At 51.8% G+C, this 55,372-nt stretch carries 60 protein-coding genes, 1 tRNA gene and 2 other annotated features (2 of these 63 cut by a window edge); of the genes, 11 read left to right on the forward strand and 50 right to left on the reverse strand.

Annotated elements, in window-relative coordinates:
- The 10 genes from AC2JF6_RS01595 to AC2JF6_RS01640 form a co-directional block, all read right to left on the reverse strand.
- Window positions 1-8: the 5' portion of a tetrahydrofolate dehydrogenase/cyclohydrolase catalytic domain-containing protein gene (locus tag AC2JF6_RS01595; RefSeq protein ID WP_500729005.1), read on the reverse strand. Its footprint begins 841 nt before the window's first position; 8 of the gene's 849 nt are visible here — the first part of the coding sequence; its start codon is at window positions 6-8; its stop codon lies beyond the left edge, outside the window.
- Between the two features lie 52 nt (window positions 9-60).
- Window positions 61-459, reverse strand: a complete 399-nt coding sequence (gene nusB, locus AC2JF6_RS01600) for a transcription antitermination factor NusB (RefSeq protein ID WP_500729006.1) — start codon at window positions 457-459, stop codon at window positions 61-63.
- Window positions 437-895, reverse strand: coding sequence for an Asp23/Gls24 family envelope stress response protein (locus AC2JF6_RS01605; protein ID WP_500729007.1), 459 nt, complete (start codon window positions 893-895; stop codon window positions 437-439). Before AC2JF6_RS01605 ends, nusB begins: the two co-directional genes overlap by 23 nt.
- Window positions 896-913: 18 nt before the next feature.
- Complete coding sequence (gene efp / locus AC2JF6_RS01610) at window positions 914-1,483, reverse strand: elongation factor P (RefSeq protein WP_500729008.1); 570 nt, start codon at window positions 1,481-1,483, stop codon at window positions 914-916.
- A 72-nt stretch (window positions 1,484-1,555) separates the two neighbouring features.
- Window positions 1,556-2,665, reverse strand: coding sequence for a M24 family metallopeptidase (locus tag AC2JF6_RS01615; RefSeq protein ID WP_500729010.1), 1,110 nt, complete (start codon window positions 2,663-2,665; stop codon window positions 1,556-1,558).
- Window positions 2,666-2,813: 148 nt separating this feature from the next.
- Window positions 2,814-3,107, reverse strand: coding sequence for a 50S ribosomal protein L27 (rpmA, locus tag AC2JF6_RS01620; protein ID WP_500729011.1), 294 nt, complete (start codon window positions 3,105-3,107; stop codon window positions 2,814-2,816).
- 12 nt (window positions 3,108-3,119) lie between these two features.
- Complete coding sequence (rplU, locus tag AC2JF6_RS01625) at window positions 3,120-3,434, reverse strand: 50S ribosomal protein L21 (protein ID WP_500729012.1); 315 nt, start codon at window positions 3,432-3,434, stop codon at window positions 3,120-3,122.
- A 12-nt stretch (window positions 3,435-3,446) separates the two neighbouring features.
- Window positions 3,447-3,524, reverse strand: a sequence feature (ribosomal protein L21 leader region).
- A 97-nt stretch (window positions 3,525-3,621) separates the two neighbouring features.
- Window positions 3,622-4,461: a YitT family protein gene (locus tag AC2JF6_RS01630; protein ID WP_500729013.1), complete on the reverse strand. Its 840-nt coding sequence runs from the start codon at window positions 4,459-4,461 to the stop codon at window positions 3,622-3,624.
- 113 nt (window positions 4,462-4,574) lie between these two features.
- Window positions 4,575-5,927, reverse strand: coding sequence for a DUF2325 domain-containing protein (locus AC2JF6_RS01635; protein WP_500729097.1), 1,353 nt, complete (start codon window positions 5,925-5,927; stop codon window positions 4,575-4,577).
- Between the two features lie 156 nt (window positions 5,928-6,083).
- Complete coding sequence (locus AC2JF6_RS01640; protein WP_500729014.1) at window positions 6,084-7,868, reverse strand: DUF2207 family protein; 1,785 nt, start codon at window positions 7,866-7,868, stop codon at window positions 6,084-6,086.
- A 280-nt stretch (window positions 7,869-8,148) separates the two neighbouring features.
- Here AC2JF6_RS01640 and AC2JF6_RS01645 point away from each other — a divergent pair.
- From AC2JF6_RS01645 to AC2JF6_RS01665, 5 genes are all read left to right on the forward strand, one after another.
- A tRNA-Arg gene (locus AC2JF6_RS01645) sits at window positions 8,149-8,222 on the forward strand.
- A gap of 443 nt (window positions 8,223-8,665) precedes the next feature.
- Entirely contained in the window at window positions 8,666-8,800 is a 135-nt protein-coding gene (locus AC2JF6_RS01650) for a hypothetical protein (RefSeq protein ID WP_500729015.1), read from the forward strand.
- 10 nt (window positions 8,801-8,810) lie between these two features.
- Window positions 8,811-9,848: a PTS sugar transporter subunit IIC gene (locus AC2JF6_RS01655; RefSeq protein WP_500729016.1), complete on the forward strand. Its 1,038-nt coding sequence runs from the start codon at window positions 8,811-8,813 to the stop codon at window positions 9,846-9,848.
- A gap of 71 nt (window positions 9,849-9,919) precedes the next feature.
- Window positions 9,920-10,276 (forward strand): arsenate reductase family protein, encoded by a 357-nt coding sequence (locus AC2JF6_RS01660; protein ID WP_500729017.1) that lies wholly within the window; start codon window positions 9,920-9,922, stop codon window positions 10,274-10,276.
- Window positions 10,277-10,364: 88 nt separating this feature from the next.
- Entirely contained in the window at window positions 10,365-12,767 is a 2,403-nt protein-coding gene (locus AC2JF6_RS01665; RefSeq protein WP_500729018.1) for a Xaa-Pro dipeptidyl-peptidase, read from the forward strand.
- A 337-nt stretch (window positions 12,768-13,104) separates the two neighbouring features.
- Here AC2JF6_RS01665 and glnA read toward each other — a convergent pair whose 3' ends face one another.
- The 9 genes from glnA to AC2JF6_RS01710 form a co-directional block, all read right to left on the reverse strand.
- Window positions 13,105-14,442, reverse strand: coding sequence for a type I glutamate--ammonia ligase (glnA, locus tag AC2JF6_RS01670; RefSeq protein ID WP_500729019.1), 1,338 nt, complete (start codon window positions 14,440-14,442; stop codon window positions 13,105-13,107).
- Between the two features lie 161 nt (window positions 14,443-14,603).
- A complete protein-coding gene (locus AC2JF6_RS01675; protein ID WP_500729020.1) occupies window positions 14,604-15,851 on the reverse strand; it encodes a methionine gamma-lyase family protein in 1,248 nt (415 codons plus the stop codon).
- A complete protein-coding gene (gene miaA, locus AC2JF6_RS01680; RefSeq protein ID WP_500729021.1) occupies window positions 15,844-16,764 on the reverse strand; it encodes a tRNA (adenosine(37)-N6)-dimethylallyltransferase MiaA in 921 nt (306 codons plus the stop codon). The genes AC2JF6_RS01675 and miaA overlap by 8 nt, the downstream gene beginning before the upstream one ends.
- Window positions 16,765-16,839: 75 nt before the next feature.
- On the reverse strand, window positions 16,840-17,244 hold the full coding sequence (locus tag AC2JF6_RS01685; RefSeq protein WP_500729022.1) for a rhodanese-like domain-containing protein: 405 nt from the start codon (window positions 17,242-17,244) through the stop codon (window positions 16,840-16,842).
- Window positions 17,245-17,310: 66 nt separating this feature from the next.
- A complete protein-coding gene (locus AC2JF6_RS01690) occupies window positions 17,311-17,517 on the reverse strand; it encodes a YqgQ family protein (RefSeq protein WP_500729023.1) in 207 nt (68 codons plus the stop codon).
- Window positions 17,517-18,194: a rhomboid family intramembrane serine protease gene (locus AC2JF6_RS01695; protein WP_500729024.1), complete on the reverse strand. Its 678-nt coding sequence runs from the start codon at window positions 18,192-18,194 to the stop codon at window positions 17,517-17,519. Before AC2JF6_RS01695 ends, AC2JF6_RS01690 begins: the two co-directional genes overlap by 1 nt.
- A 15-nt stretch (window positions 18,195-18,209) precedes the next feature.
- On the reverse strand, window positions 18,210-18,782 hold the full coding sequence (locus tag AC2JF6_RS01700) for a 5-formyltetrahydrofolate cyclo-ligase (RefSeq protein WP_500729025.1): 573 nt from the start codon (window positions 18,780-18,782) through the stop codon (window positions 18,210-18,212).
- Window positions 18,783-18,836: 54 nt separating this feature from the next.
- Window positions 18,837-18,986, reverse strand: coding sequence for a 50S ribosomal protein L33 (gene rpmG, locus AC2JF6_RS01705; RefSeq protein WP_172999151.1), 150 nt, complete (start codon window positions 18,984-18,986; stop codon window positions 18,837-18,839).
- 75 nt (window positions 18,987-19,061) lie between these two features.
- Window positions 19,062-21,161, reverse strand: a complete 2,100-nt coding sequence (locus AC2JF6_RS01710; protein WP_500729026.1) for a peptidoglycan D,D-transpeptidase FtsI family protein — start codon at window positions 21,159-21,161, stop codon at window positions 19,062-19,064.
- 283 nt (window positions 21,162-21,444) lie between these two features.
- Between AC2JF6_RS01710 and AC2JF6_RS01715 the strand changes: the two genes are divergently transcribed.
- Window positions 21,445-22,359, forward strand: a complete 915-nt coding sequence (locus AC2JF6_RS01715) for an N-acetylglucosamine kinase (protein WP_500729027.1) — start codon at window positions 21,445-21,447, stop codon at window positions 22,357-22,359.
- Window positions 22,360-22,490: 131 nt separating this feature from the next.
- On the opposite strand, the gene greA is transcribed toward AC2JF6_RS01715, so the two are convergent.
- The 5 genes from greA to AC2JF6_RS01740 form a co-directional block, all read right to left on the reverse strand.
- Window positions 22,491-22,967 carry a transcription elongation factor GreA gene (gene greA, locus AC2JF6_RS01720; protein WP_500729028.1) on the reverse strand — a complete coding sequence of 159 codons (477 nt, stop codon included), beginning with the start codon at window positions 22,965-22,967 and terminating at the stop codon, window positions 22,491-22,493.
- Window positions 22,968-23,054: 87 nt separating this feature from the next.
- Window positions 23,055-25,472, reverse strand: a complete 2,418-nt coding sequence (gene pheT, locus AC2JF6_RS01725; RefSeq protein WP_500729029.1) for a phenylalanine--tRNA ligase subunit beta — start codon at window positions 25,470-25,472, stop codon at window positions 23,055-23,057.
- The gene (gene pheS, locus AC2JF6_RS01730) at window positions 25,472-26,521 is read right to left on the reverse strand and encodes a phenylalanine--tRNA ligase subunit alpha (protein WP_500729030.1); all 1,050 of its coding nucleotides are present in this window, start codon (window positions 26,519-26,521) and stop codon (window positions 25,472-25,474) included. Before pheS ends, pheT begins: the two co-directional genes overlap by 1 nt.
- A gap of 289 nt (window positions 26,522-26,810) precedes the next feature.
- Window positions 26,811-27,161: a winged helix-turn-helix transcriptional regulator gene (locus tag AC2JF6_RS01735; protein ID WP_500729031.1), complete on the reverse strand. Its 351-nt coding sequence runs from the start codon at window positions 27,159-27,161 to the stop codon at window positions 26,811-26,813.
- A 78-nt stretch (window positions 27,162-27,239) separates the two neighbouring features.
- A complete protein-coding gene (locus AC2JF6_RS01740; protein ID WP_500729032.1) occupies window positions 27,240-28,007 on the reverse strand; it encodes a TrmH family RNA methyltransferase in 768 nt (255 codons plus the stop codon).
- A 91-nt stretch (window positions 28,008-28,098) separates the two neighbouring features.
- On the opposite strand from AC2JF6_RS01740, the gene AC2JF6_RS01745 reads away from it, so the two are divergent.
- Complete coding sequence (locus tag AC2JF6_RS01745) at window positions 28,099-28,416, forward strand: acylphosphatase (RefSeq protein ID WP_500729098.1); 318 nt, start codon at window positions 28,099-28,101, stop codon at window positions 28,414-28,416.
- A gap of 32 nt (window positions 28,417-28,448) precedes the next feature.
- Window positions 28,449-29,414 carry a membrane protein insertase YidC gene (yidC, locus tag AC2JF6_RS01750; protein ID WP_500729033.1) on the forward strand — a complete coding sequence of 322 codons (966 nt, stop codon included), beginning with the start codon at window positions 28,449-28,451 and terminating at the stop codon, window positions 29,412-29,414.
- Window positions 29,415-29,466: 52 nt separating this feature from the next.
- On the opposite strand, the gene AC2JF6_RS01755 is transcribed toward yidC, so the two are convergent.
- From AC2JF6_RS01755 to AC2JF6_RS01880, 26 genes are all read right to left on the reverse strand, one after another.
- Entirely contained in the window at window positions 29,467-31,050 is a 1,584-nt protein-coding gene (locus AC2JF6_RS01755) for a sensor histidine kinase (protein ID WP_500729034.1), read from the reverse strand.
- Complete coding sequence (locus AC2JF6_RS01760; protein WP_500729035.1) at window positions 31,028-31,741, reverse strand: response regulator transcription factor; 714 nt, start codon at window positions 31,739-31,741, stop codon at window positions 31,028-31,030. Before AC2JF6_RS01760 ends, AC2JF6_RS01755 begins: the two co-directional genes overlap by 23 nt.
- A 123-nt stretch (window positions 31,742-31,864) precedes the next feature.
- Window positions 31,865-32,431 (reverse strand): DUF177 domain-containing protein, encoded by a 567-nt coding sequence (locus tag AC2JF6_RS01765; RefSeq protein WP_500729036.1) that lies wholly within the window; start codon window positions 32,429-32,431, stop codon window positions 31,865-31,867.
- A gap of 1 nt (window position 32,432) precedes the next feature.
- Entirely contained in the window at window positions 32,433-33,587 is a 1,155-nt protein-coding gene (locus AC2JF6_RS01770) for a nucleotidyltransferase (protein WP_500729037.1), read from the reverse strand.
- Between the two features lie 6 nt (window positions 33,588-33,593).
- Window positions 33,594-33,941, reverse strand: coding sequence for a ribosome silencing factor (gene rsfS / locus AC2JF6_RS01775; protein WP_500729038.1), 348 nt, complete (start codon window positions 33,939-33,941; stop codon window positions 33,594-33,596).
- Window positions 33,938-34,546 (reverse strand): bis(5'-nucleosyl)-tetraphosphatase (symmetrical) YqeK, encoded by a 609-nt coding sequence (gene yqeK, locus AC2JF6_RS01780; protein WP_500729039.1) that lies wholly within the window; start codon window positions 34,544-34,546, stop codon window positions 33,938-33,940. Before yqeK ends, rsfS begins: the two co-directional genes overlap by 4 nt.
- Window positions 34,539-35,183: a nicotinate-nucleotide adenylyltransferase gene (locus AC2JF6_RS01785; protein ID WP_500729040.1), complete on the reverse strand. Its 645-nt coding sequence runs from the start codon at window positions 35,181-35,183 to the stop codon at window positions 34,539-34,541. The genes yqeK and AC2JF6_RS01785 overlap by 8 nt, the downstream gene beginning before the upstream one ends.
- 10 nt (window positions 35,184-35,193) lie before the next feature.
- Window positions 35,194-36,309 (reverse strand): ribosome biogenesis GTPase YqeH, encoded by a 1,116-nt coding sequence (yqeH, locus tag AC2JF6_RS01790; RefSeq protein ID WP_500729041.1) that lies wholly within the window; start codon window positions 36,307-36,309, stop codon window positions 35,194-35,196.
- The gene (locus tag AC2JF6_RS01795; protein WP_500729042.1) at window positions 36,302-36,826 is read right to left on the reverse strand and encodes a YqeG family HAD IIIA-type phosphatase; all 525 of its coding nucleotides are present in this window, start codon (window positions 36,824-36,826) and stop codon (window positions 36,302-36,304) included. The genes yqeH and AC2JF6_RS01795 overlap by 8 nt, the downstream gene beginning before the upstream one ends.
- Before the next feature lie 104 nt (window positions 36,827-36,930).
- A complete protein-coding gene (rplT, locus tag AC2JF6_RS01800) occupies window positions 36,931-37,287 on the reverse strand; it encodes a 50S ribosomal protein L20 (protein ID WP_500729043.1) in 357 nt (118 codons plus the stop codon).
- A 36-nt stretch (window positions 37,288-37,323) separates the two neighbouring features.
- Complete coding sequence (rpmI, locus tag AC2JF6_RS01805) at window positions 37,324-37,524, reverse strand: 50S ribosomal protein L35 (protein ID WP_500729044.1); 201 nt, start codon at window positions 37,522-37,524, stop codon at window positions 37,324-37,326.
- A 21-nt stretch (window positions 37,525-37,545) separates the two neighbouring features.
- Complete coding sequence (gene infC, locus AC2JF6_RS01810) at window positions 37,546-38,058, reverse strand: translation initiation factor IF-3 (protein WP_500729045.1); 513 nt, start codon at window positions 38,056-38,058, stop codon at window positions 37,546-37,548.
- Between the two features lie 38 nt (window positions 38,059-38,096).
- Window positions 38,097-38,208 (reverse strand) — a sequence feature (ribosomal protein L20 leader region).
- Window positions 38,209-38,324: 116 nt separating this feature from the next.
- Window positions 38,325-39,140 carry a transporter substrate-binding domain-containing protein gene (locus AC2JF6_RS01815; protein WP_500729046.1) on the reverse strand — a complete coding sequence of 272 codons (816 nt, stop codon included), beginning with the start codon at window positions 39,138-39,140 and terminating at the stop codon, window positions 38,325-38,327.
- 127 nt (window positions 39,141-39,267) lie between these two features.
- Entirely contained in the window at window positions 39,268-41,199 is a 1,932-nt protein-coding gene (thrS, locus tag AC2JF6_RS01820) for a threonine--tRNA ligase (RefSeq protein ID WP_500729047.1), read from the reverse strand.
- Window positions 41,200-41,477: 278 nt separating this feature from the next.
- Window positions 41,478-42,377 carry a primosomal protein DnaI gene (gene dnaI, locus AC2JF6_RS01825; protein WP_500729048.1) on the reverse strand — a complete coding sequence of 300 codons (900 nt, stop codon included), beginning with the start codon at window positions 42,375-42,377 and terminating at the stop codon, window positions 41,478-41,480.
- Window positions 42,378-42,386: 9 nt separating this feature from the next.
- Window positions 42,387-43,733, reverse strand: coding sequence for a DnaD domain protein (locus AC2JF6_RS01830; protein ID WP_500729049.1), 1,347 nt, complete (start codon window positions 43,731-43,733; stop codon window positions 42,387-42,389).
- Between the two features lie 2 nt (window positions 43,734-43,735).
- A complete protein-coding gene (gene nrdR / locus AC2JF6_RS01835; RefSeq protein WP_500729050.1) occupies window positions 43,736-44,203 on the reverse strand; it encodes a transcriptional regulator NrdR in 468 nt (155 codons plus the stop codon).
- A complete protein-coding gene (coaE, locus tag AC2JF6_RS01840; RefSeq protein WP_500729051.1) occupies window positions 44,190-44,807 on the reverse strand; it encodes a dephospho-CoA kinase in 618 nt (205 codons plus the stop codon). The genes nrdR and coaE overlap by 14 nt, the downstream gene beginning before the upstream one ends.
- A complete protein-coding gene (gene mutM / locus AC2JF6_RS01845) occupies window positions 44,804-45,634 on the reverse strand; it encodes a bifunctional DNA-formamidopyrimidine glycosylase/DNA-(apurinic or apyrimidinic site) lyase (protein ID WP_500729052.1) in 831 nt (276 codons plus the stop codon). The genes coaE and mutM overlap by 4 nt, the downstream gene beginning before the upstream one ends.
- A 13-nt stretch (window positions 45,635-45,647) precedes the next feature.
- Window positions 45,648-48,323 (reverse strand): DNA polymerase I, encoded by a 2,676-nt coding sequence (gene polA, locus AC2JF6_RS01850; protein ID WP_500729053.1) that lies wholly within the window; start codon window positions 48,321-48,323, stop codon window positions 45,648-45,650.
- A gap of 151 nt (window positions 48,324-48,474) precedes the next feature.
- A complete protein-coding gene (gene murC / locus AC2JF6_RS01855) occupies window positions 48,475-49,785 on the reverse strand; it encodes a UDP-N-acetylmuramate--L-alanine ligase (protein ID WP_500729054.1) in 1,311 nt (436 codons plus the stop codon).
- A 133-nt stretch (window positions 49,786-49,918) separates the two neighbouring features.
- Window positions 49,919-50,566 carry a YtpR family tRNA-binding protein gene (gene ytpR, locus AC2JF6_RS01860; protein WP_500729055.1) on the reverse strand — a complete coding sequence of 216 codons (648 nt, stop codon included), beginning with the start codon at window positions 50,564-50,566 and terminating at the stop codon, window positions 49,919-49,921.
- Window positions 50,567-50,585: 19 nt separating this feature from the next.
- Entirely contained in the window at window positions 50,586-50,906 is a 321-nt protein-coding gene (locus AC2JF6_RS01865; RefSeq protein WP_500726691.1) for a thioredoxin family protein, read from the reverse strand.
- 37 nt (window positions 50,907-50,943) lie between these two features.
- Window positions 50,944-51,603: a tRNA (guanosine(46)-N7)-methyltransferase TrmB gene (trmB, locus tag AC2JF6_RS01870; RefSeq protein WP_500729056.1), complete on the reverse strand. Its 660-nt coding sequence runs from the start codon at window positions 51,601-51,603 to the stop codon at window positions 50,944-50,946.
- Entirely contained in the window at window positions 51,600-52,799 is a 1,200-nt protein-coding gene (locus AC2JF6_RS01875; RefSeq protein WP_500729057.1) for an ABC transporter permease, read from the reverse strand. Before AC2JF6_RS01875 ends, trmB begins: the two co-directional genes overlap by 4 nt.
- The gene (locus tag AC2JF6_RS01880; RefSeq protein ID WP_500726696.1) at window positions 52,792-53,532 is read right to left on the reverse strand and encodes an ABC transporter ATP-binding protein; all 741 of its coding nucleotides are present in this window, start codon (window positions 53,530-53,532) and stop codon (window positions 52,792-52,794) included. The genes AC2JF6_RS01875 and AC2JF6_RS01880 overlap by 8 nt, the downstream gene beginning before the upstream one ends.
- A 100-nt stretch (window positions 53,533-53,632) precedes the next feature.
- Here AC2JF6_RS01880 and AC2JF6_RS01885 point away from each other — a divergent pair, with 100 nt between their 5' ends.
- The 3 genes from AC2JF6_RS01885 to AC2JF6_RS01895 form a co-directional block, all read left to right on the forward strand.
- Window positions 53,633-54,064 (forward strand): HIT family protein, encoded by a 432-nt coding sequence (locus tag AC2JF6_RS01885; RefSeq protein ID WP_500729058.1) that lies wholly within the window; start codon window positions 53,633-53,635, stop codon window positions 54,062-54,064.
- Between the two features lie 19 nt (window positions 54,065-54,083).
- Window positions 54,084-54,446, forward strand: a complete 363-nt coding sequence (locus AC2JF6_RS01890; RefSeq protein WP_500729059.1) for a hypothetical protein — start codon at window positions 54,084-54,086, stop codon at window positions 54,444-54,446.
- A gap of 115 nt (window positions 54,447-54,561) precedes the next feature.
- Window positions 54,562-55,372 carry the 5' portion of a peptidylprolyl isomerase PrsA gene (locus tag AC2JF6_RS01895; protein WP_500729060.1) on the forward strand. The gene runs 92 nt beyond the window's last position, so the window shows 811 of its 903 coding nt (coding positions 1-811); it begins with the start codon at window positions 54,562-54,564; the stop codon falls past the right edge of the window.

A 55,372-nucleotide genomic window follows, 5' to 3' on the forward strand; every position in this document is an offset into this window, starting at 1 on the left:
TGACCCATCCGTCCATTTCCCTTCTTAATAAAAAGAGTCGGCCTCACAGCCGACTACTAGTTATTTTGGAACAAAATTTGCCAGCAAACCGTTAATAAAGGGTTTGCTCTTGGGGTCAGCAAATTCGTCACATAAGTTTAAAGCTTCATTGACTGCTGCCCTGGGTTCGATTTCACCACTATAGGTAATCTCATACAGCGCAATTTCCAAAATAGCCAGTGAAATCTGGTCAACCCGCTCAATCCGCCAGTTTTCTTTGAGGTGAGCGGCCAGCTTGCCCTTAAGTTCATCTCGCTTCTCGATTACGCCCTCAATCACGGACTTGGAATAAGCGGACAATTCCTTAAGGTTGAGCATCGCAACAGTCTTAGCTTCAACTTCCTCAGGGGTATACTTAGTATCTTGGTTGGCTAAATAGACCGCCTGCATTGCAGTTCTACGACTCTCGTGTTGATTCATCTTTACTCTTTTCATCAATGTCAGCAAACAGCTTCGAGGTGCCGCTGGTCTCCTCTTCTTCATCCTCAGGAAATACGAGTCCGGTCACGTGAACGTTAATTTCCTTAAAGGACAGGTCAGTCATCTGCAGCACCTGCTGCTTCAACGATTTTTGCAAATCCATCGCAATTTTTGGCAAATAGCTGCCCGCTTCAATGCTGACGTAGACGTCCGCAATCAGGCTATTGTCGTCATCGAGCTTGACGACAACGCCGCGGCCCCGGTCTTCAAGTCCCAAAACCCGGTTAATGCCCGACCTGACGCTGCCATGCAGCTGTGCAACTCCGTCAACCTTTTCAGCAGCAATGCCCATGATAACTTCAAGAACACTTGGATCAATTTCGATTACTTCACCATTATTTTTATCATCTAAGACAATTTTTGAACTATCTGCCATTTTGTTTACCTCGAAAAATTATTTATTAGCACGCGATACATACGTCCCATCGACGGTATTAATAATTAAACTGTCTCCTTCATTAATGAAGAACGGTACGTTAACTACCAGGCCAGTCTCCATTGTTGCGGGCTTGCCGCCGCCAGAGGAAGTATCACCCTTAATATTAGGCTCAGTCTTGGCAACCGTCAATTCAACGGTATTAGGCAGCTGGATGCCCAGGGTTTTGCCTTCATGCATGATTACGCTTACTTCCATGTTTTCCTTGAGGAACTTAGCCTCTTCTTGGACCTGGTCGTTCGGGATGGCCAGCTGATCGTAAGTGGTCGTATCCATGAAGACGTAGCTTGAGCCGTCATTGTACAAGTACTGCATCCCCTTGGTCTCAATTTCCGCGGTTTCAACCTTGGCGGTTGAGCGGAACGTATACTCCTGCACCGCACCGCTGTTTAGGCTCTTAAGCTTCGAGCGCACAAACGCGCTGCCCTTGCCCGGCTTAACGTGCTGGAACTCGACAATCCGCCACAAATCGTTGTTATGCTTGATGGTCAGTCCATTTTTAAATTCGTTAACTGAAATCATTGTCATATTAAGTACCTCATCTCCATAATAATATCTTACCAATTCACACGTGATTTTACTATCAATAATCCTGAACTTTTACAAAGAAATTAATTCATCCTTAGGCAAAGTTGAGAGGGTTTCTGGCGTCTGCCCGTGGACCAGGACGTCGTCCTCAATACGCACCCCGCCCTTGCCCGGCAAGTAGATCCCGGGTTCGACGGTGTGCACCATGTTGTCAACCAGTTCCTGACGGCCAAAAGGCAGTGCGGGCTGGCACAACTCATGGATTTCCAAGCCGATGCCGTGACCGATGCCGTGGCCAAAGTATTGGCCGTAGCCCTGCTCCGTGATGTAGTCACGCGCCGCCCGGTCAACATCGCTGCCATGGTTGCCGGCAACCGCGGCCGCAATCCCGCGGCGCTGGGCTTCATGCACAATCTGATATATTTGGCGCAGCTCGCGTTCAACTTTGCCCACTGCCACCGTCCGCGTGATATCAGCCGCGTAGCCGTGGTAAAAGGCACCAAAATCAATGACGACCAAATCGCCTGTTTCGATCATCTTATCGCTGGCCACGCCGTGGGCCCAGGCCGAACGCACGCCCGACGCGATGATTGTGTCAAAGCTGGGGCCATCGCCGCCGTTGATCTTGAAGAAATAATCAAGCTTGGCACCAACGCTGCGTTCAACCGCACCGGGCTTAATCAGGGGCAGAATCTCGTTGAAACTGTCCATCGAGATATCGATTGCCCGCCGCAGCGTCGCAAGCTCCAACTCATCCTTTACGTTGCGGACGCGCTCAACCAACTCTTCACAGATTTCAAAATCAATCTGCGGATTTAGTTTTTGCAGCTGCTTAAATTCCACGACCGACACAAATTCGCCTTCGACCAAGACCTTTTTCAGGCCGGTACCCTGCAGCTGCCTGCTGATCTCCTCATCCTGGCCGCTGCGCTTCATGATGACCGTCATTTCGCCCGGCGCTTCAGCCTTGATCTGGCTGTCAAAGCGCGAATCCGACAGCAGGATGCGGTCACCGCGGGCCGTCAGGATCAGCTGGGCTTCCTCACCGGTAAAATTCGTCAAGTAGCGGTAGTTAGCCTGGTTAAAAACAAGCAGTGCATCGGCACCACGCTCGCGCACCAATGCGGTTACCTGATCGATTCTTCTAGTCAACAGCGTTAACAATTCGTCTTTTTCATTCATGCTGAATCCTCACCTAATACGCAAACACGTGCTTGCACTTTGTCGCTAACGTCTTCCTGCTGCCAGAGCATAAATATTAGCGCCTCAAAACCCCTAACGTAAAAAAGACGAGAAGCATATGCTTTTCGTCTTTTTGTTAAGAACTAAATTACTTAGCTTCTTCTTCGACTGGAACAACAGAAACTTGCTTCCTGTACTTGTCCAAACGTTCAAATTTAACTACGCCGTTTACCAAAGCAAACAGGGTGTCGTCTCCACCACGGCCAACGTTCTTGCCCGGGTGAATCTTCGTGCCGCGTTGCCGATAAATAATCGTACCCGCATGAATCGTTTGGCCATCAGCAGCCTTGGCGCCCAAACGACGTCCAGCTGAGTCACGACCGTTGGCAGTAGAACCGCCACCCTTGTGGTGGGCAAATAATTTAAGATTTAAAATATTCATAATGTATTACCTCTAGCTTAATTCAATCTTCTCAACTGCAACCTTGGTATAAGGTTGACGGTGACCATATTTTGAATGTGAGTGCTTCTTAGGCTTGTACTTGAAAGTAACAACTTTCTTTTCCTTGCCTTGTTTCTCGACCTTGGCAAGAACCTTGGCACCCTCGACTAACGGCGTGCCAACTTTAACGTCCTTGCCATCAGAAGCAAGAATTACCTCATCAAAAGTAACCTCTTGACCCTCTTCAACGTCAAGTTTTTCAACAAAAACACTATCGCCTTCAGCAACCTTGTATTGCTTACCACCGGTTTTAATGATTGCGTACATTACTACCCTCCAAAAAATACTTAGACTCGCCAATTGGGGTGCTTTTCGCTAAAAGACTTCTGACCCCAGTATGTGCGGTTGCAGATGTGGAGGTCTCCACAAATACAACTACTTCATGATACTACTGCCCGCGCGAATTGGCAATAAGAAAAGCCCGCAAATCCGCAGGTTTCCACCAAGAGCAGAATCAGATCTGCCACTTGCCGCCGTGCACCTTGGCAATGTTCTCGGTGACGATGAAGGCCTCGGCGTCAATTGCCCGTGCCTTCGCGACCAGCGGGCCGTACTCGTTGGTGTCAACGACGATGACCAGCTGCTGCTTAGTCTGGTCGCTGTATCCGCCGACCACGTTGTAGACGGTCAGACCGTCATAATCCTGCTGCAGCATGTCCTTAATAGTATCAAGCTGATCGTTGCTCATGATCCGCACCTGGTACTTCTTGTCAAAACCGGTCTCGGTGTAGCGCATCGTGATCGTCGTGATGATTTCTGAAAAAGCCGCGAGCAAGAATGCTTCCGTGCCATCCACAAACAGGTTGAGGACGATGATTGCAAGGTCGATGACCATCAAAGACAGTGCCGGATCGACGTAGAAATATTTTTTGATAATCAGCGGCGGGATTGTTGTACCGCCGGCCGATGCGTTGATGCGGTAAAGCATCGAAACGCCAATTCCAATGAGCATGCCGCCGTAGATCACCGCAAGCATGTTGTTTGCGGTCAACTTAAAGCTGGGCGTAACCTCCATTAGGACGGGCAGAAGCAGGCTGCCCAGGGCCGCCCTCTTTAGCGTCGCCCGGCCCAAGAAAATCGCCGCCAAGACTAGTATCAGGGTGTTGACGACGAAGACCGTCAGTGACCGGTTGATCCCCCAAACTGCATCAACCAAAATCGCAATCCCCGTCGAACCCCCGGCTGCTACGTTAATCGGCGCGTAGAAGAAGTTGATTGCGACCGCAATTATCTCCAGGCCGGCTAAAAAATAGAGCCAGTATTGCCATGTATGTGCGTGCTTTTTAGTTTTCATCTCATCTTCCTCTCATAAATTTCACTTCTTATTGTACTAAAAAGCAATACTTATATACAAGAAAGACGCATATTTCATTAAATTTTACTAAAGACTTGGCCTTGTGTCGCTGCTTAGTCCTGGACCTTGCCAAATGAACCGTCATTGGTCTTGTAGTCGATTGCCTGGTTGCCCTCATAGGCCGGCAGTCCCTTCTCCGCCCGGTAGAGCGCCCGTTCAAAGGCCTGATAGCCCTTGCTTGAGCTGACGGCAAACTTAACACTGTACTTGCTGGCAAACTCCTGGATGTTCCAGGTGCTGTCGTGTGCGGCAAAGGCCGTCACGAGAATAACGATGTCCAGGTCCCTGATCTGCCTTTCCATCACCTTCTTCTTGCCCTGGAAGGCGTCGACGGGAACCGGAATACCGTTGTAGCGGTTGACAATGCCCGCGAGCACCGCCTCATTCTGGTTGTCGCCCACCGCAATCCCCACACGCTGGTAGTGCAGGTCCATTGCCAGGCGGGGCAGCTCATCTGCCGGCCGGGTGCTCTTAGCCTTTTTCCTCTTCGTCACGGCTGCTGCCTGGGGCTGGTCAACCGGGTAGATCCAGCGAATCTGAATCGCGGCGGCCGGATTCTTCTTAATGCGCACGTCGCCGTCATACCACGCGAGGTCGACAATCGCTCCGTCCCCAATAAACGGCGTGCCCTCCGGGAATTTGCTGGGATCAACCGGCAAAAGAACGGATTTGCCGCGGACGCGCAGCTTTTGGCCCTTAATGTTGCGGCTGATTGCCAAATGCCCCGGGGCGCCCTGCACCACCGCGTACTTAAAGGTTGAGATCTGGTCGACTTCCATGCTGGAAAGCTGGCGAAAACCGACCACCCGCAGAATTTCTGCCTCATAAACCGTGCTGTTTTCCAGTGGGACTGCCTCGACCACATCGCCACTCTTTAAGTTCAGCGTGTGAATCTGCGATTCCTTGAGCGTAAAGACGCGGCGGTTGCCGTTGTCAATCAGATCGCACCCCGCCAGCAGGCGGATGACCGTGTAGCGCTTGCCCTTGCGGTAGTCGCGCTTGGGCTTTTGGTGTGGCTGCACGGCCTTTTCAAACACCTTTTGGTCGATTGCCGCCCTCGTCGCCTGTGACTTGTGAACGGCCTGCTCCAGCTCAGTCAGGCCGTGGTGCAGGACAGACTTGCCCGGGACTGCAAACAGCAGCTTGTGAATTGCCGCCAGACCGCTTTTCTTGGCCGCGGGGTCACCGGGAACAGTCAAAAGCGTGGCCACGTCAATAAGCAGCTGGTTAAGCTGTGCGGCGTCCAGGCTAACCATCCCGGTGCTGCTCGTTTTACCGCCCTGGTCTTTGTTATCGGCCGCCATCCCCAGGATGAGCTTAATCGCCGCCAGACCGTTCGTCAGGCTTTGGTCGTCGCCCGCCGTCTGGTTCAAAATTCTCTTCAAGTTATTACGGTAGTCAAACATGTTCATTCCAGCTTTTCTAATTAATTGTTTTAATAGCGCAATTTAAGTATAGCAACTTAAAAAGCCCGGCACAAAGCAAAGCGGGTTCTGAAGTTAGCACTCTCCTTCAGAACCCGCACGTATTTATCTCTTATTCGAATATTACTCGCTGCGTTTTTAGAAGGCCCCGCCACCGGAACCACCGCCGAAGCCGCCGGATGAACCACCCGAGAAGCCGCCGGACCCGCCGGATACGGAAGATGAGCCAGAGGAAACGCCCGCGGTGAAGCTATCGTTAAAGCTGCTGGCAAAGCCGTCGCTGCCGCTGCTGTAAAATGGACCGTAGAAGTAGAAGCCACCCTGCGCCAGTTCCTCGTCACTGAATTCGACCTTCAGCTCCTTTAGAACCTTCTTGGCCAGGTTGAAGGCCACGGCGTAGGGCATGATGTCCTCCCAGAGGACCAGGTCGCCGACGTCACGCATCTTGAAGCGGCCAATGTCGTCAAGCATCTTCTTAAAGCCGCGCACCTTGTCGGTTTCCTTTGCGCCCTTAGCCGTGTAGATCGAAACACGCCGCGTGCTCAGCACGAACGCAATAATTGCCAAAACCACAATGATGGGCTCGCCTATTAAAACAAGTGCGGTGTAGCGGTGGAAGATGCCAACGGCCATAACTGCGGCCGCCACGTTGATAACCATCAACAAAATGAGGCCGGTCTGATTAAGGCTGCGCTGCTCGGCAATCTTAGTCGACAATAGGCCCTGATCGCTAACTGCCTGCTTGCGGTCTTTGGACCACGAGTCAAAACTTTTGCCCAGGTTCTTATGGTGGTAGCGCTTCAGCTGCTTGGTCGTGAACGACTGTCCGTTGCCGACGTCGTTAAAGAGCGCCGCCAGGAGCTTCTCCTGGCTGACCAGTTCCGCATCAAGCAGGGTGATGCGGTAGTAGGTCCTGCGCCCCTCCTTGTAGTCCTCAATCTTTACCCTCTTCTGTGCAGCCAGCTGCATCAGGTAAGCCGTGAAGGCGCGACTGTCCGGGTTTGTCCCCGTGTCAAGCACTTGTGCGGTCACCGGGTCAACGTCCGGAATTTCATAGTTGTGCGCGAGCTCCTTGATCTTTGCGGGTTTGGCCCCCAGCTCTTTGGTCATAAAACCCCTAATGATGGCAAAGACGCCGGCTATGGCACTAACGACAATCAAGATTATTTCAAAGACCTGGTTGCGCTGGCGCCTGCGGTTGGCCTGCCTGGCCAGCGCGGCCTCCTTTTTCAAGACTGCTTGGCGGTGATTCTGGTCGATTACATTCTTGTTTTTGGGGGTAACGCTGAGCGGAAAGATCGTGTGGACCTCCACGCCGGCGTCGCCCGGCAAATCATCGGCGGTCATCACGATCCGGCCTTCTTTAGGCGAAACCGCAATGTGACCGGACAGCGGGCCGTGGGCCCAGGCCTTCAGGCCCTTGACCGGCCCGGGAAAAACAACGCTGGCCTTGACGTGGTCCAGGTCGCTGTCCCAGGCGTTGCCGATAATCATAAAGTTCAACTCGGCCACGTCGCGGTAGTTGGTGATTGCACGCGTAATTTTGTAGCGGTAGGTGACCGTGAAGCGATTATCTTCTTTTACCGCATGGAAGACCTTGAAGCGTTCCCGATTTTCATACCGTTCTTCCTGGAAGTTTTGGGCCGGTTTGCTCTTTTGATTATTGTCCTGGACCCAAACCTTGAGGTCCTGAATCTTCTGACCCTTGGCCAGGGTTTGCGTGTAGTAGACGCCGTGGGCATCATCATCAAACCTATAGGTGATCCGCCGCTTCATGGTGAGCGAGCCGTCGGCATTCACCCGAGCGATTGCCGTGTTGTTTTCAATATCGTAGTCAACCTCAGCCTTGACCGGCCGCGTGACGGACACAAGGGCCACAAGCAGGCCGACAAGGGCCAGTAATTTTAAAATTGTGCGTTTCATAATTTTCCCACCATAATACAGTAATTTACCCTATTATACAGATTAGCCGGTAAAAAAACACGTAAATTTGTGTTCAAAGTGCTAGCGACTGGCCTGCTTATCGCCGCATTTTGGGAGACCTCCTAACCCTGCCGTCCCCCCCAGAAAGGCCCAGGTCCGCGCGGCCTTTTGCAAAAGCGGTCCCGCTGCCAACTCGCGCCCGCTAAAATTTCTGGTTGCAATTAACCCCAATCTTCTCTATAATAATTAATGTTCTTACGGAGAACGTTAAATTCTGCATGGTCTGGTAGCTCAGCTGGATAGAGCAACGGTCTTCTAAACCGTGGGTCGTGAGTTCGAATCTCACCCGGATCATTTTTAGTAGATCTCAGAAAGTCTTGAAGAGCCAAAACCGCTGGTTCCAAGGCTTTTTTGTTGCTAAATAAACTATTAATAAGCACCAGAAGCTTTAACGTTGGCTAACATTTGGCTATCATTACAACAATTCAGCTTGGAACGTTGCTTAAATTTGCTGACCATGTTATGATAAGTACGAATCGCATATGGTCATGAGATTCAAAAAAACTGAAAGTCGTCTTAGTCCTCAAACTAAGGCGGCTTTTGCTTTTAATAGTACACGCACAAAGCTCCTATGGTTAGCAACCGTTAACCGTAGGAGCTTTTTTGGTATCGGTCTGCGCGAGCAGACGGGATGGGAACGCAACTGGGCTTCCACAGCTAACTGATCCGCCCTGCCGCCAAAAAAACAACTTGCACCATCAGGGGTGGTTGGGTATCATATGAAGCAACTCTTCGGTGTGAATAAAGGTATAGCTAATATGGCCAAGCAGAAAAATGATCCGGTGCAGGCTGCGCCGGTCTACGTTGTGCCCGGTGAACAGCTAGCTGCCGGCCGACCCCTTTTCTCATCAACCTGCTACAATTTATTATAGGAGATAGCAAATGAAAATATTCAAGCAAATCGTGTTGGACACGCTGAATGGCCTCTCTACCGGTATTGTGGTTGCGCTGATTCCCGGCGCGCTAGTCAATCAGTTGGTCAAGCTATTTCTGCCCGTCTGGCCGCAACTTGGACTTGTCCTGGCTTTGACCGCCTTCGCTGCGGCCCTCCTGCCGGCAATCAGTGCCGTTTGCGTGGGCATGACCGCTAAATTGTCGCCCATCCAGACATCGTCCCTGGCCCTCGCAGCCACGGCCGGTGCAGGCAGCTTTGCCGCGGTCAACGGCAAGGTGCTGGTAACGGGCAGCGGCGACGTCATCAACACCGCCATTACAATTATGATCGGCTACGGCCTCGTGCTTATTCTGGGCAAGAAATTCAAGGCCTACACCATCCTGCTTGTTCCCCTGCTGGTCCTGCTAATTGCCGGCGGAATTGGCTGTCTGACCCGGATACCCGTCGGCCAGGCAACCACCCTCATTGGCGTCGCAATCAAGCACCTGATGAACCTGCAGCCTGTTTTCATGGGGCTCATCATGGGCGTGGTCTTTGCCTTATTGGTTGTGTCGCCCATTTCATCGGTCGGCATCGCCACCGCCATCAGTATCTCCGGCATTGCTTCCGGAGCGGCCAACCTGGGCATCACCGCTGCCGCCTTTGCCCTTGCAATCTTTGGTTGGCGCGCCAATTCAGTGGGCACGTCGATCGCCCACTTTTTGGGATCACCCAAGATGCAGATGGCCAACCTGATGACCAAACCCAAGCTGCTGCTTCCGCTTCTAATTAATGCCGGAATCATGGGGGCACTAGGCGCATTGTTTCAGATCAAGGGCACGCCCATGTCTGCTGGCTTCGGCTTTTCCGGACTGATCGGGCCCTTGGCGGCAATGGCTGGTCGGCCCGCCACCGCCGGCAACATCTTGCTCATCGTTGTGCTCTTTTTCATTCTGCCCGTTGTCTTGGGGCTTTTAAGCGCTTATCTTTTTAATACCAAATTGCACTACTTCACCAGTCGGGACTTTGAACTTGACTTCAAGTAAGACGGACCGCCACATTTTTTACGCTTGCTTGCTATAATGGGTAATAAGAGAATTAAAAGGAAGGCAGAAGAATGATCAAATTTTACGGGTATAAGCAGTGCTCAACCTCGCGCAGTGCGCAGAAGTGGCTGAAGGAGCACGGCGTTGACGTTGATTTTCAGGATTTGGTGGAAAAGCCGCCGCTAAAGGAGGACCTAGTCAAGTGGATGACCGCGCACCAGGACCGCGGTCTTAGGTACTTCTTCAACACGCACGGCCAGGATTACCGCAAGCTGCACCTGAGCACCAAGGTGGACGGCATGACGATTGCCGACGCCGCGGACTTGATGGCACAAAATGGCAAGCTGATCAAGCGGCCGCTGGTCGTCGAGGGCGATAAACTAACCTGCGGCTTTAACGAAGACGTTTACCAGAAGACGTGGCTATAAAAAAGGCGGGCAATTAGCCCGCTTTTTTTGTCTCCTTTCCTATCTTTGACAGAACAGGTACAATAAGTAGTTAAAAAAGGAGAAAAAAATGAAATATAACCAATACGCCTACGTTGAAACCAATTTTGCAACGCAGGTCAACGAACTGCTAACCATCAAATTTTTGCCGGCCGACTACCAAACGCGGTCCTTCGGCGAGCTACTATCCGCAATGGTCAAGAATGCCCTAGCGGAGGTTGACCGTAAAGACAGTCCCGCCCGGTCCGCCAAACTGCGTGAATTTGCCGTTTCAGAGACGGAAAACCTGGCGGATTTTTTGGCCCGGCACCCCGAGAAGATGTCGCCGGACGAGTTTTACAACGTCGCTTTGCAGCTTTTGGGCTACCACGTGCACTACGACTATGATCTGAATGCGCCCGTCAAGTTCATGAACAAGCAAAATCTGCCTGTTGTCAGCGGCATTGACGATCAGTCCGACCTGATCACGGCCTTTTACCGCCTGCTGAACACGCGCTCCAAAAACGGTCAGCTTCTGATTGACGTCATGGCCGGCAGGGGCTACTTCTTCGACCGCAGGGGCGAATTTCCGGCAGATGAGTTTGTTTTGTTCAACGGCAAAAGCCTGCCGGTCTTTGATACCAGCAAGATTATTCGTGAGGTGGTCTACGTTGAAAGCGACCTTGATACTGACGGCGATGGTCGGTCCGATCTTCTTCAGACCACTATTTTTCGGCCGGCCGAAAGCGACCGCCTGCCCGTTCCTGCCCTCTACACCGCCAGCCCCTACTTCGGCGGAATCATTGACAACGAAAAGCGCAACCACTCGGTTGACGAGAACCTGACGGACGCAACCCAGTGGACCAACCCGCAGTACCAGGCCTCAAACCGGGTGCCGGCTTTAAGCCCCGCCGCTTCCGCACGCACGGCGTACCCGTCAACGGAAAAGGCCGTGGGCAAATCCTCATACGGACTGAACGAGTACATGCTCGCCCGTGGTTTTGCCAGTGTCTTTGCGGGTGCAATCGGCACGCGGGGCAGCGATGGACTCCGCATCACGGGGGCGCCCGAGGAAACCGAAAGCGCCAAGGAAATCATCGAGTGGCTGCACGGCGACCGCATTGCCTACACAGACCGCACACGCACGCACGAAACGAGGGCCAGCTGGTGCAATGGCAACATCGGCATGACCGGCCGCTCCTACCTGGGCACCCTGCAGATTGCCATCGCCACGACCGGTGTGGCCGGTCTCAAGACCGTCGTCTCCGAAGCCGCAATCTCGTCGTGGTACGACTATTACCGTGAACATGGCCTCGTCGTAGCACCGGAAGACTGCCAGGGTGAAGACCTGGAGCTCCTGGCCGAGACGTGCCAGTCGAACCTCTTGGATGCCGGCGACTTCCTGAAGATTAAGTCTAAGTACGACACAATGCAAAAGGAATTGCTGGATAAATCCGACCGGACAACCGGACAGTATTCAGACTTTTGGGAGGCCCGCAACTACCGCCACCACACGGATGGCATCAAGTGCTCGTGGATCAGCGTTCACGGCTTAAACGATTGGAACGTCAAACCCAAAAACGTCTACAAAATTTGGCAAAAGGTCAAAAAATTGCCCGTTGACCACCACCTTTTCCTGCACCAGGGTCCGCACTACAACATGAACAATTTAGTTTCGATTGACTTTACCGACCTCATGAACCTATGGTTCGTCCATGAGCTGCTGGAAGTCGATAACGGGGCCGACCGGCAGTGGCCGACGGTGATGGTCCAGGACAACCTGCAGGCCGACCGCTGGCACGCTGAAGATGATTGGAGCAATAACATCGGCCACACCACGGTCTACTACCCAACCGACGACGGCGAACTGCAAAAAGATGGCAACGGCACGGGCCACCCTTCCTTCGTGGACAAGGGGGGCACGGAATTTAAAAAAGCCCACATCAGCGAAAGCGCGTGGCAGTATAAGTTTATCTCTGGCGACAAGCAGTGGAGCAAGCCTAGCCTGCGCTTTACCACCGATGAATTCATCCATCCCGTTACCATTGTCGGCCGACCAGAAGTCAAGCTGCGGGTATCGTCCAGTCTGAACAAGGGCCAATTATCGGTTGCCCTGGTTGAGGTGGGCGAGCGTAAGCGGTTGACGGCCACGCCGAAGTTTATCATGCCCGGCGGTCAGGAGCTGGGCTTCCGCTTCGGCACCGATACGCTGCAGGAATTCATGCCGGACAAGCCGACTTGCGCAAAAATGATTACCAAGGCGCACATGAACCTGCAAAATTACGCCGACATGAAAAAGCCGCAGGCAATTAAACCGGGCCAGTTTTATGATCTCAGTTTTAAACTGCAGCCCACCTACTACCAAATTCCGGCCGGCAGCAAGCTCTGCCTGATCATCTATTCAACCGACCAGGGCATGACGAAACGGCCGCTTGAAAACACGACCTACACCGTCGACCTGGCCGCAACCGCAATTATGTTCAGCCAGAAGTAAGCTAGTTAGCTCTTTCTAAATAACCATCTGCCAGCAGTTCAAGCAAAATATAGTAACTAGGGAAAACAACTAATACCTCTGGTGGCCCGGATTAAACTAGGATAACCAAAAGCTGTATTAAAAAGAGCATCAACCTGTTGCTTAAACAAAAATATTATTAAGCTCTATCTACTTTAGAATATTTGACAAAGAGCCATTAATTAATGTATCACACATGCAAAAAAGCGAACGTTACTACAGCAACGTTCGCTTTTTTGCTTTTAACGACTCCTAGTGTCATCTTGCCTTTTTTAATGCACTTGCGGGCAAACCTTCTAGAGCGGCTTATCCCCATGCCCTAGTAACCCATGTAGCGGTTACGCTCCCAGTCCGAAACGGACTGGGCATACTGGGACCATTCCAGTTCCTTGGAACTGATGAAGCTTTGCGTCAGGTGCTCGCCAAGAGCGGCTTTGATCAGCTCATCCTTCTTAAACGCCTTGAGCGCATTGTGCAGTGTCGACGGCAGCGGTTTGATGCCCGCCTTATTGCGTTCTTCTTCAGTCAACGTGAAGATGTTGCAGTCAACCGGATCCATCGGCATTTTTTCTTCCTTAATCCCGGCAAGACCCGCGGCTAGACAGGCCGCAAGCAGCAGGTAGGGGTTGGCCGTTGGGTCAGCGGACCGCATCTCAAGCCGCGTGTTGATCTCCTCGGCTGACGGCACCCGGACCATCGGAGACCTGTTCTTGGACGCCCAAGAAATATAGACTGGGGCCTCAAAGCCCGGAATCAGACGCTTGTACGAATTCACGGTCGGGTTGCCAACAGCGGTGATTGCCCGGGCGTGCTCCAGGATGCCATTCAAGAAGTAGAGGGCGTCGTTAGACAGGTGGAACTTGTTGTCTGCGTTATAGAAGGTATTCTTCTTGCCCCGGAACAGGGACATGTTCGTGTGCATGCCGTTGCCCGCCTGGCCCTGCAGCGGCTTGGCCATGAATGTGGCATACAGACCATGCCGTTTGGAAATTTCGCGGACCACCAGCTTGAACAGCTGCACCCGGTCGGCAGTCGTCAGCGCATCGTCAAACTTAAAGTCAATTTCCTGCTGGCCGTCACCGACCTCATGATGGGCGGCTTCGACCTCAAAGCCAATACTCTCCAGCGTTTCAACAATGTCGCGCCGGCAGCTTGCACTCTCATCCTGTGAGGTCAGGTCAAAGTAGGAGGCGTGGTCCGGCACCTCGGTCGTCCAGTTGCCGTCTTGGTCGAGCTTAAGCAAGTGAAACTCGGCTTCAAAGCCAATGTCAAAGGCCGAAAAGCCCATGTCATTCATCTGCGCCAGAATCCGTTTCAGGTTGTTGCGCGGATCGCCGTCAAACGGCTTGCCGTCCGTAGTATGCACCGAACAGATCAGGCAGCCAATCTTGCCACCCTGCACATCCGTCCACGGCAAGACGGACCAGGTGGCAAAATCCGGGTACAGGACCATGTCGCTTTCTTCCAGACGGACAAAACCGTCGATTGAAGAGCCGTCAAACCTAATATCATTATTCAACACTTTTTCCAGCTGACTATTGGGTACCTCAACTGCCTTGAGGGTACCGTTAATGTCGGTAAACATGAGCCGCAAGAAACGCACATCATCGTCCGCGACACTCTTTCTAATATCATCTGCTGAAATTTTCTTTGTCATGCTTCTCCACCTAAAATATATATATCTAATAATTGGTATAAATCAATAAGAGCATGTCTTCCATGCAATAAACTGATTAACAGGTTAGCAAACCACCGCACAAATGTAAAGTGGTATAGCTTATGCCGCCCAACTTTTACCAAAGCTTTACTGGGGGCAGGCTAGTTTTGATAGAACAACTCGTTGACCGCGTTGGTAATCGCAATCTTGACGTGGGCATACGTGAGCCCGCCCTGCATATAGAGTGCATAGGGCGGACGAATGGGACCATCGCCGGAAAATTCGATGCTGGCACCGTCAACAAAGGAGCCGTCAGCCATGATCACCTTGTCCTCGTAGCCCGTGTCGTTGCTCGGAATGGGATCGACGAATGAATTCACCGGGGAATTCTGCTGCAAAACCTGTGCAAATCTGACCATCTTGTCCTGATCATGGAAAACAACGGCCTGGATGAGGTCCGTGCGGTCATCATTCCAGCGCGGCGTTACCTGGACGCCCATCCGTTCCAGCAGCGCTGAAGCGTAGATTGCGCCCTTAATCGCGTTGCCCGTCACGCTAGGCGCGAGGAACAGTCCCTCAAAGTAGTCCCGGTTGTTGTCGAGGCTGGCACCCTCTTCACGCCCGATGCCGCCCGCCGTCAGACGGGCCGCCGTGTTCTCGATGAGTTCGTGCTTGCCGACCACGTAGCCGCCAACCTTGGCCAGACCACCACCCGCATTTTTAATCAGGGAACCGGCCATCAGGTCAGCCCCGTATTCGGTTGGCTCGTGCATTTCGGAGAATTCGCCGTAGCAGTTATCGATAAAAATGATGCTGCCGGGGGAAACCTCCCGGATCATCTTGATCATCGGTTTAATCTTCGCCACGGTAAAGCTCTGCCTCGTGTCATAGCCACGTGAACGCTGAATCACAACCATCTTGGGCTGGTGCCCTGCCAGCAGCGTGCGGGCAGCAGCAAAATCAACCTCACCGTCTTTCAGGTCGACGTGGGAAAACTTCACGCCGTACTGCTTCAGGCTGCCACGACCATCACCGGCAATGCCGATCACCTGCTGCAGGGTATCATACGGCATCCCCGTCAGGTAGGTCAGTTCATCGCCGGGCAGCAGGTTGCCGGCCATTGCGGTGGCCAGCGTGTGCGTCCCGGAAACAAACTGCGACCGAACCAGGGCATCTTCGGTGCAAAAAATCTGCGCATAGATGCGGTCAAGCTTGTCCCGACCGCTGTCGTCACTGCCGTATCCGGTAGTCCCCATCAGGTCAGCCTCAGCCACTTGGTGGTCCTTATACGCCTGTAAAACCTTGTTTTGGTTATACAGGATATTTTCGTCGATTTTTGCCAGCTGCGGCGCAATCTGCTGCTCCACCGTGCTGACAATCTGCTGCAATTCGACCGGCCAGTTATTCATTCATCCATTCCTCCGTTTTTTCTTCAATTTTACGCAAACACGCGGGATCGTTCAAGGGGTCAAACCACACTACCGGCAACTGGTGGCGCAGGTACGTCAATTGGCGCTTGGCGTACCTGCGTGACGCCGTCTTAAGCATAGCCACGCAGTCTTTTAGGTCGCATTCGCCGGCAAAATAAGGGAAAAATTCCTTATAGCCGATTGCCTGCAAAATCTGGTGTTCGCGCGCCCGGTTGCGGTACACAAACTCCGCCTCCGCGAGCAGCCCCTCTTCCATCATCTGGTCAACGCGCTTTTCAATGCGGCGGTATATCTCCTGGCGCTGGGAGTTGAGGCCGATAATCAGGTAGTCATACCGCGGCGGGATCGCGTCTTGCTGCTGCGAAAACTTCTTCCCTGTCCGGGCTATCACCGTTAATGCCCGCAAAATGCGGCGGACATTAGCGGACGGAATTTTGGCCGCCGCCTCCGGGTCCAGACCATTCAATTCCCGCCACAATTTTTCCGGACCCGCCTCTTCAAGCAGGTCGAGCCACCTCGCGTCAACGCCGCCCTGCTCCCTGTTTCCTTCGCCCAGCTGCATCTTGTTGAGCAGCGCGTTCACGTAAAAGCCGGTGCCGCCAACGAGCATGGGCAATTTGCCCCGGGCACTGATCTGCGCAACCGCACGTTGCGCCTGTTCAACAAAATCCGTCACTGCGTACGGCTCAAAAACCGATTGCGTGTCCACAAGGTGGTGCGGGACGGCCCGCTGCTCGCTCGGCGTTGCCTTTGCGGTCCCGATTGCCACCTCGCGGTAGACCTGCATTGAATCCCCCGAAATCACCTCGGCGTTCAGCCGGGTGGCGATTTTAATCGCCAGACTGGTCTTGCCAATCGCCGTCGGCCCCACGACCGCTAGAACTTTCTGCATCTTTTGCTTTCCTTTTCCCCTTTTATTAATATCTAAAAAAACACGTTTGAACAACCTGCAAACATGTTTTTTTACTTAGTATTTAGATGACTTGGTGCGGCCGTTCCACTCGTCAAAGCCGGTCTTCAACCATTTAATCGACGTGAAGTGCTTTTTTTGCAGGAATCTAGCCGCACGTAAAGTAACGGACAAAGAATCCGAATACAGGTACACGGGCAAATCCTTCCTGAGCTCAGCGTACTGGTACTTGAGCATGGTGTACGGCAAGCTGCGCGCGCCATCAATGTGCTTGCGCTTGAACGGTGCCTTCTCCCGCAGGTCGACGATTTGCGCCTTGCGCATGCCCTTGTTGAACTCATCATTGGTCAAGTCGCCGTGGCCGAGGCGTTTAGTCTGAATTTTGTTCCACAGCCACGTCAAAACGAAGGCCAAAATCACGATCAATAATACTGCGTCAATAATAATTAAAAAAGTTGACATAAATTTTCTTCACTCCCAAAAAGCTTATAAGGATAATATACTACTAAATTCTTCTAAGAGCCACGCCTATCTTTTTTGTATCTTTTCCTCATACTCGTGTTCACGGCGCAGGATTAGCTTGGCCACCAGGTAATCGTGCTGGTCGATTAAATGCGCGCGGTTGATGTTGTCAAGTTCAAGTGCCATCAGCTCAATATCCCAAATTCGCCGGCCCACGTGGACGAAAATGCCGTACTTCTTCAAAAGCTGCTGTACATCATATAGTGTCTTCATTATAGTTTGATTATCATACCCATTCTAACCGCAGCAACGCAGTAAACGATCAGCACGCACACGGCAACAAACCGCCACTTGGCGGAATAGCGCTGCATCCGGTCACCAATAATCAGCACGATCAAAAAGCCGACGAGGAAGCCGCCGATATGGCCCTGAATGTCGATATTCGGTGCAAACAGGTCGAGGCCAATATTGATTAGGGCCAGCCAAAAGGCCTGCCGGCCCAAGTAAGTGATGATTGGATTGGCCCGGTTGCACACGGCAATCGCCGTCATGGCGCCGAACAGGCCGAATAAAGCGGTTGACGCGCCGGCGGAAATAGCCCGGTCGCTTCCCCACGCAAGGCTCAAAAGGTTGCCGCCAACGCCGGACAAGAGGTACAAGCAGAGAAAGCGCCAGTGCCCCAGGATTTGCTCGATGGAGATGCCTAGATAGTAGATCATCACGGCGTTAGAAACCAGGTGCATGATGCCGATATGCAAAAACTGGGCGGTAAAGAGCCGCCACCACTGGCCGCCGGCCACCACGGCATAGTTGCTCATCGCCCCCATCTTGACCAGGACAAAGGTGTTCTCTGACCCGCCGAGTGCCACCTCAATTAGAAAAACAGCCAGCAGCACAACCAGGATGCCCACGGTCACGTATGAATTTTTCAGGTTTTGACGTTGATCCATCTTTGCCAGTCCCTCCTACCTCTGCATGACCGCTTGCGGCGTAATAATCGTTTGAATCTGCACGTCCGTTTTCTCGGGCTGCCAGGCAGCTGTTGCAAAAGTCATCTGCGAATTAGCGAGGGCAACCGTTTTTGTGTCCGGGTGCTGGGCCAAAAAGCGGTCGTAGTAGCCGCCACCAAAGCCCAGGCGCTCGTGGGAGTCAAGCGCAAAGGCCAGGCCGGGAACGACTATCAGGTCCAGCTTGTTGTTAATCCGGGCGTCAGGATCACTGACTTCCTCAACGCCGAACTTCGACTTGGTAATCTTGCTCGTGTAGCTGTAATAAATAAAATCCTGGGTACGCTCACGGTTATCGTTAGCGCGCGCCAAGTACACGTCCTTGCCCAGAACCCAGAGGCGTGCTATCAACTTGGAAGTGTCAACTTCATAGGACAAAGAAGAAGTAATGCCAATACTTTGACTGCTTGCAAGCATTTTCCACTTCATTATTTGCCCGAGCAGGGCCTCATCTTCGCGGGCTTTTTCCCTCGTATCCGCATATGCGCTTAACCTTTTAATCTGTTTTTGCCGTAGTTCTTTTTTATTCATGATTCTTCCATTACAAAAAATAGCAGGGGCACAGGCCCTTGCTATATTGGTTTACTACTTAGTTTCACGATGAAGAGTCGCGTGTCGTTCAACTGGACAATACTTCTTCAAACTTAAACGTTCCGGATGCTTACGCTTGTTTTTCTTAGATAAGTAACTTCTATCGCCACATTCGGTGCATTCTAAAATGATGTTATCTGCCATTTTTTTCACCACCTAAAACTTTATTCTGACTGTACTATTCTAGCATTTTTATGTTATCTTGACCAGCGTTATTCACTAATTTTTGCTTCTATGCAATTTAAAGTAGTCCTGAACCATCGCCTTGGTCATTTGCAGCGTGTAGGAACCCTCGAGTTCAGGGTCAAGACCAGGAAAAACAACTGCCGTCGCAATTTCGGGGTTGCTTGACGGGGCGTAGCCGACAAAGGTGGCATTGACCAGCTCCGGCGGATTCTTCCGGTTGGGGTGGTTAGGATCGAAGTAAAAGGTCTGGGCCGTCCCCGACTTGCCTGAAATCTCCGGCTTGACGTCCTTTAGCTTATGCGCCGTCCCCCAGGAATTGGTGCCGTGCACCACGCGCCAAAAGCCCTGTTGGACGATGTTTAATTCGTCCTGCGTCCACGGCACGCGCAGCTGGACCACCGGCTTCTTGTTGTAGTTGATGTAGATGTTCTTGCCGCTGGGCGAGGTGCGTCCGATCGATTGCACAACATAGGGCTGCATGCGGTAGCCGCCGTTGGCAATCGTCGACACGTACTGCACCATTTGAATTGGCGTATACGCGTCGTAGTTGCCGTAGGACAGGTCAAGGACAGACCCGGACAGGATTATCCCCTTGTCGTTAAACGACCGTCCCTGAATCCCGGAAATCTCACCGGGCAGGTCAACGCCCGTTTTCTGGCCCAGGCCGAACATGTTGAAGTTGTGCCGGATGGTGTCAAAGGCCGTGTCCGGCATCCTGATTTTTACCTTCGGCACATATTCGGCACCCACCCAGTTCATCGCCAGGTGCATCATGTAGATGTTGCTGGACACCTCAAGCGCAGTTTCAGCGTCAAGTGCCCCAAACGTCCCCACGGGGTAGACGGACTTCTTAATCGGCGTGCCCGGCAGGTAAACCGGCGTGTCGGGCAAAACGTTGTTGGTCGGCGTGATCACTTTGTTGATCAGCCCGCCACTGACCATCGCGCCCTTAACGGCGGATCCCATGACAAAGGCCTGGTTGATTACGCCGAGCGCGTTGTTGGTCGTCTTGTTTTTTACCGGGTCACGGCTTATGCCGGCAATCGCTAGGAGTGCGCCCGTCTTCGGGTTCATCGCAACGGCATAGGCACCGTTGGAATAACGCGCGGCACCGGAGCCCAGTGCGGCCGCATAGGTGCGTTCAAGCGCGCTCTGAACCTTTTTTTGGTACCTGGCGTCAAGCGTCAAGACCAGACTGGCCCCGGCCTGGCCAGAGTATACCGACTTGGTCTGTTTGATGTCGCCACTGGTCTTGGTCCACACCTTGCTGGTGGCCTTGGTTCCCTTGAGCAGCGGCTCGTACTTTTCTTCCAGGTATGAAGTCCCGACGCGGTCATTGCGCGAGTAGCCGTTAGTCAGGTAATACTGCAGGTTGTCACTGGGCAGGCCCGCTTTTTCCGTTGACACGGAGCCAATGATGCTCTTGATTGACGAGCCGTTGGGGTATGACCGCTGCCAATCGGTACCGATGCCCACGCCCGGCAGTTCAGACAGGTGCTCGCCCACCTCGGCAATTTCCTTGTCGGTCAGGCCACTGTTCTTAATGTAGATTGTTGATAAGGTGTAGGCCCCAGAAATTTTGTTATAAATGAGCGCCGCCGTCTTTTCGCGAGCGGTTAGTTTAATGTGGCGTGCGCGCGCCTGCTTCATGATTGCCTGGTTGATCTGATCCTCGTCCTGGGTTGCCCTAATTGACTTGGGTACCCTAGACGTCTCGCGAATGCTGTTCTTCTTGTCGCCCAGGTAGTAGTCGATCACCTGCTGCTCGGTCGGCTTTTCATTGCGAATTCTGATGTAGCCGCTTAGTGCGTTCGAGATTGCGTAAATATCCGCCGCCGTAGTCGAGACACTCTTGGTATAGGTGATGGCGTTCTTCGCCTTGTTGCCGACCAGGACGCTGCCCTTGGCGTCGTACATGACGCCCCGCGGAACCTGACTCGACACGACAGCCGAATTTGACTTCTGCACCTCGGCCTTGAAGCGCGAGCCATAACCAATCTGCAGGTAAGCCAGCTGGCCAATCAAAGTAGCAAAAAGAATAAAAATAATCCCCAGGATGATCTTCATCCTGATGGGTGTCGAAGCCTGGTTCTTCGAACCCCGGGCTCCCTGATTTTTCTTAAAAAATTTCACGTAATCAAACCTCACTAGACTAGGGTTATTCTAACAAAAAGCAGCGGGCAATTCTATCACTTGCGCGTTCCTTTGGCAAAATTTTAACAGATTGACTGCGGCGCCGCGGGCCTCTGGGCGCCATAACCAAAACACAAACGCCCTTGACCAAGCGGCAGCGCACGACTTGCTTAAACTATTTCCCAGGAAATCGTCTTGTTATGAAAAGGCCTTCAGTATTCTGTGCTTTTGTAATAAAATAAGTTTAAACGGTAACAATTTAAATAAAAGAGGAGAACAAGATATGACACTTAAATACCAGATCGGCGTAGACGCCGGCGGGACGCATACGATTGCAATCGCTTATGACATGAATGGACAGCAGCTTGAACAAGCCGAAACCGGTCCCGGACAGGTCAACACAGACTACAGCAGTGCAATCGCCAACATCGTTGGCGCAATCAACCAACTGATTGAGCGCATAGACGGCGATTGTCAGCGCATCATGTGCGGAATAGCCGGCCTGTCAGTCATCGGCCACGCGTCCGAAGTGGCTGCGGAAATTTCGTCGCGGGCCTACAACCTGCCGACCCGTGCGGTAACCGACTCCCTGCTCGCCCTGTACAACGGACTGGAAGGTGATGACGGAAGCCTGGTAATTGCGGGCACCGGTTCCGTCTTCAACGGCCTCCAAAAGGGCAGAATCATCACCACGGGCGGCTATGGCTTCATGCTGGGCGATGAGGGGTCCGGCTATGCGATTGTGCTGTCCGCGCTAAAGGCGGCCCTGCTCAGCTGGGACAAGCGCGAACCCAACCAGCTGATTGCGCTCTTCAACAAGCTCTTCAAAGTCGACAACATCGTTGATGCAACCGCAAAATTCTACAAGCTGGCCAACGCCGACGTCGCTTCCATGGCCGTTGATGTAGCCCGGCTTGCAGATGACGGCGATCCCGACGCCAAGGCCGTAATTATGGAGCAGGCCGAGCTATTAGCGCGCGACATCGTTATCGGCATGGACCGCTTCGAAAACCCGAAGCCGATGAAGGTTGCGCTAACCGGATCGGTTCTCGCCAACAACGGCATGCTGCGCGCGCATTTAGAAGAAAAGGTCCACGAGAAGTACCCCGACGCAGAATTTACCATCTCAAACGGGGAGAACGCACGTGGCGTAGTCTTCGACAAGAGCAAGGACTACCGCTACTTCACCAGCCACTAAAGACATGCTAAAAAAGACCAGAACGGCTTAAGTGCTGGGCCCCGCTTTAAGGGCCCGCTTCAAACATTCTGGTCTTTTTTGCTTGCCTTGAACGCGTTCTGCTCAATCTACAGAACCAGTCCGGCAATTATCTAGTCTTCTACCTTGTTGATCACGGCGTCAAACTTGCCGCCGGGCGTCGCAATGGTGACCGTATCGCCCTTCTTTTTGCCTAGAATGGCTTGGGCAATCGGCGAATCATTGGAAATCTTGCCGTTTAACGGGTCAGACTCGTCGCTGCCCACGATCGTGTAGGTTTCCGGCTCGTCCTCGCCCACCTCGGTGTAGGTAACGGTCTTGCCGACGGCAACCTCATCGGGGTTAGTGGAGTTGGCGTCGACAACGTGGGCGTACTTCAGCATTTCCTCAACGACGCTGATCCTGTCTTCCAGGTGACTCTGTTCGTCCTTGGCTGCATCGTACTCTGAGTTTTCGGACAAGTCGCCGTAAGAACGCGCAACCTTGATGCGCTCAATAACCTCTGGGCGCTTAACAACTTTTAGATTTTTTAGTTCCGCTTCAAGTTTTTCTTTTCCCTCAGCGGTCATTGGATATGATTTCTCGGGCATAAAATTTTCTACTCCTTAAAGTTAAAATTTCGTTTGCATTGGTTTATGATATTGATTTCCCCGCTCAAAGTCAACCATAATTCAATTTTAACGAATAACCGCCTGCAGCTTCTGCTCTAACTGTTCCATAATCGCATTCATGGCCTTGGTTACCACTTTCTCAGTCAGGGTTTCCTTTTCATTGTAAAAGGTTAGCCGGTAAGCCAGGCTCTTCTTGTCATCATCGATGTGTGAACCCTGGTAGACGTCAATCACCTGCAAGTTGCGCAGGTACTTGCCCCCGCTAGTTTTGATAACATCCTCAACAGTCTGGTTGACCACCTTGCGGTCGACCATGATCGACAGGTCCCGTTCAACGGTTGGGAACTTCAGAACCGGCTGCGCGACGGTCTTCGGGTCCATGATCAACGGGATGAGCACATCAAGGTCTAATTCGTAGCCGTAGACTGCACTGCCATTCATGGTCTTGCTTGTCCTTGTTACCGTGTGGCTGATCATGCCAATCATGCCGACGTACTGGTCCTTGACGTAGATGCCGGCGGTTCTTGTGGGGTGCATCCCCATGATGAACTCGGCCTTATACTCAACCTCGCTAGCAGCGATGCCAATAGCCAAGAGCAGGTTGGTCAGCTGCCCCTTAAGGTAGTAAAAATCGATCTTCTCATTTTTGTGCTGCCAGTTTTCAAAGTAGGTATTGCCGGCGTAAAGGGTGGCCAGGTGTTCGTGCTCATTGTACGTACCGCCCTCAAGGTCGTAAACGCGGCCCTGCTCATAGAGGGCCAGCTGGTTTTGCTTGCGCGCCATGTTGTACGCTGCTGCATCTACCAGACCCGTCAGCAAATTCTGCCTGAGGCTAGAGCGACTGGAATTGAGTGGCATCTGCACCTTAACCAGCTTCTTAGGCTCCTTGACGAAGGACACCGCCTTTTCCGGCGAGGTCAGGGAATACGAGATTGCTTCAATCAGCCCCTGCCCCTGGGCAACGTTCTTGATCCGCCTGATTGCCTCTTCCTTCTTCGAGTAGCCGCCCTGCGTTTCAGCCAATACGGGCTGCGTCGACTTAATGTTGTCATATCCGTACAGGCGCCCGACTTCCTCAACCAGATCGGCCTGCAGCGCAATGTCCCAGCGCCGTGCAGGCACGTTAACCGTCAGGTTGTCACCGTCCTGGACGGCCTGAAAGTTCAGCCGGCAAAAAATATCCATCATCTCCTGGCCCGCAATCTCGGTGCCCAGGACATGATTTACATACGATACCGTTGTTTTGATCACCACGGGTTCACGCTCTTCATCGCTGGCCGTGACCACGCCTGAAGCGACCTGGCCGTTAGCCTCGTTGCGCAGGAGCAGCGCGGCCATGTCAAGCGCACGCCTCGTTGCGTCCCAGTTAACGCCCTTCTCATAGCGGCTCGACGCTTCCGTTCGGTTGGCGTGGCGCAGGGCGGCCTTGCGGATGAGCGTAGGGTCAAAGACGGCCGATTCAAGCAAAACGTCCGTCGTGTCGTTGACGATTTCCGAGTTCAGCCCGCCCATTACCCCGGCCATCATTACAACTTGGTCGCCGTTAGTAATGACAATATCGCTTGGGTCCAGGTCGACTTTTTTATTGTTGAGCAGGGTTAGCTGCTCGTTTGCCTGCGCCTTACGCACCACGAGCCGGCCGCTCTCAAAGGCACGCGCATCATAAGCATGCATCGGCTGACCGGTAAGCAGCATCACGTAATTGGTAGCGTCGACAACGTTATTGACCGGCCGGATGCCGGCATTCCACAGCCGCTTCTGCATCCACAACGGGCTGTCTGCAATCTTGACCCCCGTGACTTTGCGCAGGTAAAACTTGGGCGCGAGCTGCGGATCCACCTTAGCCTTGAAGTCCTTAGTCCAGTCCGGACCATCGGCCTTCAGTGCCACTTCTTCCACCTTGACCGGTTCATTCACAATTGCGCCGACCTCATAGGCTGAACCCTCCATGGAAAGCGTATCAGCACGGTTGGGGGTAATGTCAAAGTCAAAGATGTAGTCGTCCATGCCCAGAGCCGCAAAGGCTTCTTGACCCGGCTTTAAATCGGCGTCCGCCGGGAAAACGTAGATGCCATCTGCGTATTTTGCCGGCACAACGCCGTCAGCAAAACCGATTTCCTGCAGTCCACAAATCATGCCGTTTGACTCGACGCCGCGCAGCTTGCCCTTCTTAATCTTGACGTTGCCAGCAATCCGGGCACCCGGAAGCGCCACGATCACGTCTTCGCCGCTAGCAACATTAGGCGCTCCACAGACAATCTGGCAATCTTCACTTTCACCCACGTCGACCTGGGTCACGCTTAGGTGCGTGCCTTCGATTGGCTTGCAGTCGGTGATATGACCGACCACAAGTTTTTTCAAGCCCTCCTGGGGGTGCCTTACCTCAGCAACCTCAACGCCAGTACGGGTGATTTTTTCACCTAATTTTACAGGTTCTTGGTCTAATTTCACAAAATCCTGCAGCCATTGATATGAAACCAGCATTATCTTTCCTCCCTGCTGAATTGTTCTAAAAAGCGGACGTCATTGGTGTAGAAATCGCGGATGTCGGCAATCCCGTACTTGAGGATCGCAAACCGGTCAAGGCCGACGCCGAAGGCAAAGCCGCCGTACACGCTCGAATCAACGCCAGCATTTTCCAAAACGTTGGGGTGAACCATGCCGGCGCCTAGAACCTCGATCCAGCCGGTGTACTTGCAAATTGCACACCCCTGACCGTCGCAGTTGAAGCAGGACACGTCCATCTCAACCGACGGCTCGGTAAACGGGAAGTAGCTCGGGCGCAAGCGCGTCTTGCGGTCCTGCCCGAAAACGTGCCTCGTCATCATTTCAAGCGTCCCCTTCAAGTCGCCCATCGTGATGTTCTTGTCGACGACCAAGCCTTCCATCTGCATAAACTGGTGGGAGTGCGTTGCATCGTCATCGTCGCGGCGGTAGACCTTGCCGGGGCCGACCATCTTGAGCGGTCCCTGGGAAAAGTCGAACTTTTCCAGAACGCGAGCCTGGTCACCAGAAGTCTGCGAACGTAGCAGGTGCTCGGGGTCAATGTAAAAGGTCTCCTGCATGTCGCGCGCCGGGTGGTCCTTGGGCAGGTTCATCATTTCAAAGACGTAGTGGTCACTCTCAACTTCGGGCCCCTGGACAACGGTATACCCCATGCCGATGAAGTATTTTTCCAGGTCGTCTAAAATAATATTGATTGGATGCTTGGCCCCCAGGTGCAGCCTGCGCCCCGGCAGCGTCACGTCGATCTTTTCCTTCTCGAGTCGCTCTTCGATCAATTCTTTAACAATTTCATTCTTGGCATCATCCAGCTTGCTGTTGAACAGGTCGCGCAGCTCGTTCACCCGTTGGCCGACTTCACGCCTGTTGCCCGGGTCAACGTCCTTCATCGAGTGCAGAATCTCGGTCAATTTGCCCTTGCGGCCCACCAGCTGGACACGCACATCGTTCAGTTTTTCCTCGTTTTTGGCCTTGTCGATTTCTTCTAGGCCCTTGTCATGCAGCTCTTTCAGCCGGTCAAATAAATCCATCGCTTTTTCCTTTCAAACAAAAAAGCTCCGTCCCCCAATAGGGACGAAGTTTCGCGGTACCACCCTTGTTTGGACTTTCGTTAAGTCCACACTCAAGTCTTCGATAACGGCGAATACCGGAATTGGTTAGATCCTACTCGCAAGGTGAAATTCACAGGTCCGGTTAAACTTTCTTTCCAGCTTAATAAAAAAGTTTCTCTGGGTAGCCGACCGCTGCTACTAGCCTTGCTTTATCGTAATTACCTAATAGGATAATTCTTTTCGGTCAAACTTGCAAGGGGTATTTGCGTTAAACCCACTTGTCCGCCCAATCGTGAATCTGGTCGAACACGGGCTTTAACTCGGCACCCTTCTTTGTCAAGCCGTAAGAAATTATCTTGGTCTCGCTGTCAACAGAACGCTTAACGATGTCTTCGCGCTCCAATTCCTTGAGCCGCTCAACCAAAACCCGGTTGGAGCAAGCCAGAACGCAGCGCGTCAAATCCTTGAAACGCATGTAATTGCCAGCACACAGTGAGCTGATGATTAGGCCGTTCCACTTTTTGCCGATGATTTTAAATGCGTTAATAAAGTGGTCGCATGATTCGTAATCGGTCGCTTGACAGCCACCACAATCCTTAATTTTTGCCTCTTCAGCCATAACACTCGTCCTCCCACAGAAAAGTAATTCTTAAAGTTAATTATAAGAAATTTACTTACTAAAAACAAGTACAAGTGCTCAGGCGAAGTGGTAAATGATGATGCCAGCGGCTACGGCGGCGTTCAGGGACTCGGCCTTGCCCTTGATCGGAATGTACAGGCGCTCGTCGCTGGCCCCAGCAACTGCAGAACTGACTCCGTGGGCCTCGTTGCCGATCACCAGCCCCAGCTGCGGCACGGGCGCAAACTCCTGCAGCTGCCTGGCCGCCTTGTCCAGCATGCTGGAATAAACCGGGATGCCGTTAGCCCGCATTGTGTTGATCACGACCAGCAGGTCCTGCACAATCAAATTGACGTGGAACTGGCTGCCCTGCATCGCACGCTGGGTCTTGGGGTTGTACAGGTCAACGCTGGACGGCGATAGGACGGCACCGTCAAAGCCGGCCGCATCGACGGTCCTAATGATTGTCCCGACGTTGCCCGGATCGGCCAAGTCGTCGAGCAGGACCCACTTGCCGTAGTTAAACGTATAGTTCTTGGGCTGGGCAATTTTCAGCACCCCAAAAATGTTCTGCGTGGTTTTGGTGCTGGACAGGTGGTGGGCAATTGCCGAATTGATCAGGATTGTCCGCGCGCCCGCCGGGTCAACCTGAAAAAGGTCCTCAGCCTGCGTTAAGGCCTGCTCGCTGCCCAAAAGGTAGACAAAGCTGCATCCCGCCTTGAGCGCCTCCCCAATCAAATGGAAGCCCTCAATCATGTACAGCCCCGTTTCCTCACGGTACTTTTTTTGTTTTAGCTTCGCTAAATCCTTAACCAGCTTATTGTTAACCGAACTAATTTGTTCCATCAATCAAACATCTTCTTTCAAACTTTATTGTAGTGTAACATTTAAGGGGTAAGATGGTAGAATCAAGGTAATGCAAGAGAAAGGACTAATTATGGGAATCTTTAACAAGCAAGACAAGTCGCCGGGGCAGCCGGCAGAGACATGGCAATTGACCGTTTCCGGCGTAGTCCAGGGTGTGGGCTTTCGCTGGAGCGTCCTCAACCTGGCTAAGCAGATGGGCCTTTCCGGCAGCGTCCGCAACAACATTGATCAAACCGTAACAATCACTTTACAGTCAAGCCTTGACCGTGTCAACCAATTTTGTCGGGAACTGCCACAAAATGTTTCGCCGTTTGCCCGGATCACCGACATCAAAAAAGAAAAATTGGCAAATGTAAGCAAAGTGCATGGTTTTCATGTATTATATTAGGTATTGAGAAAAGTATTAACATGGAGAGTTTAATGAGAAAACATCGTAAGTATATCGGATTGGCTGTCCTCTGCACGGCAGTCATGTTAATTGTTACCGGCTGCGCACAAAATGGCGGCTCAGCCACCACGCCCCCGTCGGGTGGCTTTTACGGTTGGATTTTCAGTTGGATTGGCCGGCCGTTGCAAAACATCATGCTGGGTCTATCCGACAAGATTGGCGGAGACAACGGTGCTGGCTGGTCAATTATCCTCATGACCTTCGTCGTCCGGATGATCCTTTTGCCACTGATGCTTAACCAGCAGAAGAAGTCGACGACGCAGCAGGAAAAGATGGCCCGCGTTCAGCCCCAGATGAAGCTGATTCAGGATACGATGAAGCGCAAGGACCTGACGCAGGACCAGCAAATGACCCTGGCCGGCTGGCAGCGCCAGCTGTACGCGCAAAACAACCTGTCGCTCACGGGCGGCATCGGCTGCCTTCCGCTGCTTATCCAAATGCCGATCATGATTGGTATCTACCAGGCCGTAATGTATTCCAAGCAGCTGGCCAGTTCAAGCTTCTTCGGGATTTCTATGAGCAGCAGGTCGATTGCGGTGACAATCGTGGCAACAATCTTTGCCTTCATCCAGGGCTACATCTCTTTGATCGGCATTCCGAAGGAACAAAAAAAGCAGATGCAGTCCATGATGCTGATGAACCCGCTGATGACCCTGTTCATTTCACTGTCGGTCTCCGGTTCAATCGCCCTCTACTGGGCCGCCGGCAACTTCTTCATGGTCCTGCAGCAGGTGATCGTTACCTTTATCATCATGCCCAAGGTCAAAAAAGAGGTAGACGCCGAACTCAAGCGCGAACCAATCAAGGAAATCGTTACGCAGGAGAAGATTGACCAGCTGGTTAACCAGACAGGCACGCCCCAGGCTACACAACAGGAGGCCACGATCCACGAGAACCTCCGCAACCGCAACAAGGGCAAGCAGCATAAGCACAGCTAGCTAGTGCTGCTATATTAAAGACATGCTAAAAGCGCCATCATTTAGGCTTGACCTAAGCGGTGACGCTTTTAGTTTGCTTTTTTTGCTTTTTTCCCGCACGGCTACGCAAATTCTGCGCCTGCTTCTTGGTCAGCTTGGGAAAGACGATGATAAACTGGCTGCCCTGGCCCTCAACGGAATCAACGCTGATCTTGCCGTGGTAGCTCGCTACCAGCTTCTGGGCGATCGACAGCCCCAGGCCGTTGCCGCCCTTCTCCCGGGTCCGGGCCTTGTCGACGCGGTAGAAGCGGTTGAAGATCTTGTGCTGCTCCTCGGGGGAGATCCCCTCGCCGAAGTCCTGGACAATGATTTGGACCTCATCGCGTGCCAGCCCGGCAGAAATGTTCAGCTCCTTGCGGTTCGTTGAATACTTGATGCCATTGTCAACCAAAATCACCAGCAGCTGTTCCAGGTGGCCGTGGTAGATTTGGATCTCCGTGTCGGCCGGCAGGTCGTCCATGTCAAGCCGGATTGAAAAGTCCTTGTGCACCAGTGCCATGTCGGCTGCGACCCGCTCCAGGACCTCGGAAACCCTGGTCACGGCGTTGGGGTACTGCACGTTGATTTGTTCCGCCCGGGTCAGGTCCAGCATCTCCTGGATGAGGTGCTGCATCCGTTTGGCTTCCTGCAGAGAGGCCGAAATCGATTCCGCCAATATTTCCGGGTCCTCTTTGCCCCAGCGCTCGAGCATATTTAAGTGGCCCTCAATCACGGCAACCGGCGTGCGCAATTCGTGGGAAACGTCCCCGACAAACTCCTTCTGCTGGTCAATATAGCCCTGCATCCGGTCCAGCATCTGGTTAAATGAAACCGCCAGTTCCTGCAGCTCATCGTGGCGGTGCAGGTCCCGAATTCTTGCGGTACTGTTGGGGTCATCGTTAACCTCGAGGGCGACGCGGGACATTTCCTTGATGGGCTTAACGATGCCGCTCACAATCACAAACGCAACCACCGTGAAAAAGACGATTGCGGCCAGTGAAATCCAGACCATCCACTTGAGCAGGTTTTTCATCAGGTCGTTGTAGTAGGACATCTTGTTGGCCACAACGATGTACCCCGTTACCCTGCCGCTCTCAAGCGCCCTGACCTTCCGGTACGTGACCAGCTGCTGGCGTCTCTCCTGCAGGATCCGCTCCGTCAGGTAGTCGCCACTGATCTTTTTGAACTTGGGAATTTCGCCCCCATTATCGAAAACATCCTCCCCACCGCGGTTGTAGACCACGACGGTCAGGTCAGGATTAGTCAAGGACGAAAGCAGGTCGTCGCTGAAGGCGCTGCTCGGGCGGTCATCCCTATTAATCGGCGAGTTGCCCTTCATCACCTGGCGCGTTGAGGGGCTGAGGGCCGGAACAACGTTGGCAATTTGCAGTTCTGTTGGAATGTGGTTCAGGCTGTCGTTGAGTTTGGCCACCATCCGCCCGGACGCCGCCCTCTGCTGAACCAGCGACTGCTGACCCACAAAATTGTAGATAATTACTGAGAAGACAATAAAAGAGACCGTAATTGTCAATGAAACAACGCTCACCCAGCGTACAATTAATGACGTGTGCTTGGTCTCTTTATTGTTTTTATTCTTACTGCTTTTCATCGTCTTCATCTCTTACCATATACCCAGTGCCGCGAACGGTCTTGATATAGGATTGCTGCCCCGGGATGTCAATCTTGTTGCGCAGGTAGCGCACGTAAACCTCAACAACGTTGGTTTCGATGTTTGAGCTCGGTCCCCAGATTTTGGACAGCAACTGGTCGCGGCTAACCACGTTGTTCTTATTCTTGATCAGCGTCATCAACAGGTTGTATTCCCGCTTGGTCAGATCGACGGCCTTGCCGTCACCGCGGCGGACAATCCTGTTGGCCGTCTCAATGGTCAGGTCCTTGAACTTGACCACTTTCTTCTCGATGCTGTCGTCGGACGCCTCTTTTTCAATCTTGACGCGGCGCAAAACGGCGCGCAGGCGGGCCAGCAGCTCCTCGATTGCAAACGGCTTGACGATGTAATCATCGGCGCCGTGGTCCAAACCGGAAACGCGGTCGATAACAGAGTCCCGTGCGGTCATCATGATAATCGGCGTGCTCTTAACCTGCCGAACGCGCCTTGCGATTTCCAAGCCGTTAAGGTCCGGCAGCATCAAGTCCAGCAGGATTGCGTCAAAATCTTCGTTGAGGGCAAGGTCCAAGCTCTTGCGGCCATTGCTTTCGACAACCGTATCGTACTTTTCGTGCTTCAATTCTAATTCAACAAAGCGCGCCAAATTCTTTTCGTCTTCAACAATTAAAATTCTTGCCATATTTTATCCTTTTCATAATTAAAAATAATAAATTTACTTTAGACTCTCATTATAATTAAAGCATACTTTAAAAGTGCTTTTAAAACAAGATTAAAAGTCAATTCCGCAATAATAACGCGCAGCCTACTTCTTTTGTGAACCGTCATCGCCGCTTGGCGTGTCAAACAGCTCCTTGAGCTTGGCAAAGGCGGGGTTGACCTGGTTCTTTTTGCCTTCTGCAAATTCGCTCTCCGAAACGACGGACCAGCCGGTGCCCCGTGGATATATGCCCTGCTGTTCCTCTTTTTGAGTCAGAACCGTGGTGGGAATATGTAAAAGGATGTTGTCCTCAACCGCCGTCTGCAGGTCGATCAGGTCGTTTGCAGCCTGCACGACGGGAACCGCGCTGTCATCGGTCTCCCTGGTTGGAATCGCTTCGTCGGTATAGTTTTCGCTAAAGTGAAAATCTTCCCTGAGGGTAACCGGCTTCAGGCTGCGGCTTGAGGGCACAACCAGGTCCGCCTCAACGTGAAAGTCGCCCGTAACGTACGGTTCGTTATAAAAGGCCGCTCCCGTCACGTGGATGCCTTTAACCTCATAAATCAGCTTCTGGCTGCGCTGCAAGAACGCCGGCCTAATCTCAGCCATGCAGTCAATGCTCGTTAGGGGCGCGGTGCTATTTTTTACCTGTGCAAAATTAATCGTTAACATTTTAAACCTCCCAGGGACGCCGGCCAAAATTCTGATCATCCTGCACTATCTGCTCAAACAGGCGGTCAACCCGCAGCTGCAGGTGCATCGAACCGGTCCGCGTATTTTTTTGATCAACTTTGGAAACAATGTCGGCGCCCGTACTCTTCCTGATGCGCTTCAGGTACTTGCGGCCCAGATTGCTGTAGCCCAGTAGTAGCATAGCTTCATGGTCGAAGCTGCGCAACATGTCATCCTGCGTGACGTTCAGCAACGTGTACAAACTGAGCCGACGCAAGCGTGAATAGGTGTAGCGCTTGGACTTCACACGGCGCAAAAACTCCGTGAAGCTTTGGGCCAGGTGAATCTCCTGCTTCATCTTGTACTCAAGCCCCTCATTCATCTGGTAAATCCGCCGCAGTTCCGTGACGGACGAGGATTCGATCCGGTACTTCAAGAAGGGAAACAAAATGTTCCAGTTGGGGTAGGCCTTCTGCTTGTAGAGCCGCTGCACCTCATCCTTGGGCATCCACTGCTCCAGTTCGCAGTTCAGCTTGCTGTGCAGGATAATATTGCGGATTGCGCTTGCACTCTGAACCGTGCCGTTATTCTGCAAGAGGTCATCGTGACCGGCCCCGACCCGGTTGACCGGGTACAATTCAAGGGGGCTGCCCAGGTTGTGGTTGGCCACGGCGTAGGCCAAGGCAAGAATTGAGTTGGGTGCGCTCACTTCGTGTCCCACCTCCCGGGCAACCATCTGGTTGTACTGGGTCGAGTAAGTCTGGCTGTAGTCGTTGAAGTCCATGTGGCTCTGCGGAATCTCCGCGATTTTGCTGCCGAGGTATGCAAAGTTCTGCGTTGCATCCTCAACGCCAAAGACAAGGGCGCTCACGCCCAATTTGGCCAGCTGGTCAATACTGCCGAGGGCGAAGAGGTCCGCGGGTTCAACGGACGTGGAAAAAGGCAATTCAAAGACGAGGTCGGCCCCGCTATCAAGCGCGGCCCGGGCACGCGCCCATTTGTCCATTATTGCCATTTCGCCGCGTTGGACGTAATTGCCGGACATCACAACCACGATTGGATCCGTGCCGCCCGTCAGGTAGCGCGCCTTATTCATTAAAAATTCGTGTCCGCTATGAAAGGGATTGTACTCAGCGATGATTCCAACTACACTCATTACGCGTTAATCTTCCTCAACCGCTAATTTTTTACCGCTAGTCCACAATTTTTCGACGTTGTAAAAGTCGCGCGCGTCTTCCGTGAACACGTTGACCACCACGTCGCCCAGGTCGAGCAGCAGCCAGTTGGACTCGCTTGTCCCCTCCACGCGGTAATCATAAAAGTCGGCCTTGTGCGCTTCATCAATGATTGCATTGGCAATTGCGTGCAGCTGCCTGCTTGAGCCCGCGCTGGTGACGACGTAGTAGTCCGCCAGGATGCTAAAGCCCTGCATGTCATAAGCTGCAGTCTCCTCACCGTGGCGGTCGCTAATTGCCTTTAACGTGAATTCTAAGATTTCTTTACTAGTCATTTTTCTCCTTTTGCCTTAATGCTCCACACGTTGTATGAATCAAGCGTGCGGGGATAAATTTTGTCTCTGTTAGTGATTAAAAAGGCGAGCGTATGCGCCAGCTGGTACCCGACGCCCTCGTCCAGGCTTAGACGGGTTACCCGGCGCGCCTCCTCAGCGCCGGGAAAATCCCGGCCGGGCTCGATGTAGTCCGCCATGAAAACGATCTTGTCCAGCGTCGTCATCACCGTGTCGCCGGTAGTGTGCCGGCTGACGGCCGTCAGGATCTCCTCGTCGGTGATTTTGAGGTCACGCCTGATGAAGTAGGTGCCGACGATGCCGTGCCAGATGGAAGGCCCCCACTCAAGCAGGCCCAAGTCAAAGCCCTGGGTCTTAATCGCCGCGCGGTACTCTGCAGCCGGAACCTGCTTGGCGTAGTCGTGCACGAAGCCGGCCAGGGCCGCCTTGTCCTCATCGTAGCCGTTCAGGCGGGCCAGCTCGCGGGCCGTCTGGCTGACCCGCACGCAGTGGCCAAAGCGGTCCTCATCCATATTGCTCTTCTCGCGGGCAATCAATTCGCTGCTGGTGAGCGGCGAGTATGTCTTATTAAAAAACAAATCAGTCATGATACAGCCCCTTTTTCTGAATGTAATTGCGTACGGCGTCCGGCACCAGGTAGCGGATCGAGCCCCCCATTGCGATTGCCTGCCGGATCGAAGTCGAGCTCACGTCGATGGCCGGCACGTCGACCCAAATCATCGGCAGCTGTGCCTTCTGCGGGTAACCGGCGCGCTGCACGCCAACCAGTGTAGCGATCCGGGCCAGCTTGTTGGGCTCCTTCCACTTGCTCAGGGAATTGACCTGGTCGCTACCCATAATCAGGTAATAGTGGTTCTGCGGCTGCGTCTCATGCAGGTAGCGCAGCGTGTCGATGGTATAGGAAACGCCGCCACGGTAGAGCTCAAACAATTTTACCTGAAAGCGCGGGTTATCCTGGGTTGCCAGTTCCAGCATGTTGGCCCGATCCTGGGCCGAAACCGTCGGTGCATCCTTGAGCGGCGGGATATTGGTCGGTATAAACCAGATCTCATCCAGGTGCAGCTTGCTCAAAACCTGCTCGGCCACCACTAAGTGGCCGATGTGAATCGGATTGAACGTTCCGCCCAAAATACCGATCTGCTTGCCCTTTTCGGGCTCTTTTTCAATTTCTTCCTTTATTTCCACCGTTGGACTCTGGGCAAAATTCTTCGCTAACGCAATCATAATCTTCCCCCTAAATTAAAGCTCGTCTAATTCCTAAACCAATTTTACCAGGAGTATAAACTTTTACTAAGCAATCCGCCGGCACGGTAATAAAGCCAATGCCGCCGAACAGCAGGTCGCTCTTGCTGCTTGTCCGCATCTTTTGGCCCTGCAAGGGCGGCAGACTGTCCGCACTTGTGGGCGGTGCGAGCAAGTCGCCAACGTGTTTGCTATAGAACTCATCCGCCTTTTCCGTCTTCGTCCTGTGCACGTATAGGCCACGCGCGGCGTAGACCGTAAAGCTGACCGGATCGCCCTGGAGGTAGTCTACCCGGCCCAGACCCGCCAAAAAGAGGGTATTGCCCGGTCTTAGCTGGTAAGTCGCCGGCTTAAGCGGCTTCTGCGGGGAAACCACCGCCAGCTCCGCCGCATCTAAACGGGTAGCGAGCTGGTTGGCCGTCATGATTCCCGGCGTGTCAACCAGGTAGTGGCCGTTTGCCAGCGGAATCTCGATCTTGTCCAGGGTCGTCCCCGGAAAGCGCGACGTCGTAATCAGGTTCTTGACGTCACCCATCCGGTCAATAATTGCGTTGAGCAACGTCGACTTGCCCACATTAGTCGTACCCACGAAGTAAACGTCCTGCTTCTGCGACCCGCTGTCCAGATATGAAATCAGCTGGTCCAAATTTTTCTTGTTCTTAGCGCTGACCAAGAAAATTTTCTTGGGAAAAAGCCCGACGCGGTTTGCTTCCTGCCGCATCCAATCCTTAATCTTGCTCTGACGCGAGTTTTGCGGAAACAGGTCAAATTTGTTGCCGACCAGAATGAAGTCATTATCGCCGATGAAGCGCTTGAGCGCGGACAATAGCGAATTGGTGAAGTCAAACAGGTCAACCACGTTGACCACCAGCGCCCGCTTGGACGCCAGCGAGTTGAGCAAGCGCAAGAAGTCATCGTTGCTCGCGTCGACCGGCATGATTTCATTATAGTGACGCAAGCGGAAGCAGCGCTGGCAGTACACGTCACTGTCGCCGGTCACGTTTTCAGCGGCCACTTTTAGCCGTGCTACTGGCAGGTAGCCGGCCGCAGCCGGATCGTCCGACTGCAAGACGGCGCCACAGCCGATACAAATAATTTCATCATCCATTTTTTAGTGTCTCCTTAAAAGTTACCCTGTGTGAAAGCGCCAATAGGCCAAAAATAATTTTTTCCAAAAAGCGGTTGATGCGCGTGTTCCACTTGTCGGTTTCGACCAGGGGCTTAACCAGTACCGACTCAACGCCGGCCAAGTTGCCCGCCTGAATGTCAGTAATCAGCTGGTCCCCGACCATCATTACCTGCTTCTTGGCGAAGCCCATTTCACGCCGCTTGCGGGTAATTGCAAACGGCAGGGGCTTCTTGGCCTTGGCCACGAAGGCAATCTGGTACGGGCTTAGGACCTTGCCAATACGGTGGGCGTTATTGTTGGAAATGACCACTAATTTGATTCCAGCACGTGCCAGGCGCTGGTTGAGCTGGTCCATTTCCGTGGCCGTCTCAAACTTGTTCCAGGCAAGCAGCGTATTGTCCAAATCAGCAAAAACCGCCCGAATATCCAGCTGGTGCAGCACATCTGTGTCTAAGTGATAGATTGTATCAATTGTATAACGTGGCCTGAATAACATGCAATTTCCCCTTTATTATCATTTCCCTAGTTTAATATATCAAATTAGACGCTTCAAGTGCTAAATTTCACCATAAAAAAACGGCGCCATGAGCGCCATTTAAATTAGTTTAAAGCTTTCTTAGCAGTTGCGGTCAACTGTGCAAAGGTTTCTGCATCGTTATAAGCAATGTCAGCCAGCATCTTGCGGTTGATGTCAACCCCGGCTAATTTTAAGCCGTGCATCAACTTCGAGTATGAAATGTCATTCTGCCTTGCTGCAGCGTTGATCCGGGCAATCCATAACTTTCTGAAGTCGCTCTTGCGACGTCTGCGGTCACGGAAGGCATACCGGTAAGAAACAAACAATTGCGTGCTTGCAGCCTTAAACTGCAGGTGCTTTGACCCGCGGTAGCCTTTGGCAAGCTTCATAACCTTCTTACGACGTTTACGTGTTACTGTTCCACCCTTAACTCTTGGCATTTAAAATTCCTCCTAAATATCGTCTTTAATTTGTGATTAACGCATCTGAGAGAGCATCTGTTTAATGCGCTTCAAGTCGCTGCGTGAAACCAGTGCAGCCTTCCTCAAATGACGACGTTGTTTCTTGGTTTTGCCGTGGAAACGGTGACCAGTAAAAGCGTGGTGACGCTTCAATGAACCAGAAGCAGTTCTTTTAAAACGCTTAGCGGAAGCGCGGTGAGTTTTCATTTTAGGCATTTTCTAATTCCTCCAAATTAACTATTTATTTTTATCACTCTTCGGAGCGAGGATCAAGAACATTGAGCGGCCTTCCATCTTCGGCTTGCTAATTACGGTAGCAATATCCGCAGTGGCCTCGGCCATCTTTTCCAGCACTTCACGCCCTAATTCCTTGTGAGTAATGGCACGACCCCTAAACCTAATCGAGACGCGCACCTTGGCACCCTCTTTGGTCAGAAACTTCTGGGCGTGCTTCAGTTTGGTGTTAAAATCGTTGCCTTCGATCGTAGGGCTCAGGCGAATCTCCTTGACGTTGACCGTCTTGGACTTCTTCCGGGACTCTTTGACCTTTTTTTGCTGCTCAAAGCGGAACTTGCCGTAGTCCATGATGCGGGCAACCGGTGGCTTGGCATTAGGCGAAATCAAAACTAAATCTAAATTTGCGCTGCTTGCTTGGCGCATGGCCTCAGTCTTGGTTACGACTCCGACTTGTTCACCATCTTCATTAATTAAACGAACTTCGCGCGCGCGAATCTGGTCGTTTAAAATCATATTCTTTGGTATAATTCTTCACCTCCATGGTAAGAACGAGGACAAGAAAAGGGCGGGTAAAAGTTACCCGCCCTTAATCAACAGAAAATATCGATTAGCCCAGAGGTCAACTTAACATAGGCGAGAAGCGGGAAGCTTCTTCTTGTTCTCAACTAATGTAATTATACACGCACAAGGCGCTGCGGTCAATTAGTTTAGCGCAGAAAATATCGTTTACACACTTCTGCAAGTTGTTGCCGCTGCCTTTAGAAAGCACTCTTCCTGTATCATTTGCAGTACATTTTATGATAATCAAAGCCCGGAACCTTGCCGAACCACTTTTTAATTAGGCGGTTATACTCGCCGCTACGCTTGATCTTGCCAATCGCGCGGTTGATGGCCCGAAGAAAACGGGTCTGATTGTGGTTAACCGCAATCCCGTAAGGTTCGTGTGTAAAGGTGCCGCCGCGCACCAGCAGGCCGGGGTTCTGAACGGCTAGACCATAAAGCACGCTGTTGTCGCTCGTCAAAGCATCCCCCTGGCCCGATTTTAGGGCCGAAACAGCCTGGCCGTAATCCTGCATCGTCACCACTTTGGCCCGGGGCGCAACCTCTTTAATCAGCGCGACCGAGTTATCGCCAACAATGCCGATAACGGTTTTGTTGGCCAAATCCCGGTAGCTCCTTATCTTGGAACCCCGCGCAACTAAGAGCGACTGCCCCGCCTGAAAGTACGGCTGGGAGAAGGAAACTATTTTTGCGCGTTCAGGCGTGATCGTCATCGTCGCAATAACGGCATCGACGTTGCCGTTTTTGAGCAGCGGAATCCTGGACTGCGCGGTGACCAGGGTTAATTTGGCCTTGCCCCGTGGCCCCAAAATCTTTTTGGTGACCGCCCTGGCCATGTCAACGTCGAAGCCCTTTTCCACGTTGTCTTTGGTGTCAATCAGGCTGAACAGCTTCTTATCGCCTTCAACGGCCCAGGTGATTGTTTTGGTTTCCTGCACGTTCCTCATAACCGACTGGTCGGCAGCACTTTTTTGGCAACCAGCCAGAAGAACGGTCCCAAACAAAGTGGCAACAAGCAAATATCTGTTCTTCATAGTGGTTTCCTCGCTCGCGCAATTGAGCTGCGCTTAATTTTGCATCCAATAATATTTAAAAATGTGCAGCTTTTTGTTGCTGCCGAAGTCGCTTAGCCGTTACGGGCGCGATTTTGCAGAGGGCAAACTAATTCTTGCGCGAATACGACTTAACGTCCTGAGCAATCTCCGTGATGAACTCGCTCAGGCTCTTGGCCACCTCTTCGTCCGTGCCGTAGCGCCGGACGTTGACACTGTTGGCCTTCATCTCATTGTCACCCAAGACCAGCGTGTAAGGGATCTTTTGCGTCTGCGTTTCACGAATCTTATAGCCCAGTTTTTCATTGCGCAAGTCCGCCTTGGCCCTGAAGCCCTGCTTATTGAGCTCGTCGCGCACCTGCTTGGCATAGTCAGAGTGGGCGTCCAGGTTAACCGGAATAACCTCAACCTGAATAGGTGCAAGCCAGGTTGGAAAAGCACCCTTGTAGATTTCAATCAAGTAGGCAATAAACCGCTCCATGGTGCCGACAATTCCGCGGTGAATCATCACCGGACGGTGGTCCTCACCATCCTGACCGACGTAGGTCAAGTCGAATTGTTCTGGAAGCATAAAGTCAAGCTGAATAGTAGACATCGTTTCGTCTGCACCGAGGGCCGTCTTGGTCTGGATATCAAGCTTCGGACCATAGAAGGCGGCTTCGCCTTCAGCCTCAACGTAGTCAAGGCCCATGTCGTCCATGGCCTTCTTCAGCATTGACTGGCTTTGCTTCCACATCTCGTCATTGGCAAAGTATTTTTCCGTGTTCTTCGGGTCACGGTAGGAAAGCCTGAAGTAGTAATCAGTAATATCAAAGTCTTCATAGACGTCCATGATTAGTTTCAGCGTCTTGGCAAATTCACTCTGCACTTGGTCCAAGGTTACGAATGTATGCCCGTCATTTAGGGTCATCTCGCGGACACGTTGAAGACCTGATAGGGCACCCGACTTTTCGTAGCGGTGCATCATGCCCAATTCTGCAATCCGAATAGGCAGCTCACGGTAAGAGCGAATGTGGTGCTTGTATATCTGAATATGGGAAGGGCAGTTCATCGGGCGCAGCTCCAGCATCTCGCCATCACCCATGTCCATTGGCGGAAACATGTCATCACGGTAGTGGGCCCAGTGGCCTGACGTCTTGTAGGCATCAAGGTTCATTAGGACCGGTGTGTTGACGTGCTCGTAGCCCGCAGCAATCTCCTTGTCGATGATGTAACGTTCAACCACCCGGCGAATGGTTGCACCCTTGGGCAGCCAGTAAGGAAGACCGGCACCGACCTTAGGGTCAACGAAGAAGAGGTCGAGGTCGCGGCCGATTGTCCGGTGATCGCGCTCCTTAATCTCGGCCCTCCGCTTCAGGTCGGCGTCCAGGTCAGCTTTCTTGAAGAAGGCCGTTCCGGAAATACGCTGGAGCATCGGGTTGGAAGACTGCCCCTGCCAGTATGCACCGGCAACGGACAGCAGCGTGAACTGCTTGATCTTGCCCGTGTTCGGCAAAAGCGCCTTAAAGCCAAAGTCAACGAAGTCGCCCAGCCTGTAAGCCTGAACCTGGTCGCCCTCTTCTTTTAACAATTCAAGCTTGAACGGATCGTCCCGGAATATTTCTGCCAGTTCAGACTTTGGCATTATGACTGCTTCAATCTTTTCGCCGGCTTTAATTTCTTTTTTAACGGCCTTTTCCAGTTCTGGCAACTCGCCCACGCCAATCTGGTTCTCCTTATCAGTGTCAACGAAGAAGCCATCGTCCCCGGCCTCGTGTTCACCGAAATGCAGCTCTGGATACGTCTTCTTGGCTACCGCTTCAAAGACGAAGGCTGTAGTGGCCCGCAGAACGGCCAGCCCGTCCTCATCCTTGTCGGTAACAATAGCAACGCGTGCATCATGATCAACAACGAAGTCAACCGCATGCAATTCCCCGTCAACGCGACCGGCAAGTGCTGCTTTACCTAGTGATGTTGAAATACCGTGTGCAATATCAGCGATAGTGATTGCCTCGTCAAAGTTGCGCTTGGCGCCATCCGGCAGAATAACTGAAAAGCTCATATTTACTTACCTCCAAATAAAAAAGTCCCAGTGCAATATGCACTGGGACGTTATTAGCGTGGTTCCACCCAAAATTAGGCTAGATGGCTCTAGCCTACCTCGTTACGAATCGATAGTGGAATTCACCCTGGTTTAAGACTTTCTTAGTGGATGAGTGGGGTGCGCCTGCGGTAAGAAACTTCCAGCAATCTTGTTCCTCTCTCTGAAATGCAGCGCATCATGTTCATTCATTGAAGATAATTATACCTAAAGAAAACGTGAATGCAAGTCCTTTTTAACTAATGGCGCCGGTTGGGTCCGGAAACGGTCACCTCCGTGGCCAGCGCGCGCACCCTTTCCATGAGCCGGGCCGCCTTCACGGGGTCAATTGCATTCTTGGTCTCCTTGAAGTGCTCCTCTAAGTCAGCCATCGCCAGGTTGGACGAAAAGAAGGTGGGCAGGACATTATCCATGCGTCCCTGCAGGATCACGGCCAGAACCTCGTCACGTGACCATTGGCTCAGGTTCTCAGCGCCAATATCATCCAGAATCAAGACGTCGCAGCTTGCGATGCGCTGAATCTCGTCCGGCAGTGAATTGTCGCCGAAGTGACTGGACAAACCGGCAATGAAGGTAGGCACGTGTAGGAAAACGACGCGCCTGCCCAGGGCCGCAGCCTGGTTGGCCAAACCCGCCAGCATGTAGGTCTTGCCCACACCAAAATTGCCGTACAAGTACAGGCCCTTCTGGTGAATGTTTTTGGCATAACCCGCCAAAAATTGCTGAATCTGCGCCAACGCATCGATCCGGCCGTTAGAGGTCTCCAGCTTGCTCAAATTAACGTCATGCAGGCTCTTGGGCAGGTTGATCAACTGCACATTTTGCTTAACCATGAGCTCGTGGTCCCGTGCAAGCTTGCTGGCATCGGGCACATACTGCAGGTCGATTGCATTGCCGTTCAGAATCAGCTGGGGCCGGTATCCCGCGGTCACCGGGTCCTGTCTGTGCTGCTGCGAATAAAACTCGTAGAGGCTCGACATACTTTTGTCAATCATTTCCGGGGTAATCTTGTCCCTGTGCTCATCAATAAACTGGCGCACCTTGGGCGCAGCCAGAACCTGCTGGCGGAGCGCATCCTGGTTGCCACTAGCGGCTGCACCCGCAGCATTTTTTTTCATATAATCACCAATCGATTGCATAATATCCACCTAATTCAAGCCGGTCTGATCCTCAAGTTTCTTGAAAAACTTCTTCAAGTCATCCGCTGAAACATCCGTCCTGTCCTTTGCCTTGTGTTTATTCCAGTCGGTACCCTTTTCAACCCGCTTTTTATTCGGGTAACGCTGGTACTGTCCCTTATTCTGCTCCCTTTTCATCATGTACTCAATGGCCTGCGCACCGCTTTTGACCCCGTGCTGCAGCCAGTCGTGCAGGATCTTGTTGGCCAACCTGTACGACACATTGGGGCCACTCTTGAGGCAGGCGTAAGTCAAGATGTTGAGCAGCTCCGCCGGGATGCCCTTTTGGTTATAGAGGTCATCGAGCACCCGGTATTCGCTGGCGTCAACGTAGTCATGTCGCTCGGTCTTCAGCTTATACAAAAACTGACTGGGCGACTCGTTCTGTGCCAGGTGCAAGACCTTCTGGTCCCGCGGGCTAAAGGTGCTATTTTGTTTTGCATCGGAACCGCCCTGCGTGTCTTGCATAATCTGCCTGCGCGTGCTGTCTGCATGGATAGTGTTGGCGATGGTCTCTTTGATCAGAGACATGTTCAGCTGGTAGTCGCCGTGCAAACACGGCAGCGCCTCGTCGACAAAGTCCTGCTCGGTCAGGCCATAGGTCCGCATTACGGCCCGGATTGCGGCCCGGTTCTGGTCAACCTCGCTGCCGGCAATCTGGTATATTTCAAACTGCTGCTTCATGAAGTCCCAGTCGATGCTGTCATCGGCATTAACGCTGGCTTTGCGGGGACTAGACGGCTGATTTTCCCGTGCGGCCTGCTTGACGTCCGGCGATGGGTCGATTGCTTCTTCCTGGGGCAGACGGAACACCTCCATGAAGGAGGCAGAAACATTTTCAGCCTCGTTCAAGCCGTTAACCTGGTGCTCATTCTTCTTGCCTTCACGGGCAAAGTCGCGGCTCAATTTTTGAAAGGCACTGGCGCCGACCTTTTCCTTCAGCAGGCTGGCCAAAAGAGCGGTCGCAAAGAACTCGCTGCTGCTGGGAACGACGGTCAGGCGAAAGGCAAGCACCTTCCCCATGACCTTGTTGTCAAGGACGCGAGTTTCAACCAGCCCCACGGCCTCAAGCCTGCGCAGCGCTCCAAACAGCTTCTTGATATCGCAATCCAGCTGTTCCTGCAGGGCATAAACTCCCCTGGCCTCCGACAGCATCGCGTCGTGGTCGTAGTCCTCGTTCAGAGTAAGATAGAGGGCAAGCGCCAGTGCACCAACGAGGGGCTGGTACAGCCTAACCAGCGTACGCACGTCGCGGGCGGAAAGGTCTACGCGATTGGTAATAAAAAAGGGCTGCTTGGGATTGGGTTGCTTGACCATGTCTAACTTTCCTTCTCCCGTTTGGCAATCATGTCTTCCATCGTCTTCATGAAACTCGACATATCCTTGAATTCACGGTAGATCGAGGCGAAGCGGATGTAGGCAACGTCGTCAATTTCGGCCAGCTCATCCATCACGACCTGCCCGATTTTCTTGGAAGAAATTTCGCTGACGCCCTGCTTTCTGATTTTGTTTTCAACGTGGTCGACCAGCTGTTCAAACTGGACGCTGGTAATCGGGCGCTTCTGCCCCGCTGCCATCACGCCGTGGAGGATTTTTTTGCGGTTGAAGGGCTCGCGCGTCCCGTCATTCTTGATCACGAGCAACGGCGTGGTTTCCACCCGTTCAAAAGTGGTGAAGCGGTAACCGCAATTTTCACATTCCCGGCGTCGTCTGATCGCACGGTTTTCGTCACTCGGACGCGAATCGATTACCCGCGAAGCATTCTCACGGCAATTAGGACATTCCATGTTGGTCCTCCTCTTTAATCTGCACTAGCAGCTTTCTTAGTTCGGCCTCTAAATCTTCTATCGTACCCGTATTGAAGACAACATAATCGGCCAGCTTTTCCTTTTTGACCAGTGGCATCTGACTGTGAATCCGTGCAAGCGCCGCATCCTGAGTCAGGTGGTCGCGCTGCATCAGCCGCTTGACCTGCACGTCTGCGGGCAACGCAATGAGCAGGGTCCGGTCACAGTAACTTTGGCCGCCCGTTTCAAACAACAGGGGCGCATCAACAATGACCAGCTCTTCGCCAGCCTGCTTGTTTTGCGTAATTTTAGCCTGAATTTCCTGAAAAATCAACGGGTGCGTGATGCTATCCAAGATTTTCAGCTGGTTCTGGTTGCCAAAAACCAGCCGCCCCAGCTTAGCGCGGTCGATTGTGCGATCGGGCCGGATGATTGCGGGTCCAAACTGCTTAACAACCGCCCGGTACCCGGCACGGTCAACATCCAGGATGGCGCGTGCAATCAGGTCGCTGTCGATTATGGGGATGTTGTTTTGCTGAAAAAAGCGATCGGCCGTGCTCTTGCCGCTGGCAATGCCGCCCGTCACTCCTAAAACAAGCGTCATTTGTACAGCACCTGGCAGTGCGGGCAGAACGTGGTGCCACGGCCCGTGACCTTAATCTTTTCGAGTGGCGTGCCACACCGAACGCACGGTTCGCCCTTGTGACCATATACCTGCAGCATCTTCTGAAAGGCACCTGTTTCGCCGTTGGCGTCAAGGTAGGTGTGAACGGTGGTACCGTGCTTCTCAATTGCCCGCGTGATCAGGGCGTTAATGTTGTCGTGCAATTTATTAATCTTGTACCTGCTGATTTTATTGGCTTGGCTCAGCGGGTGAATCTTGGTTTCCCATAAGACCTCATCGACGTAAATGTTGCCCAGACCAGCAACGACAGATTGGTCAAGCAGGGCATTTTTGATGCTCTTTTTTTTACGGCCGAGGCCGGCAGCCAATGAGGCCGCCGTAAACGCGGGTGAGTTGGGTTCAGCGCCCAGCTTGCTGATCCCCGTCACGGTCTTTTCCGTGCCCGTGACAACCAATTGCATGCGCCCAAACTTGCGGACGTCATTGTAGCGCAGTGCGGTCCCATCGCTAAAAGCAAACTGCACGTGGTCGTGCTTTCCCTTGGGCTCATCCGCTGCAACTAAGCGGTACTTGCCCTCCATGCGCAAGTGCGACACGATGGTCAGCTGCTTAGTGAGACGAATCAGGAGGTACTTGGCATAACGCTCAATCGCGATGATCTTTTGTCCCGCCACCCGCTTGGCAAACTCAGCCGGATCACTGGCAATAATTTTAGGGTACCATAAGGTAACCGCTTTGATTGTTTTCCCCCTAACTAGGGGCTCAAGCGTCCGGCGCACTGTTTCAACTTCCGGCATTTCTGGCATTAACTACTACTCCTTACTTCGCATCAAACCAATTATGACCGTACCCCGAATCAGCAACGAGCGGCACATCTAGCCGGACAGCCGCTTGCATGACCTGGGGCACAATCTTCTTGATTGTTTCAAGCTCATCCTTGGGAACGTCAAAAATCAATTCGTCATGCACCTGCACCACCATCTTGGTCTTAAGGTGCAACTCATCTAATTTCTGCTGCATATTGATCATCGCAATTTTGATAATATCAGCCGCCGAACCTTGAATAGGCGAATTAATTGCCGTCCGCTCCGCAAATGAACGAACGTTATAGTTCTTGGCGTGGATATCTGGCAGGTAGCGGCGCCGGTGCATGATTGTTTCTGCATAACCCTTTTCGCGCGCCACTTGCACCGCCTTCGTCATGTACTCCTGGATTTGCGGATACTGGTCAAAGTAGTTGTCAATGAACTCCTGCGCCTGCTTGCGGCTGATATTCAAGTTTTTGGACAGGCCGTAGTCGGAAATACCATAGACAATCCCGAAGTTGACCGCCTTGGCGCGGCGGCGCATCAGCGGCGTGACGTCTTCTGGCGACTTGAGGTGAAAGATCTTCATCGCAGTGTGTGCGTGAATATCGTAGCCCGTCTTAAAGGCCTCCTGCATCTGTTCATCCCCCGAAACCTGGGCGAGCACCCGCAATTCGATCTGGGAGTAATCGCAGGAAAAGATGTAGCCGTCGGGTTCACTAGGAACAAAGGCCTTCCTGATCTGCTTGCCCTCCTCGGTCCTGGTTGGAATATTCTGCAGATTCGGATCAACCGAGGACAGGCGGCCCGTTGCGGTCAAAGTTTGCAGGTAACGCGTGTGGACCCGCCCATCCGGCTGAATGACGTCAAGCAGGCCGTTGACGTAGGTCGACTGTATCTTGGCAATTTGCCGGTAGGACAGAATTTGGGCAATGATCGGACTCTCGTCCTGCAACTGGTTTAATACGTCGACTGACGTTGAATAACCCGTCTTGGTTTTCTTAATCGGCGTCAGGCCCATTTTTTCAAACAAGATGTGCCCCAGCTGCTTGGGCGAATTCAGGTTGAATTCCTTGCCCGCTTCCGCAAAAATCTTTTTTTCCAGGTCTTTCAGCTCCACCGCAAATTCGTTTTGCAGCTGACTTAAAGTAGCGGCCTGCACCTTAATCCCATTTATTTCCATAATTGCCAAAACGCGTGCAACCGGAATCTCAATGCTAGCGTACAAGTCATCCTGCTCGTGCTCCTTAAGCTTGTCCAGCAGCGTGTTTTTGAGCGCCCCTATTGCCTCTACCTTGCCCGCAAGGTGGCGGAACAGAATCTGGTCATCAGTTGGAACGCTGACGCTCTTGCCCTTGCCGTAAACTTCGACGTCATTTTTGACCGCGTAATTGCCGTACATGCGGCAAATTTCACCCATGTCATCGGAATTGTTTTCATTATTGATGAGGTAGGAGGCGAGGAGCATGTCATAATCGATGCCATGGACATTGACCCCAAGGCGGTGAAGACCAACCATTGTCCTTTTGAGGTCAAAAACGCTTTTCTTAACCCGTTCATCTTCAAGCAGCTGCTTTAAATTGCCTTCCTGAAGCAGGGAGACATCGCGGCTAACATAGATTTGATCGCCAGCCTTTACGGCAAAGCCCACAAAGTCCGCCAGGTGGTAATTGGCGCCGAGCATGCCGAGGTAGAAGCTGATGCTTGAGTCTTCTTCAGGCTTGATGGCTCCGACATTTTCCTTAGTGGCCTCGACAAATTCGACTTCTACCTCTTTTGTCTTTGCCGACTTTTTATTTGCCGCGTCTGCATTAGGATCCAGCTCACCCAAAAATTTGCGGAAATTCATCTTCTCATAGAAGCGGCGCAATTTTTGGTAGTCTTCAGGACGCTTCTTGACGTCATCAATCCCGATAGTGACCGGCGTCTCTCGGTCGATGGTCGCAAGCTTCTTGGCCAAAAAGGCCTTATCCCTATCCTTAAGCAGGTTTTCCTTGAGCTTGGACTTCTTCAACTCGTCCACGTGCTCGTAGAGGTTTTCAACCGAGCCGTATTCCTGAATCAGTTGTGCCGCGGTCTTGGGTCCAACCTTGGTCACGCCCGGATAATTGTCGGAGTTGTCGCCCATCAGCGCCTTCATGTCGATGAATTCGGTCGGCGTTACGCCGTAAAGCTCCTTCATGTGTGCGGGCGTATAGTTTTCCAGGTTCATTACCCCTGACTTGGTGACCATGACCGTGGTCTTGTCTGAAGCCAGCTGGGTCAGGTCCTTGTCGCCGGTCACGACGGTAACGGTGAAGCCCCGCTCCTCGCCCAGGCGCGCAAACGTTCCGATGATGTCATCGGCCTCGTAGTTGTCCAGTTCATAGGTCGAAATTCCCAGGTCGTGCAGCAATTCCTGGATGTAGGGCAGCTGCTCGGACAATTCGGGCGGCGTCTTCTGCCGGCCACCCTTATAGTCACCGTACATTTTGTTTCTGAACGTGGTCTTGCCGGCATCAAAGGCAACCAGGACGTGGTCGGGTTTAGCGTCGTTCAATAAAACGTCAAGCATGTTTTTAAAAGTGTAAATGGCGTTAGTATGCAGACCCTCAGGGTTCTTAAAGTTTTCGAGTTGGCGGTACAGTGCGTAAAAGGCACGGAAGGCAACGGAATTGCCGTCGATTAAAAGTAATTTTTGATCAGCCATTAAATCTCCTCACAAATAAAACTAGTTTATTATTCAGTTACCATTTTACCAGTTTTTGCGGGCATGTGCAGAATGCGGTCTGCCCCCGCAGGCCGGCAAACAAAAAGGCCGCCGCCGCACAGTGCGGTGGCACGCCTTACAACAATTTGGCCTAAAGCAGCTTTTCCAGGGCATCCTCATACTTCGGTATGTCACCGGCACCCATGAACACGATCACGCTGTTTTTGTTAGCGGCCAGATCGGCAATGTTGTCCAGGTCGATCACTTCCGCGCCCGGAATCTGGTCCACCAGGTCACGGCTAGTGATGTCGCCGGTTTTTTCCCGTGCTGACGCGTAGATTGGCGTCACGTAGGCCTTGTCGACCCCGCGCAGAATCGCAACGAAGTCCGCAGCGTATTTCCTCGTCCGGGAAAAGGTGTGCGGCTGAAAAACAACGACCAGCCGCTTACCCGGAAACTTCTGCCGCGTTGCCTGAATGGTTGCCCGCATCTCGGTTGGGTGGTGCGCGTAGTCATCAATAATATTGATGTCGCCAAAGTCCTTTTCGGAAAAACGCCGCTTGGCACCCCGGTAGGAGAGCAGGCCGCGCCTAATATCCGCGAGCGGAACTTGTTCAGTGTAAGCAACCGCAATCACGGCCGCTGCGTTGAGGACGTTGTGGTCGCCGAACAGGTGAATGGTGAACGCGCCCAGATCGTCGCCGCGGGCCACAACGCTGAAGGTTGAACCCGTGGTCGTCTTCTTGACGTCGACCACCTGAAAATCGTCCCCGGCTTCAAAGCCGTAGGTATACTTAGGAATCTTGGTCTGCAAATTGCGCAGGCGCTCGTTTCCGCCCCACACGAACAAACCCTTCTTGGTCTGGTCCGCCGCAGCCTGAAAGGCGGACGTATAGTCGTCCTGGTCCTTGAAGTAATCCGGGTGGTCAAAGTCAATATTGGTCATAATCTGGTAGTCAGGGTGGTAGGCTAAAAAGTGGCGGCGATATTCGTCAGCTTCGTATACAAAGAAGCGGGAGCCCTCAACTCCCCTGCCTTCCCCATCTCCAATCAGATATGACGTAGGTGCAGCTGCACTCATTACACACGCCAAGAGTCCTGTTGTCGATGTCTTGCCATGTGTACCTGAGACACCAATGCTCGTATGCATTGCTACGACCTCTTCAACAGTATCAGGGTAGCTCTGCCAGGAAATTTTCTTCTCCTGGCAGGCCTTGACTTCAGCATTATCTTCTTTGAAGGCGTTGCCCTTAACTACTACTTGGCCTGAGCTCTTAATATTAGCTGCGGCAAAGGGTAAAATCCTGATACCTGCTTTTTCTAATGGCACCTGGGTAAAGGTGAACTTTTCAATGTCACTTCCGCCAACCTGGTAGCCCAGATCATGAAGCAGCATGGCTAAAGCGGCCATCCCCGTGCCCTTTATTCCAATAAACCAAATTTGCTTGTTTTTATCTAACATTTCATTAGCTCCAAAATAATCTTCACATTGCCTATTATTTTACCATTATTCAGCGCAAAAAAGCAGTGGACTTGCAAGCAGGTAGCTTATTTAGGACAAAGAAAAAGAACTGCAAGCAGTCCCTTATTTCTTCTTACAAGCCAATCTTGCCGGCAGCTAAAAGATTATCGCATTCAGCAGGATCAAATGCTGCACCAACCGTAAAATTGTCTGGCACAACCAGTATGCCACGCGCTTGCGGTGCATGCTTTAAATTTAGTTCGCGAGCTGAACAAATCATGCCATATGAGTCTACATGACGCAAACTGCCTGGCCAAATTTGCTGGCCGTTTGGCATCAGCGTTCCTGGAAGAGCAACCACGACCTTTTGCCCCTGGGCAATGTTGGGTGCACCACAGACAATTTGATGTTCCTCGCCTGCACCTACGTCCACCGTAGTGACATGCAGGTGGTCAGAGTCGGGATGTTTTTCACAGGTTTTTACATAGCCATATACCAGTGTCGGCTTGCCATATTCAAGTTGGTCATCAAAACCAGTTGCTTTCAGCTGCTTGTTCAGAGCAGCCAGGTCACTGTCAGACAGCTTAACTTGGCCATCAGGCAACTTGTTGTAGTCAATGACCTGGTCAACATTAAAAAAGTTATAGCCAGTAACATTGCCTTCTTCATCAGTAATTCGGGTGATGTCGCCTTTTTTCTCATAACTGGTCTTGCCGTGGTCTTGGCCCAAAATCACGATTAGGGTACCGGGATAACTGCGCTTGTTAATACTAGTAATCATCTATCAAATCCTCTTTCACTTAGTCAAGTGACCGCAAAAAGTCTTCAACTTGGTCCTTGGTTTTGCGGTCCTTATTAACTAGTCTACCAATTTCTTGGCCATCCTGGTAGACGATAAATGAAGGAATCCCCATAACATTTAACTCCTTGGCCATATCTGTTGCGCCATCAAGGTCAATTTGAAAGAACTTGCTGTCCTTAAAGTCTTGCTCAATTTGTGGCATAAACTGGGCTAAAAAGCGGCAATCTGGGCACCAGTCTGCAGAAAATTCCAGCACAACCCTACCCTCTTTGATGATTTCGCTCAATTTTGCTTGGTCTAATTTTTTGATTTGTTCCATTTTAAAAACCTCTCAATGTTTTTGCTTGTTCTGTTAATCATTTTACCCCAAAATCAGCATGAAGGGCATAAATCGGATTGCCCTTAGCAGCAAACTTTTGCTCATACTCTGTTTCAACGTTAGCCGCAATGATCTCTTCTGATTCATGGTGCAGGTCAACTGACATAAAGTCAAAGTGCATTCCATAGTTGTTCATGCTTTGCACAGAATAGGCAAATAAGCCAGCATTGTCAGTTTTAAACTCGATGTGGCCAGTTTCAGTCAGAATCTCCTGATACTTGGTCAAAAACGACTTATATGTCAGACGTCGTTTTTCATGCCGGGCCTTGGGCCAAGGGTCACTAAAGTTCAAATAGAGTGTCCGCACACTCTGCTCATTAAAAAAGCAGTCGATATTGGCCGCGTCCGCACAAAGAATCTGTAGGTTGTCCAAGTGCTGCTCTAGTTTGCTGCGTAGAATCATTCCGGCTGCGGTAATCTGCAGCTCAACGGCAATAAAGTTTTTTTCAGGGTGTTGAGCGGCCAGGCTGGTAATAAACTTTCCCTTGCCTGAACCAACCTCTACTTCAAGCGGTTTGGCAAAATCAGCAAAACGGTCTGCCCAATCAATTTTTTCAGCAGGATCGGGGCGGTCAAGGACGCTTTCTGGATGTTCTTCAACCAGTTTTACTGCCCAAGGCTTGTTTCGTAATCTCATTTTTGTGTTTTCTCTTTCTTAATCTTGGCTGGCAAATATAAACCAGCAATGGCCCAACTCCAAATTGCCAAGCAGCCAATTGCCTGCCACAAGTGCAAGTTTACCGGTAAGATAAATAGCCAAAACAGGCTGATAATCAACCACTGCAAAAGCAAGGCTAAAGTCAGTACATGCATTAAGTCAAGTCCGCGGCCTGTCTGGTCAATAGGATAGATGCGGTACATAACATTATCGTCAAACTCGCTAGCCAGCGGCAGCAACTGATAAACTGTCAAAAAAATTACCAAAGCAGATAAGCCAAGTGCCCACAAAGAGTTTTGTACTAGCCAAGATATCAAAACCGCAAAGGCAGTCATTCTAACCAGCAAGTTCAGGTATTCCGGATTACGCAACAGTGAGCGCCGGTACAAGAAACGGTTAGGGTTGTCGCCAATTAGAGCATGGGGCGATTTAGGCAGTAGGAAGTCCAGATATTTGCGCCGCTTGACTGTGACTTGCCTTTCCTTGACGTCGGTAAACATGGAAAAGGCCGAATAGACTCTGTTCTTGCGTTCTTCTTCCTGGTCGACTGCATACTGCCAGTCAACCAAGGGGACGTTTTTGGGTTTTGCAATTGTTGCCAACACGGCTATGAGCGCATAGGTGATGATTGGCGCTGTGAGCCCAGTTGTCAATCCTATAACCATGAACAAGGTCACCCACATGCTTGAAAACTTGCGGTTGGCATAGAGGTTGTATTCCTCGACTTTCAACTGCAAAATTTTCGCTAATAAAACTGCAAAGACTGCAAGGGCATAGTTTAAGGTTGAAATTTGCGCCTTGATAATTGCAAAGGGAAACAAGATTCCGGCCAAAAGCAACAAGACTAGCATGGGAACAATTAAACTATAAACAAACAGCGGCTTCAAATAATCTTGCAGGGCCTCGTCTTGGGCAAGCAAGAACTGTAAATCCGCAGGTTTAAAGAGCGTCACCAATTTTCCTACTAACAGGGGCAGACAAAGCACAAGCCCAACTATGGGGCGGTAAAACCATAATCCAACCGGCATAGTTTTCATGCTTTGAGCATACCAAAACATTAAAGCTCCAAACAAAAAAATCAAAGCCAAAATAAAGAAGTCATTGAAGACCAGCATTAAGTACTTGAGTGACTGCTGCACATTATCTTGCAGCCGTTTACGGGCCAACTCACGCATGGCGTGACTCCTCATTTAAAATGCGGTAAATCTTGTCAAAGGAATCAGTCTGCTTCAAGCCATAGTGCTTGCGGATCTCCGTCAAACTACCAATAACTTCAATTGTCCCATTGTTTAAAACCGCATACTTGGAAATTGCTTGTTCTGCATCAGCCAATATGTGGGTGGACATCAATACCATTTTGCCATCTGCTTGGGCCTGCTTAATCAAGTCAATCAAATTGGCAACAGCAAGCGGATCAAGGCCTGTAAAGGGCTCATCAATCACTAACAGGCTAGTATCAGCTAGGAAGGCAGCAACAATCATTACCTTCTGCTTCATGCCCTTGGAAAAGTGAATTGGCAGCCAGTCTAACTTGTCATCCAGCCTGAACATTTGCAAGAGTTCATGGGCCCGCGTCCATGCATTTTTTTCATCCAAGTGGTAGCTGAGGATGGTCAAGTCCAAGTGCTCTTTAAGTGTTAATTCCGAATATAACACAGGAACTTCAGGTATATAAGCCAATTGGCGCTTAAAATCACTTGGCTGGCGGGTCATTTCTACGTCATTCAGAATAATGCGGCCTTTTTGTGGACGGAGTAAGCCTAAGATATGCTTGATAGTGGTTGACTTGCCAGCACCGTTTAGCCCAATAATGCCAAGCGCTTGGCCGGGTCTGATTTCTAAATTAATGTCTTTGATAACTGGCACTCCAGTGTATCCGCCAGTTAAGTGCTCTATTTTCAGAACCATAATCCTCGTCTTTCTTTTAATGAATTTACTCATTTTATATGATAGCATGAACTTATACAAAACTGAATTTGAAGACAAAAGAATTACAAGAGGTTTAAATATGAATGGATTAGATGAAGATTGCTTGTTCTGTAAAATCATTCGCGGCGACGTGCCCAGCTACACGGTCTTTGAAAACGACGACGTCAAGGCCTTTCTCGACTTGTCCCAGGTAAATCCTGGGCACACGCTGATGGTGCCCAAAAAGCACATCGTCAACCTGTTTGACTACACGGCAGCAGACGCCCAGAGGTACCTGCAATACATCCCGGCCATCGCCAACGCAATCAGGCAGTCTGACAAGCGGATTAGCGGGATGAACATCAGCACCAATAACGGCGCCAGTGCCAACCAGGTGGTCATGCACTCCCACATCCACTTCGTTCCCCGTTTTGCGGGCGATGGTCTGAAAATTGCCACCCGCAACAACGCGGACAAATACACCGAAGCGGATTACCAAAAGATTGCCGCTGAAATCAAAGTCAATTTTTAGAATTAGATGAGGTGATACTATGAAGCATTTTAGTTTAGGCCTGGCAAGTGGGGCAGCAGCGGGCGTGGTTGTTTCGCTGCTCAGGGACAAAAACGGCAACCGCCTGGGCAAGCAGCTCCGCGAAGGGGTGCAGGCAACGCGCAAAGACGCAGACAACCTGTCAAACGCGCTCCACAGCCTCAAGGATGCGGGCCAGGAGTTGAGCGATGCGCTTCCCCAAGCCGAAAAGTCGCTTACCGAGCTGCAAAAGGAAATCGAGTACTACGAGATGAGCGTCTCGCGTCTGATTGACCACTTACAGGAGCAAGCCACCGTTCTGGGCCATAAGACCACGCACAAGGGCGATGACAGCCCCAAAAAGGCCGGCTATTCTAAAAATTAATTAAAGAAACTGCGATTTTGGGGCAAAAAGGCTAAAATTAAAAACGGAGCCCGTCAGTTTATGTTATATTAGTTGTCAGTGATTTAATTTACTAAGGATGTGGAGAATTCGTTTTATGAAAAAATATTTTAAAAAGGCAGCTGCAGTTATCGCTGTAGCTGGTATTGCACTGTCAACTGCTGCTTGTTCTAATGGTGGCAAAACCGTTGCTTCATACAAGGGCGGCAAGATTACGGTGCAAGATTACTACAATGAGATGAAGAAATCGCAGGCTGGTCAAACCACCCTTGCCAACATGATCATCAACCGTGTTTTGGAAGAACAATACGGCAGCAAAGTTTCCAAGAATACGGTCAACAAGCAGTTTAACAACTACAAGAAGCAATACGGCGGACAATTTAGCGCTGTCCTGCAGCAGAACAACATGACCGCATCCAGCTTCAAGCAGAACCTGCGGACTAACCTGCTGACGGAACAAGCCCTGAAAGACGTCAAGAAGATTTCCAAGAGTCAAGAAGACAAGGCCTGGAAGTCATACCAGCCCAAGGTAACCGTCCAGCACATTTTGGTTTCCAAAAAGTCTGAGGCCGAAAACATTATCCAAGAATTAAAGAACGGCCAGAGTTTCAAGGCCCTCGTCAAAAAGTACTCGCTTGATCCGGGCACCAAGAAGAACGAGGGCAAGCTGCCGGCATTTGACTCAACCGATAGCAGTTTGGATCCTGCATTCAAGAAGGCCGCATTCAAGCTCAAGACCGGTCAAACGACGAGCAGCCCGGTTAAATCCCAGTCTGGCTACCACGTAATCAGAATGATCAAGCATCCGGGCAAGGGCACGTTTGCTTCACACAAGAAGGAAATTGACGACCAGATTTACCGGTCGATGTCACAGGACCAGGAAACAATGCGCAGCGTCATTTCAGCCG

It is taken from the genome of Lactobacillus sp. XV13L (genome assembly GCF_059900875.1).

Coding starts and splice junctions, on each gene's coding strand:
- nusB (WP_500729006.1), bottom strand. CDS start 459: ATGAATCAACACGAGAGTCGTAGAACTGCAATGCAGGCGGTCTATTTA.
- AC2JF6_RS01605 (WP_500729007.1), bottom strand. CDS start 895: ATGGCAGATAGTTCAAAAATTGTCTTAGATGATAAAAATAATGGTGAA.
- efp (WP_500729008.1), bottom strand. CDS start 1,483: ATGACAATGATTTCAGTTAACGAATTTAAAAATGGACTGACCATCAAG.
- AC2JF6_RS01615 (WP_500729010.1), bottom strand. CDS start 2,665: ATGAATGAAAAAGACGAATTGTTAACGCTGTTGACTAGAAGAATCGAT.
- rpmA (WP_500729011.1), bottom strand. CDS start 3,107: ATGAATATTTTAAATCTTAAATTATTTGCCCACCACAAGGGTGGCGGT.
- rplU (WP_500729012.1), bottom strand. CDS start 3,434: ATGTACGCAATCATTAAAACCGGTGGTAAGCAATACAAGGTTGCTGAA.
- AC2JF6_RS01630 (WP_500729013.1), bottom strand. CDS start 4,461: ATGAAAACTAAAAAGCACGCACATACATGGCAATACTGGCTCTATTTT.
- AC2JF6_RS01635 (WP_500729097.1), bottom strand. CDS start 5,927: ATGTTTGACTACCGTAATAACTTGAAGAGAATTTTGAACCAGACGGCG.
- AC2JF6_RS01640 (WP_500729014.1), bottom strand. CDS start 7,868: ATGAAACGCACAATTTTAAAATTACTGGCCCTTGTCGGCCTGCTTGTG.
- AC2JF6_RS01655 (WP_500729016.1), top strand. CDS start 8,811: ATGAAAATATTCAAGCAAATCGTGTTGGACACGCTGAATGGCCTCTCT.
- AC2JF6_RS01660 (WP_500729017.1), top strand. CDS start 9,920: ATGATCAAATTTTACGGGTATAAGCAGTGCTCAACCTCGCGCAGTGCG.
- AC2JF6_RS01665 (WP_500729018.1), top strand. CDS start 10,365: ATGAAATATAACCAATACGCCTACGTTGAAACCAATTTTGCAACGCAG.
- glnA (WP_500729019.1), bottom strand. CDS start 14,442: ATGACAAAGAAAATTTCAGCAGATGATATTAGAAAGAGTGTCGCGGAC.
- AC2JF6_RS01675 (WP_500729020.1), bottom strand. CDS start 15,851: ATGAATAACTGGCCGGTCGAATTGCAGCAGATTGTCAGCACGGTGGAG.
- miaA (WP_500729021.1), bottom strand. CDS start 16,764: ATGCAGAAAGTTCTAGCGGTCGTGGGGCCGACGGCGATTGGCAAGACC.
- AC2JF6_RS01685 (WP_500729022.1), bottom strand. CDS start 17,244: ATGTCAACTTTTTTAATTATTATTGACGCAGTATTATTGATCGTGATT.
- AC2JF6_RS01690 (WP_500729023.1), bottom strand. CDS start 17,517: ATGAAGACACTATATGATGTACAGCAGCTTTTGAAGAAGTACGGCATT.
- AC2JF6_RS01695 (WP_500729024.1), bottom strand. CDS start 18,194: ATGGATCAACGTCAAAACCTGAAAAATTCATACGTGACCGTGGGCATC.
- AC2JF6_RS01700 (WP_500729025.1), bottom strand. CDS start 18,782: ATGAATAAAAAAGAACTACGGCAAAAACAGATTAAAAGGTTAAGCGCA.
- rpmG (WP_172999151.1), bottom strand. CDS start 18,986: ATGGCAGATAACATCATTTTAGAATGCACCGAATGTGGCGATAGAAGT.
- AC2JF6_RS01715 (WP_500729027.1), top strand. CDS start 21,445: ATGACACTTAAATACCAGATCGGCGTAGACGCCGGCGGGACGCATACG.
- greA (WP_500729028.1), bottom strand. CDS start 22,967: ATGCCCGAGAAATCATATCCAATGACCGCTGAGGGAAAAGAAAAACTT.
- pheT (WP_500729029.1), bottom strand. CDS start 25,472: ATGCTGGTTTCATATCAATGGCTGCAGGATTTTGTGAAATTAGACCAA.
- pheS (WP_500729030.1), bottom strand. CDS start 26,521: ATGGATTTATTTGACCGGCTGAAAGAGCTGCATGACAAGGGCCTAGAA.
- AC2JF6_RS01735 (WP_500729031.1), bottom strand. CDS start 27,161: ATGGCTGAAGAGGCAAAAATTAAGGATTGTGGTGGCTGTCAAGCGACC.
- AC2JF6_RS01740 (WP_500729032.1), bottom strand. CDS start 28,007: ATGGAACAAATTAGTTCGGTTAACAATAAGCTGGTTAAGGATTTAGCG.
- AC2JF6_RS01745 (WP_500729098.1), top strand. CDS start 28,099: ATGGGAATCTTTAACAAGCAAGACAAGTCGCCGGGGCAGCCGGCAGAG.
- yidC (WP_500729033.1), top strand. CDS start 28,449: ATGAGAAAACATCGTAAGTATATCGGATTGGCTGTCCTCTGCACGGCA.
- AC2JF6_RS01755 (WP_500729034.1), bottom strand. CDS start 31,050: ATGAAGACGATGAAAAGCAGTAAGAATAAAAACAATAAAGAGACCAAG.
- AC2JF6_RS01760 (WP_500729035.1), bottom strand. CDS start 31,741: ATGGCAAGAATTTTAATTGTTGAAGACGAAAAGAATTTGGCGCGCTTT.
- AC2JF6_RS01765 (WP_500729036.1), bottom strand. CDS start 32,431: ATGTTAACGATTAATTTTGCACAGGTAAAAAATAGCACCGCGCCCCTA.
- AC2JF6_RS01770 (WP_500729037.1), bottom strand. CDS start 33,587: ATGAGTGTAGTTGGAATCATCGCTGAGTACAATCCCTTTCATAGCGGA.
- rsfS (WP_500729038.1), bottom strand. CDS start 33,941: ATGACTAGTAAAGAAATCTTAGAATTCACGTTAAAGGCAATTAGCGAC.
- yqeK (WP_500729039.1), bottom strand. CDS start 34,546: ATGACTGATTTGTTTTTTAATAAGACATACTCGCCGCTCACCAGCAGC.
- AC2JF6_RS01785 (WP_500729040.1), bottom strand. CDS start 35,183: ATGATTGCGTTAGCGAAGAATTTTGCCCAGAGTCCAACGGTGGAAATA.
- yqeH (WP_500729041.1), bottom strand. CDS start 36,309: ATGGATGATGAAATTATTTGTATCGGCTGTGGCGCCGTCTTGCAGTCG.
- AC2JF6_RS01795 (WP_500729042.1), bottom strand. CDS start 36,826: ATGTTATTCAGGCCACGTTATACAATTGATACAATCTATCACTTAGAC.
- rplT (WP_500729043.1), bottom strand. CDS start 37,287: ATGCCAAGAGTTAAGGGTGGAACAGTAACACGTAAACGTCGTAAGAAG.
- rpmI (WP_500729044.1), bottom strand. CDS start 37,524: ATGCCTAAAATGAAAACTCACCGCGCTTCCGCTAAGCGTTTTAAAAGA.
- infC (WP_500729045.1), bottom strand. CDS start 38,058: ATGATTTTAAACGACCAGATTCGCGCGCGCGAAGTTCGTTTAATTAAT.
- AC2JF6_RS01815 (WP_500729046.1), bottom strand. CDS start 39,140: ATGAAGAACAGATATTTGCTTGTTGCCACTTTGTTTGGGACCGTTCTT.
- thrS (WP_500729047.1), bottom strand. CDS start 41,199: ATGAGCTTTTCAGTTATTCTGCCGGATGGCGCCAAGCGCAACTTTGAC.
- dnaI (WP_500729048.1), bottom strand. CDS start 42,377: ATGCAATCGATTGGTGATTATATGAAAAAAAATGCTGCGGGTGCAGCC.
- AC2JF6_RS01830 (WP_500729049.1), bottom strand. CDS start 43,733: ATGGTCAAGCAACCCAATCCCAAGCAGCCCTTTTTTATTACCAATCGC.
- nrdR (WP_500729050.1), bottom strand. CDS start 44,203: ATGGAATGTCCTAATTGCCGTGAGAATGCTTCGCGGGTAATCGATTCG.
- coaE (WP_500729051.1), bottom strand. CDS start 44,807: ATGACGCTTGTTTTAGGAGTGACGGGCGGCATTGCCAGCGGCAAGAGC.
- mutM (WP_500729052.1), bottom strand. CDS start 45,634: ATGCCAGAAATGCCGGAAGTTGAAACAGTGCGCCGGACGCTTGAGCCC.
- polA (WP_500729053.1), bottom strand. CDS start 48,323: ATGGCTGATCAAAAATTACTTTTAATCGACGGCAATTCCGTTGCCTTC.
- murC (WP_500729054.1), bottom strand. CDS start 49,785: ATGTTAGATAAAAACAAGCAAATTTGGTTTATTGGAATAAAGGGCACG.
- ytpR (WP_500729055.1), bottom strand. CDS start 50,566: ATGATTACTAGTATTAACAAGCGCAGTTATCCCGGTACCCTAATCGTG.
- AC2JF6_RS01865 (WP_500726691.1), bottom strand. CDS start 50,906: ATGGAACAAATCAAAAAATTAGACCAAGCAAAATTGAGCGAAATCATC.
- trmB (WP_500729056.1), bottom strand. CDS start 51,603: ATGAGATTACGAAACAAGCCTTGGGCAGTAAAACTGGTTGAAGAACAT.
- AC2JF6_RS01875 (WP_500729057.1), bottom strand. CDS start 52,799: ATGCGTGAGTTGGCCCGTAAACGGCTGCAAGATAATGTGCAGCAGTCA.
- AC2JF6_RS01880 (WP_500726696.1), bottom strand. CDS start 53,532: ATGGTTCTGAAAATAGAGCACTTAACTGGCGGATACACTGGAGTGCCA.
- AC2JF6_RS01885 (WP_500729058.1), top strand. CDS start 53,633: ATGAATGGATTAGATGAAGATTGCTTGTTCTGTAAAATCATTCGCGGC.
- AC2JF6_RS01890 (WP_500729059.1), top strand. CDS start 54,084: ATGAAGCATTTTAGTTTAGGCCTGGCAAGTGGGGCAGCAGCGGGCGTG.